The sequence below is a fragment of the Kitasatospora sp. NPDC051914 genome, assembly GCF_040680995.1.
GTDB lineage: Bacteria > Actinomycetota > Actinomycetes > Streptomycetales > Streptomycetaceae > Kitasatospora.
Genome location: NZ_JBFAXX010000002.1, coordinates 1 through 57,475, shown reverse-complemented (window position 1 = coordinate 57,475; position 57,475 = coordinate 1). Strand labels below are relative to the sequence as shown.

The following is a 57,475-nucleotide window of genomic DNA, read 5'->3' as shown; positions in this document are numbered from 1 at the left end:
ACCGGCGGGTCGCCGGGCGACGCGGCGACGAACTCTCCGTCAAACTTCGCGCACGGGCATGGCCATGGCACACCGGGCTGCGTGACGATTCTCCGCGTCCGACGGCGCGGCAACGTGTCCGTACAACATCACCGGTTGGCATCACCGAAGGGACGGCGGCCCGATGGCTGAGCTGAGTCGTAGGAAGTTCATGGCGCTGTCGGCGAGTGCGGCGGCGGGCGCCGCGGTCGCCGGGTCCGCGGTCGGCGGCGGCACCCAGCCGGCCGTGGCCGCGGAGGCGGCGGCGGGCGCCACCGGCACCCTGGCCGATGCGCGGCACATCGTGGTCCTGATGCAGGAGAACCGCAGCTTCGACCACTACTTCGGCACCCTGAAGGGCGTCCGCGGCTTCGCCGACCGCAGCGCGATCCAGATCGCCGGCGGCTACAGCGTCTTCAACCAGCCCAACGGCCTCGGCCGCCAGTACCCGTGGCAGTTCAGCGCCACCAAGCCGGCCGGCGGTGCCGACCCCGAGCGCCTCGCCCAGTGCAACGGCGACCTGGCGCACGCCTGGTACGACCAGCACAAGGCCTGGAACGGCGGCAAGCTCGACTCCTGGGTCGCCGCCAAGGGCAACGTCCGCACGCTGGGCTACCTGACCCGCGCCGACATCCCCTTCCACTACGCGCTGGCCGACAACTGGACGGTCAACGACGCCTACTTCTGTTCGGTTCTCAGCGCCACGGGCCCCAACCGCACCGTCCACTGGTCCGGCACGATCGACCCGGACGGCACCGCCGGCGGCCCCGCCTACGACGGCGGCGACGAGTCCGGGCTGCGCTGGCAGACCTACGCCGAGGCGCTGGAGGCGGCCGGGGTCAGCTGGAAGGTCTACCAGAACGCCGCCGACAACTACGGCGACAACGCCCTCGCCTACTTCAAGCAGTTCACCGACGCCCCGGCCGGCAGCCCGCTGGCGGTCAAGGGCATGGGCTCCGTGCCGAAGAAGACCGGGAAGACCCCGGACGACATCGCCGCCGCGATCCGTGCCGACGTGCTCGCCGGCACGCTCCCGCAGGTGTCCTGGATCGTCGCCGACCAGGCCTCCTCCGAGCACCCGTACGCCACCCCGGCCGACGGCGCGCACTTCGTGCACATGGTGATGGACGCGCTCAACGCGGACCCGGCGGTCTTCGACTCCACCGTCATGTTCCTCAACTACGACGAAAACGACGGCTTCTTCGACCACGTGCCGCCGCCGGCCGCCCCGGCCGGGACGCCCGGCGAGTTCTGCAAGGGCACCAACACCGGCCTCGGCTTCCGCGTCCCGCTGATCGCGATATCCCCGTGGAGCCGCGGCGGCTGGGTCAGCTCCGAGGTCTCCGACCACACCTCGGTGCTGCGCTTCCTGGAGAAGTGGACGGCCGCCATCGGCAGGCCCGCCACCTGCCCCAACATCAGCGCCTGGCGCCGCAAGGTCTGCGGCGACCTCACCGGCATGTTCGACTTCGCGAACCCCGTCTACGGCATGCCGGCCCTGCCGAACACCGACGCCGTCATCGGCATGGCGGCCTGCGGCCCGCTGCCCAACCCGGCGCCCGTCGACAACAAGCTGCCCCAGCAGGAGCCCGGCACCCGTCCGGCCCGCGCCCTGCCGTACCAGCCCAACGCCAACCTCGACCGGCTGGAGTTCGGCTCGGGCGGTGTCATGAAGGTGTGGATCGCCATGGCGAACCAGGGCGCCGCCGCCACGCACCTCGCCGCCTACGCCAATGCCTACCGCAGCGGCGGCCCCTGGCAGTACACCGTCGACGCGGGCGGCGCCACCAGCGACTTCTTCAACTGCGGCACCGGCTTCGGCGGCGGCCCGTACGACCTGAGCGTGGTCGGCCCCAACCGCTTCCTGCGCCGCTTCAAGGGCGACGCCACCAAGCCCGGCAAGCTGGTGTCGGTCACCTCCTCGTACGCGACCGCGCCGACCACCGGCAAGCTCGCCCTCTGGTTCTCCTTCACCAACACCGGCACCGCACCGGTCACCTTCACCGTCACCTCCACCAACTACCGCACCGACGGTCCGTGGGCGTACCGGGTGCCGGCCGGCGGCTCGGCCTCGGACTTCTTCAATGCGGTGGCGTACAACGGCGGCTGGTACGACTTCACCGTGACGGTGGACTCGGACCCGACCTGGTCGCAGCGGTTCACCGGCCACCTGGAGACCGGCGCGGCCAGCGTCTCCGGCTGACCGGGGGCGCCGGCACCCGCCCCCGACGCGCTGGTGCCGGCGCTCCCCCGGTGGCATGCCCGGCGGCGTAGTGTGACAGTGAGGGAAGCCCAGGTCGGACCGCACGCGAGGAGGAAGACATGGGCATCTTCGACAGGTTCCGGCACAAGGCCCACGAGACGGACACTCCGGCCGACCGCGCGGCGCTCGCCCATGACGAGGCGGCCGACGCCTTCGGCGACACCGCCGAGAAGAGCCGGATGGACGCCCAGCACCAGGCCGAGCAGATGGAAGAGGACCGCCGGGCCGCGGCCGACATGACCGCCGAGGGCGATCCCTGGGACTGATCGCGAACACCGATCCGGGCCGGAGGGGCGCGGCCGCAGCAGCGGCTGCGCCCCTCCGGCTGTGTCCGCCGGGAAACGCCGTGATCAGGACCGCGGCGGCAGCGGGGGCCTGCGCAGGTCGGGGCGGGGCGTGTCGGTGGGCGGCGGTGCGGCCGCCGGCGCCTCCGCGAGGGCCTCCATGGCGAGTTCCACCGCGGCCGCCAGGTCGGTGTGCTCGCCGCGGGCCCAGCTGTGCGGGGTGCGCAGCACCTCGACGTCCGGGGCGACGCCGTGGTTCTCCACCGACCAGCCGATGCCCCCGGTGAACCAGGAGGCGTTCTTGGGCACCGAGATCTGCGTGCCGTCGCCGAGCACGTGCCGGCCGGTCATCCCGACCACACCGCCCCAGGTGCGGGTGCCGACCACCGGGCCGAGCCCGAGCAGCTTGATGGCAGCGATGATCACGTCGCCGTCCGAGCTGGTGGCGTGGTCGGCGAGGGCGACCACCGGGCCGCGCGGCGCGTCCCTCGGCCAGCGCACCGGGTGCCGCCCGCGGGTGAAGTCCCAGGCGAGGACGCGCCGGCCGAGCTTCTCCAGGACCAGCTCGGAGACGTTCCCGCCGGCGTTGCCGCGGACGTCCAGGACCAGCGCGGGCTTGGCCAGCTCGCTGCGCAGGTCCCGGTTGAACTGGGCCCAGCCGGAGCCGCCGAGGTCCGGGATGTGCAGGTAGCCGCACCGGCCGTCGCTGAACTCGCGCACCAGTTTGCGGCGCTTGACCACCCAGTCCTGGTAGCGGATCGGCCGTTCGTCGGTGAGCGGGGTGACGGCGATCCGGCGCACCCGGCCGGAGTCCTTGCAGCGCAGCGTGAGCTCCACGGTGGTGCCGCCGGTGCCGGCCAGCAGCGGCGCCGGCCCGCGGACCGGGTCGGGCGGGCGGCCGTCCACGGCGATCAGCTCGTCGCCGTCCTGGATGCCGAAGCCGGCGAGCGGCGCCCGGGCCCTGGGGTCGGAGGACTCGCCGGGCAGGATGCGGTCGACCAGCCAGCGTCCTTCCGGGTCGCGGTGCGCGTTGGCGCCGAGCAGGCCGAGCGGCTGCTGGAGCAGCTGCGGGCCCTCGCCTCGGCGCGAGGGCGTGACGTAGGCGTGCGAGGTGCCGAGTTCGCCGAGCAGCTCGCGCAGCAGGTCGGCGAAGTCGTCGGGGCCGGCGATCCGGTCCAGCAGCGGCTCGTACTGGGCGACCAGTTCGGGCCAGTCCAGGCCGCACATGTCCTCGTCCCAGAACTGGTCGCGGACGATCCGGGCGGCCTCGTGGAAGGCCTGCCGCCATTCGGCCGCCGGGTGCACGGTGTGGGTGATCCGCCGCAGGTCGACGGTGAGCGGGGTGCCGACGGGCAGCGGGTGGAGCTTGAGCACGCCCGCGGAGAAGACCAGGACGGAGCCGCCGTCGCCGGAGACCGAGAAGCCGTCCAGCTGGTCGGCGACGGTGGAGCGGGTGCCGTGGGCGAGGTCGAAGTACTCCAGGCTGGGCTTGCCGGAGGTGTCGGTGGGGCTGGCGAAGGTCTGGCCGAGGGCGCCGGAGATCGGCCAGCGCAGCCAGAGCACCCCGCCGCGCACCGGGGCGGTCGCCGAGTACTTGGAGGCGGTGACCGGGAAGGGCACCAGCCGCTTGGTGAGGCCCTCGGGGTCGAGGGTGACCGTGCCGTCCCCGGTGGCCTCCCCCGGGTCGAGCCCGACGGCAGGGCGGCCCTCCGCCGGGGCGGCGAACGGCGACGGCGTCCCCGCGGCCAGCGGGATCAGGTAGGGGCGGCAGCCGAGCGGGAAGGACATGTCGCCGGTGTGCACGTCGTGCACCGGGTCGAAGCCGCGCCAGGACAGGAAGACCAGGAACCGGCCGTCCCGGGTGAAGACGGGGTGCTCGTCCTCGAAGCGGCCGCCGGTGACGTCGGTGATGCGCTCGGTGGCGTCCACCCTGGCCAGCCGGATCGCCCGCAGCGACCGCCCGGCGACCGGCTGAGACCAGGTGAGCCACTGCGAGTCGGGGGAGAAGGCGGGGCTGCTGACCGGCCCGTACTGGGAGGAAGCCACCTCGCGGACCTCGCCGGTCTCGGTGGTGACCAGCAGCAGCCGCCCGTCGGAGGCGGCGACGGCCAGGTGGCGGCCGTCGGGGGCGGCGGAGAGCTCCTGGACCCGGCCGATCATGCCGCCGGCGATCCGGCGGGTGGGGCCGCCGCCGTCGGTGCCGCGGGCGGGCAGCGGGGCGATCTCGACGGCGTCCTCGCCCTCGGCGTCGGTGATCCAGGCGACGTGGCCGCCGTACGCGGGCAGCACCGGCAGGCGGGTGCGCACCCCCGGGGTGTCGACGAGCACCCGGGCCGGGCCGTCGCGGTGGGTCAGCCAGTACAGGCTGCCGCGGATGTTGACCACGCCGGCCCGCCCGGTGGGGTCGCAGACCAGGTCCTTGACGTGCAGCGACGCCGACACGTGGTACGGGCGGCGGCCGGCCCGGGCACCGCCGAGCGGCACCTCCAGGCGGCGCGGGGCCGGGGTGCGCAGGTTGTCCAGCAGCCAGAGGTCGCCGGCGTGCTGGTAGACGATCCGGGTGCCGTCGGAGGCGGCCTCGCGGGCGTAGTAGGAGGCGTGGTCGGTGTGCCGCCGCAGGTCGGAGCCGTCGGGGCGGCAGGAGTAGAGGTTGCCGACGCCCTCGTGGTCGGAGAGGAAGGCGATCCGCGGGTGGTCCGGCTCGTCGACCGGCATGGGCGAGGCGAGGTGGCCGGTGTGGCCGGGCAGCAGCTCGCCGTGGTCGAGCCAGAGCCGGCCGGTGGCTCCGCCGCGGTAGCGCTTCCAGGAGGCCGGGCCGTGCGGGGCGGCCGAGGTGAGCAGCACGGTGTGTTCCAGGCCGACCTGGGCGTCGTTGACCGGGCCCCAGGGCATCCGGCGGCCGGGGGCGCCGTCCGGCGGCAGCGCGTACGCCCAGGTGTAGTGCGCGAACGGCTCGTGGTACGAGGTCACGGCGAGCACCTGGCCGTTGGGGAGCCAGCCGCGGACCCGGGTGTCGTGGCTGCCCCAGTAGGTGAGCCGGACGGCCTCGCCGCCCGCCACCGGGGCGGTCCACACCTCGGGGGTGAGCGCCTGCCAACTGGTCCAGGCGACGGTGGTGCCGTCGGGGGAGATCCGCGGGTGGCTCACCCGTACGCGGTCGCAGCTCACCCGCCAGGCGCGTCCGGTGCTGCCGTCCGGGTGCAGCGGGGCCACCCACACGTCGTCCTCCGCGGTGAAGGTGAGCAGGCCGCCGCGGACGTGGGGGTACCTGAGATATCCGGACACTTCTCCATGGTTCGGCGACCGCGGGGGGCTCGCAACCCGCCGTCCTACTCCGCCCGGGCCGACGGGCCCTGACGGTGCGCCGACTCCATTGACAGGCGCACGGGGATTCCGCTTCAGTGGTCTAGTCCAAGTGTGGTCCAGTCCAATGCGGCGCGCCCTGCCGCTGCGGCTGCATGCCCGGCCGGCCCCCACCGGCGCCCGGACACCCCCCGTCTTCCGGCAGGAGCATCCCCACATGCGCACTTCCCCGAGACCCTCCCACGCCGCACCGCCCGGCCGCCGCCTGGTGGCCGCCGCCACCGCCTGGACCGTCGCCGCGGCCGGCGCCGTCGCCCTGACCTTCGGCCTCGCCGACTCCGCCAGTGCCGGCGAGTTCCTCGCCAACGGCGGCTTCGAGAGCGGGTCACTGGCCCCCTGGAGCTGCACCGGCGGCACCGGCAGCGTCGTCAGCGGCCAGGCGCACACCGGCAGTTGGGCCCTCGCCGGGGCGGCGTCGGCGAGCGACAACGCCCAGTGCACGCAGACCGTCGCGGTCGCCCCCAACACCACCTACACGCTCAGCGCCTGGGTGAAGGGCGCCTACGTCTACCTGGGCGTCAACGGCGGAGCCTCGACCTGGACGCCGAGCACCGGCGGCGCCTACCAGAAGCTCTCGGTCAGCTTCACCACCGGCGCGAGCCAGACCAGCGCCACCGTCTTCACCCACGGCTGGTACGGCCAGGGCGCCTACTGGGCGGACGACATCTCGCTGGACGGCCCGGGCGCCCCCACCCAGCCGCCGACCTCGCAGCCCCCGACGTCCCAGCCGCCCACGTCGCAGCCCCCGACCAGCCAGCCACCGACCTCCCAGCCCCCGACGTCCCAGCCGCCGACCTCGCAGCCGCCGACCACCCAGCCGCCCGGCGGCGGGCTGCCCGCGCACGCCCTGGTCGGTTACCTGCACGCCAGCTTCGCCAACGGCGCCGGGTACACCCGGATGGCGGACGTCCCGGCCTCCTGGGACGTCATCAACCTGTCCTTCGGCGAGCCCACCTCGGTGACCTCGGGCGACATCCGGTTCAACCGCTGCCCGGCCACCGAGTGCCCGACCGTCGAGTCCGACGCCGACTTCAAGGCGGCCATCGCCGCCAAGCGGGCCCAGGGCAAGAAGGTGCTGATCTCGATCGGCGGCCAGAACGGCCAGGTCCAGCTCACCACCACCGCCGCCCGCGACGCCTTCGTCTCCTCGGTCTCCGCGATCATCGACAAGTGGGGCCTGGACGGCCTCGACATCGACTTCGAGGGCCACTCGCTCTCCCTCAACACCGGCGACACCGACTTCAAGAACCCCACCAGCCCGGTGGTGGTCAACCTGATCTCGGCACTGAAGACGCTCAAGGCCAAGTACGGCGCCGGCTTCGTGCTGACCATGGCCCCGGAGACGTTCTTCGTCCAACTCGGCTACCAGTACTACGGTTCCGGCCCCTGGGGCGGCCAGGACCCGCGGGCCGGCGCCTACCTGCCGGTCATCCACGCGATGCGGAACGACCTGACCCTGCTGCACGTCCAGGACTACAACTCGGGCTCCATCATGGGCCTGGACAACCAGTACCACTCGATGGGCGGGGCGGACTTCCACGTCGCCATGACCGACATGCTGCTCAAGGGCTTCCCGGTGGCCGGCAACACGGCGAACGTGTTCCCGCCGCTGGCCGCCTCCCAGGTCGCCATCGGCATGCCCGCCACCACCAACGCCGGCAACGGCTACGTGGCCCCGGCCGAGGTCAACAAGGCGCTGGACTGCCTGACCAGGGCGACCAACTGCGGCGGCTACGTCCCGCGCAGCGGGGCGCAGCCGAACCTGCGCGGCCTGATGACCTGGTCGATCAACTGGGACCGCTTCGGCGGGCAGGAGTTCTCCAAGAACTTCGACGCCTACTTCGGCTGACCCGCCACGCCGGGCCCGGGGCGGTGCCTCCGCCCCGGGCCCGACGGTCGTTGACGCCCCCGGGACCGCACCCGACACTGGGGTCACCCCCGTCTCCCCGACCAGGAGGCCGCCATGACCGGCCCGCTCGTCCTCGGCCTCGACGCCGGCGGCACCGGCAGCCGGGCGGTCGTCGCGGATCTGCACGGCCGGGTGCTCGGCACCGCCCGCGGCGAGGGGGCCAACCCGGTGGCGCACGGCGGGGCCGCCGCCGCCCGGGCGGTCGGCGACACCCTGCGGGCCGCCCTCGACGGCCTGGACCCGGGCGCGGTCGCGGCCGGCGTGGTCGGCCTGGCCGGCGCCCTGGTCGCCGAACCCGAACTCGCCGGGCTCTGGCCCGCCCTCGGGCTCTCCGTCACCCCGCGCACCACCAGTGACCTCGCCCTCGCCTACACCGCGGGCACCGGCCGCCCGGACGGCTCCGTGCTGATCGGCGGCACCGGCGCGGTCGCCGCCGAGGTGCGCGGCCACGTGCCCGTCCGGCTCGCCGACGGGCACGGCTGGCTGCTCGGCGACCTCGGCTCGGGCCAGTGGCTCGGCCGGGAGGCCGTCCGGCTCGCACTGGCCGCGGTCGACGCCGGCCGGACGCCCTCCGGCACCGCGGCGGCCGTCGCGGAGGCGCTGTGCGGGCGTTCCGGCGGGGACGGGCTGCGGGCCGCACTGCTCGGCGCCGTGTACGCCGAGGCACCCGTCCGGCTGGCCCGGCTCGCCCCGCTGGTGCTGGACGGGGCCGCCGCCGGGGAGCCCGTCGCGCAGGCGCTCGTCCGGGAGGCCGCCGGGCTGCTGCTCGGCACGCTCGGCACCGTCCGCCCGGCCGGTTCCGCACTGCCGGTGGTGCTGGCCGGCGGGGTGCTCTCGGCCGGCTCGCCGCTCGCCGCGGCGGTACGGGACGGGGTGGCCGAACGGTGGCCCGCCGCCGAGATCCTCCCGGCCGGCAGTACGGCCGGGGCGGCCGCCTGGCTGGCGGCCCGCACGCTCACCGGGCCGGCCGCCGCCGAAGAACTGCACCGGGCCCTGGTTGCTGCACAGGGCCCGGGCGGCCCGGGGAACGCCGAAGGCCCCCCGCTTCCGCGAGGGGCCTTCGACCGTCTGTGCGCCGCCAGGGACTCGAACCCCGGACCCGCTGATTAAGAGTCAGCTGCTCTAACCAACTGAGCTAGCGGCGCCTGCTGACGTGGACAACCATACACGCTCCCGCAGGTCGGACGCACATCCGTATCCGCAGGTGCTCAGTGGAGCTTCTCTCCGGCGGCCAGCATGGCCACGAACTGCTCGATCCGCCGGGCGCGGGTCTCCGGGCGCTTGGCCTCCTGCACCCGGTGGAGGATCGAGTACCGGTTGGCGCCGTCCAGGGCGGCGAAGTTCTCCGCCGCGGCGGGCACGGCGGCCAGGGCCGCGGCCAGGTCCTCCGGCACGGTGGCCGTCCGCGGGCTGTCGTACGCGGCCTCCCAGCGGCCGTCCGCCTTGGCGCGGTCGACCTCGGCCTGCCCGGCGGGGCGCATCCGACCCTGGGCGGCGAGGGCCTCGGCCTTCTCCCGGTTGATCTTCGACCAGCGGCTGCGGGCCGTCCGCGGGCAGAACCGCTGCAGCCAGTGCAGGTCGTCGAAGGACCGCTTCTGCGCGTCGATCCACCCGAAGCAGAGCGCCGCGTCGAGGGCCTGGGGGTAGTCGAGGGCGGTGACCCCCGGGGCCTTCTTGCGCAGCTTCAGCCAGATGCCGGGGGAGGAGTCGTGGTGCTCGGCGAGCCAGGTCTCGAACTCCTCCGCCGAGTCGAAGGCAAGGGTGTCCAGGGTGTCGGCCATGGCCGCAGTGAACCACAGGGCACCGACAACTGGCACCGGGTCAGGCCCAGGGCTCCACCACGACGAGCCGCCCCGGCCCCGGGCCGGGCGCGGCGGCCCGCTCCAGCGGCAGCACCTCGTCCGGGGCGAGCCGGAACGCCCCGGCCTGCCACAGCTCGACCAGCCCGGCGATCTCCGCGGACTCCGCCTCCCCGCGGCTGCGGCCGCCCGCCGCCGACCCGAGGCCGGCGACCCGCTCCGGGCCGCCCGCCAGCTCCGCCCAGACCGGGGCGGCCGCGCGCCCGACGGCGTCCAGCACCGCGTCCACGCCCTGCGGCGCGGCATCCGCCACCCGTTCGGCGAGCTGGGCCCCGTACCCGACGGGCACCGCGCCGAGGCCGCGCAGCAGGGAGTGGTCCCGCTCGGCGGCCACCGCCACCACCGCGGCGCCCCGCCACCGGGCCAGCGCGACGGCCGCCCGGCCTGCCGGACCCGCGGTGCCGTGCACCAGCAGCGTGCTGCCGCGCCGCACCCGCAGGCCGTCCAGGGCCGCCTGCACACCGGCCGCCGTGAGCGGCAGCAGCGCCGCCTCGGCCCACGGCAGCTCCGGGGGCCTGGCCGCCACCCGGTCGGCGTCCGCCGCCGCGTACTCGGCACACGCGCCGGACTGGCAGTGCCCGAGCACCTCGTCGCCGACCTCCAGGCCGTACGAGCCGGGGCCGAGTTGCACCACCACGCCCGCGAACTCCTCGCCCGGGATGCCGGCCGGCGGCGCACTGCCGAGCGGCAGGTGCGCCGCCGCCACCCGCACCAGGACCTGCCCGGGCCCGGCCCGCGGCACCACCGCCTCGACCACCTGCAGGGCGCCGGACGGCCCTTCCGGCCCCGGGTTCGCCAGAGCCCGCACCGGCCACCTCCGCTCCCGTCCGGCGCCCGGCGAGCCGCACCGGGCGGGCGCTTTGTCACATTTATGCTGATCCGCGGGATCGGGGACCGCACGTCGCGCAACAACTCCCGGGAGAGTCGATTCGGTGGCCCAGCTGTCGCTGCTGTTCCTGGTGCTGCTCGCCTCGGTGGTCACCATGCCGCTGGCGCGCCGCATCCACGTGCCGCAGCCGGTGCTGATGACCGTGCTCGGCCTGGTGATGGCCCTCGTCCCGCTGATCCCCGACGTGACGCTCGACCCGGACCTCATCCTGCCGCTGGTGCTGCCGCCGCTGATCTTCGCGGTGGCCCGCCGCTCCTCGGTGCGCTACTTCCGCGCCAACCTGCTGCCGATCCTGCTGCTGGCGGTGGCCCTGGTGGTGATCACCACCACGGCCGTCGCCGCGGTCTTCCAGTGGCAGGTGCCCGGCCTGCCGCTGGCCGCGGCCGTGGCCCTCGGGGCGCTGGTCTCGCCGCCCGACCCGGTCGCCGCCGTCGCGGTGGCCGGCTCGGTCGGCCTGCCGCGCCGCCTGGTCGCCGTGCTGGAGGGCGAGGGCCTGTTCAACGACGTCACCGCGATCGTCATCTACTCGCTCGCCATCGAGGCCGTCGTCAGCGGCGACTTCTCGGTGGGCGGCGCCGCGCTGCGCCTGGTGCTGTCCGCGGTGGTCGCGGTGGTCCTCGGCGTCGCCCTCGGCTGGCTGAACGCCTGGCTGGCCGGCCGCCTGGGCGACCCCACCCAGCAGGTCGCGCTCAACCTGCTCGTCCCGTTCGCCGCCTACACCCTCGCCGAGGAGGCGCACGGCTCCGGCGTGCTCGCGGTCGTGGTCTGCGCGCTCTACCTCGCCGACCGGGCCGCCGACGCCGACGACGTCTCCTTCCGGCTGGTCGGCAACGCCTTCTGGGAGATCGTCGAGATCCTGATCACCGGCGTGGCGTTCGCCCTGATCGGCCTGGAGCTGAGCACCGTCCTCGCCGACGTCCGCTCCAGCTGGCAGGGGATGCTCGGCGACACCGCATGGGTGATCGCCACCGTGGTGCTCGTCCGGCTGCTGTGGCTGCTGCCGGCCGCCTGGATCTCCAAGGTCGTCACCCACGGCGAGGAGGACACGCCGATCAGCTGGCGGGAGACGGTCGTCCTGTGGTGGTCCGGGATGCGCGGGGTCGCCACGGTGGCCCTCGCCCTCGCCGTGCCGCTCGCCGTGCACGGCGGGCACCCCTTCCCGGCCCGCAGCGAGATCGTCTTCGTGGCCTTCTGCGTGGTGCTGTTCACCCTGCTGGTGCAGGGGCTCAGCCTCCCGTGGGCGGTGCGGATGCTCGGCCTGCGGGACCACCCCGACGCGCGGGACGAGGCGATGCGGGTCCTGCGCGGGCGCGCCGCCAAGGCCGGCCTGCAGCGGCTCGACCAACTGGAGGAGGAGCGCCGGCTGCCCGCCGAACTGGTCGACCGGCTCCGCGAGCGCCAGCACGACCGCCTCGCCCGGCTCTTCCCCGAGCGGTACGAGGAGGAGGAGGCCGCCGAGGCCAAGCGCCGGCTCGCCGTGTGGCGGCAGGCGGCCGCGGTCGAGGAGGAGATGATCGCCGCCTCCCGGCGCGAGGTGCTGACGGCCCGTGGGGAGCCCGGCGCCGACCCGGAACTCGCCGACCGGGTGCTGCGCGACCTCGACCTCCGCTCGGCGCGCAAGTGAGCGCCCCGCCCGGGGATAGGCTGGCCCGCGGGCAAGGCCGTCGACGGAGCCGGCACGACGCACCACCCTGCCGGACCTCGCGCACACCCTCTCGCCGGGCCCTGCCGGTACTGCAATCCGGATACTCAAGGAGCAACCGATGTCGGAGAACCGCACCGGCGGTCGCACCCCGCTGGACCGCACGCCCCAGTGGGCCGCGCTGGCCAAGCACCGCGCGGAGCTGGGCGAGCAGCACCTGCGCGGACTGTTCGAGGCCGACCCCGAGCGCGGAAGCCGCTACACCCTGACCGTCGGCGACCTGCACGTGGACTACTCCAAGCAGCTGGTGACGGACGAGACCCTCGCCCTGCTGCGCGACCTCGCCGAGGCCACCGGTGTCGCCGGGCTGCGCGACGCCATGTTCCGCGGCGAGAAGATCAACAACACCGAGCACCGCGCCGTCCTGCACACCGCCCTGCGCGCGCCGCGCGGCGCCGTGGTCGAGGTGGACGGCGAGAACGTCGTGCCCGCCGTCCACGCGGTGCTCGACAAGATGGCCGCCTTCGCCGACCGCGTCCGCAGCGGCGAGTGGACGGGCCACACCGGCAAGCGCATCCGCACCGTCGTCAACATCGGCATCGGCGGCTCCGACCTCGGCCCCGCCATGGCCTACGAGGTGCTGCGCTCCTACACCGACCGCGGCATCGACGTCCGCTTCGTCTCCAACGTGGACGGCGCCGACCTGAACGAGGCGCTGGTCGGCCTGGACGCCGCCGAGACGCTGTTCATCGTCGCGTCGAAGACCTTCACCACCATCGAGACCGTCACCAACGCCGTCTCCGCCAAGAACTGGCTGCTCACCGAGCTGCGCGCGGACACCGACGCGGTGGCCAGGCACTTCGTGGCGCTCTCCACCAACGCCGAGGGCGTGGCCGACTTCGGCATCGACACCGCCAACATGTTCGAGTTCTGGGACTGGGTGGGCGGCCGCTACTCGTACGACTCCGCCATCGGCCTCTCGCTGATGATCGCCATCGGCCCGGAGCAGTTCCGCGAGATGCTCGACGGCTTCCACCTGGTCGACGAGCACTTCCGCACCGCCCCGCCGGAGCAGAACGTGCCGCTGCTGCTCGGCCTGCTCGGCGTCTGGTACAACAACTTCTTCGACGCCCAGTCGCACGCGGTGCTGCCGTACTCGCACTACCTGTCCAAGTTCACCGCCTACCTGCAGCAGCTGGACATGGAGTCCAACGGCAAGTCGGTGGACCGTGAGGGCAACCCGGTGACCTGGCAGACGGGCCCGGTCGTCTGGGGCACCCCCGGCACCAACGGCCAGCACGCCTACTACCAGCTGCTCCACCAGGGCACCAAGGTGATCCCGGCCGACTTCATCGGCTTCGCCAAGCCGGTGGAGAGCCTGCTGCCCGGGCTGGTCGCCCAGCACGACCTGCTGATGGCCAACTTCTTCGCCCAGACCCAGGCGCTGGCCTTCGGCAAGACGCCGGAGGAGGTCGCCGCCGAGGGCGTGCCCGCCGACCTCGTCCCGCACAAGACCTTCCGCGGCAACCACCCCACCACCACCGTGCTGGCCGCCGAGCTCACCCCGTCGGTGCTCGGCCAGCTGGTCGCCCTCTACGAGCACAAGGTGTTCGTCCAGGGCGCGATCTGGAACATCGACTCCTTCGACCAGTGGGGCGTGGAGCTCGGCAAGGTGCTCGCCAAGCGGATCGAGCCGGTGCTGCTGACCGGCGAGGGCGCGGAGCGGCTGGACAGCTCCACGGCGGCCCTGGTCGCCCGCTACCGCGAGCTGCGCGGACGCTGACGGACCGTCCGGCGGGGCCGTCCCGGACCGGGGCGGCCCCGCCGGCACGTCCGGACGTGCCCGCAGCAGTCGTTGACGCCGGATCAGCGGCCGGCCGTCCAGCAGTTCGGGCACCCGCCGGGCTGGTCCGGCGGGCAGCAGGCCGCCTTCGAGGAGAGCGCAGACGGGGCGGCCGACGGCGGCGCCGAGACGGTGCTCGAACCGGGCGGCACCGGGGTGCGGCGCAGCTCCGAGGAGCGGGGGAGGACCGCCAGCAGCACGATCAGCGCCGCGCCGCCCAGCACCGCCAGGGCGATCAGCAGGCGGTGGCGCCAGACGGCGATCCGGTGCGCGCGCAGGGCGGACGCCTCCAGGCCGGCGAGCTCGGCGCGGATCCACTCCTCCCAGCCCGGCGGCGTACTGCGCGCGGGATCGTCGGGCGCCATGACCGGCAAAGGTAGCAGCCGCAGGCGCTCCGGGAAACGCCGCAGGCCCTCCGCTTTCGCGAAGGGCCTGCAACCGTCTGTGCGCCGCCAGGGACTCGAACCCCGGACCCGCTGATTAAGAGTCAGCTGCTCTAACCAACTGAGCTAGCGGCGCCTGCTGACGTGGAAGACTCTAGCAGCGGCCGCGGGCGGAACCAAAATCGGATTCCCGCAGGCAGCGCTCAGGCGCCGGGGGCGGGCGACAGCGCCTCGTCCGGCTCCTCCACCGCCCCCGGCCGGCCGGCCGCGGCGGGCTCGGCCGACGCACGGGGCTCGCTGCGGGCCGCCCGTACGCACGCCCACAGCACCACGGCGGCACCGGGCAGCCACGGCTCCCGGGAGTCCGGCGCGACGATCCAGCGGCCGCCGCCCAGGCCCGGTGAGTCGGGGGCGTCCACCATGCGCTGCACCGGGGGGACGGTCACCGCGTCGCCCTGGCCGTGGCAGAGCAGCGGCGGGACGTCGCGGGCCCACTCCTCCCAGGCCAGCAGGGTGCGCAGCCGCGGCGCCGCGCCCGGCTGCACGAACAGCAGCGTGCGGCCGCGGAAGGCGGCGACCGGTCCGCAGCCCGGCCCCGAGGACCACAGCTCGTCCAGCACCCGGCGGCCGAACAGCGACGGCATGTTGATCACGTCGAAGGCGCGGCCGCACGGCAGCACGGTGGAGGCCCAGGGGCGCGACTCCCACAGGGCGCGCATGGAGCGCGGGTACTCGCTGGCCGAGGCCAGCCAGGCCTCGCCGGCGACGGTGACGTACTCCACGGATTGATACGTCCAGATGTCCACCCCAGCAGCGTGGACCGCGCCGGCGCGCGGACGGACGGAAAATCCGGTTTGCCGGACACCGCGGCGGGCCGGGGCGTACCCTTACCGGCCGCATATGCCAGAGGCCCGGTGCGGTGCGGTTGCCGACCCGTGGATCAGTGCTCCGCGCTGCGCTGCTTCTGCAGGCTGCGGCCGTACTCGACCATCCGCACCGCGTAGTCGGGCGTCCAGTCCGCCCGGTCGGCGATCTCGGCCGGGGTCAGCGCGTCGAAGCGCCGGGTGTCGGCGAGCTGCGCCGCGGCGATCGCCTGGAAGTCCGTGGCACGCTCCGCAGCGGCCCGGAACGCCAGCGTCAACTCGGTCGACCGGCGCAGCAGTTCGGCCGGGTCCTCGATGGACTCCAGGTCGAAGAAACGCTCCGGCTCCGGCTCGGAGGCCTGCGGCTCGAAGAGCAGCTGGGCCGGGCGCAGCCGGCGCGGAGGGGTGCCCGGGCCCGCGGCGGCCGGTGCGGGGGTACCGCTCTGGTCGGACGCCTCTGCGTGGGGATCGGGCATGGACGGACACCTCCGGAAGGGCTGGCTGCGGGAACTGGCCGTCGTCCATTGTCGCGCGCGGGCGGCCGGTAGCGGAACGGTGCACACCAGGTCGCTATTCCCAGCCGGGGCGCACCTGTCACCTGTGGTGCGCCCCCGTACCGATCCGTCCGTGCCGGTCGGTCTCAGCCCAGCGGCACCCGGTGCGCGGACAGGTGCGCCAGCACCGCGTGGTTGGCCTCCCAGCCGTCCGGGAACTTCACCGCCACGCCCAGCTGCACCGGCTCCGTCGACGGGTGCTCGTCCAGCAGTTCGGCGATCCCGGCCCGCGCCACCACGATGCAGGCGTGCCGGTGCCGGGAGGCCAGCACGCACAGCCGGCCGGTCTCCAGGTGGAAGGCGGTCGCGTCGGGCCGCCCCGACAGCGGGTGCAGCACCACGGTGACGTCGTACTCGCGGCCCTGCAGCCGGTTCGCGGTGTCCACCGTGACGGCCGGGCCCTCGGCGGCGTCCACCGGCACACCGAGCGCGACCAGCGCCTGACGCACCGCCGCGGCCTGGTCCCGGTGCGCGGTGCCCACGGCGATCCGCCCCGGCTCGACCGGCGCCGTGCCCTGCTCGGAGTGCGCGGTCAGCCCGCGGTCCAGCAGCCGCCGGACCACCGCGGCGACCGCCGCGACCGCCTGCGGGTCCGTCCGCACGGTGTGCCGGGCGGGCAGCTCCAGCAGCGCCCAGCCGCTCTCCACCGCCTCGTCGATCGCCGCGTCCACCGGCGTGCCGTCCGCCCGGACGGCCGCCTCCAGCCGCCGCTCTCCCGGCCCGGTGCCCGCCCGGAACGGCGTGTACGGGTAGAACGCCGAGGAGATCAGCGGCGCCGCCGACGCCGGCAGCCGCCAGGACACCGGCAGACGGTGCGGCCGGATCGCCGGGTTGTGCGCCAGCAGCGTCACCACCGCACTGCTCGACGGGTCGTACGACAGGCCCGCCCACTGGTCGGTGCCGACCACGGTGAACGGGTCCAGCTGGCCCGGGTCGCCGACGAACAGCGCCCGCTCGAACAGCCGGGCCACCGCCAGCAGCGCGTCCGAACGCATCTGGTACGCCTCGTCCACGATCGCGTGCCGCCACGGAGCCTCGGTGCGCACCCACTGCCACTTCGCCGCGGTGGAGACCACCACGTCGTGCTCCAGCAGGTCGGCGACCTTCTCGGAGGCCGTCACCCCGGCGTGCCGCAGAGCCTCCGGTGCCGGCCGGGAGTCGCCCGCGTGCAGACGCCCGATGGTGAGGTCGGGACCCTTGGTGGCCAGCCTGTCCACCAGGTCGTCGACCTGGCTGTTGGTCTGCGCGACGATCATCAGCCGCTCGCCGGACGCGACCAGCTCGCGGGCCGCCCGCACCACCAGGGTCGACTTGCCCGCGCCCGGCGGCGAATCCACCACCACCCCGCGCGGAGCACCCGGCACGGGCCGCACCGCGGCCTCCAGGATCGCGGCCACGGCGGCGTCGGCGGCAGCGCCCGGCGCCTGATCGGCAGTCATACCGACGGTCATTCCCACTCTTCCGCAACGTTCGCCGACATCGGGGCGGCACCCGGGGGCCCGCCGTGCGTCCACGGGGTGTCCTCCGGCTCCGGCAGCGGCGCCGACTGGCGCGCCGTCAGCTCGAAGAGCGTGAACACCACCTGCTCGCCGACCTCCGGCAGGCTGCCCGGCTCCGGCTCCTTGCGGCGGCCCATCCCGGACACCACCCGCACCGTCACCGTGCCCTCCGCCGCGTCCGCACCGGCGATCACCCCGCGCTGCGGCGTCGCCGCACCCGCCCGGTGCACCTCCCGGCCCGCGTCGGCGTGCGGCCTGTCCTGCGTGCGCACCACCAGCAGCGGCCGCGGCTTGGCCGACCGCCCGGAGGTGTCGTACTCCGGCACCACCGCCACCACCTCGCCGGCGAACGCCTCGCCGGCCAGCCGGTGCTCGGCCATCGCCAGCGGATCGTCCAGCGCCTCCTGCACCTCCAGCCGGACCTGCTCGCGCTCGCGCTGCGCCAGCTTGCGCGCCGCCGTCACCGCATCGTCCTGCTTGGGCTGCGGCGGCTCGCCCGCCGCCAGCCTGTCCCGGTGCCCGGTGTACGACCAGCGGTCGCCCTCCCAGCGCTCGGTGACGTGCGCGCCCTCCGGCAGCGCCCGCAGCAGGTCCAGCCCGAACCAGACGTCCGCCCAGGTCGGCAGCAGCACCTGCTCCAGCACCCCGTGCAGCTGCTCCGCGGCCTGCTTGACCAGCAGCTCCGCACGGGCCGCCTCGCCGGGACCCGCCGAGCGGGCGGCGGCCAGCGCCGCATCGTGCCGGGCGATCGCCGGGGCCAGCACCAGCTCGTCGAACTTCGGATCGGTGGCCGGGCCGGCCGGCGGGCGCACCAGCTGCCCGTGCGCGTCCCGCTCGCTCTCGGCCCGCTCGGCGGCCTCGGCGCCGGTCAGCCCGGCCGGCGGACGGTGCCAGGCCAGCAGGGCGGCCAGGTGCTGGTCCTCGAGGTGGCTCTGCCCGGTCGCCCAGTGCCGCGCCAGCAGCGAGGTCATCGGCAGCAGCAGGCTGGAGCCGGGCACCTGCGCCCGGTCGGTGAGGTGCGTCAGCCAGCGGCCCAGCAGCGGCACCTGGGTCGGCGCCGGGTAGGGCCCCGGGTCCGCGTCCTCCGCGGTGCGCCGGAACCGCGTGGAGCGGCCGATCAGCGCCAGGTGCTGCACGGAACCGCCGTTCGGCACGACCAGCTGCGGGGCGTCGGCGCACAGCTCCCGGAAGACCTGGGTCTTCTCGCCGGTCTCGGCGTCCTTCTCGGTGCCCTCGATCTGCTCCACGTCGTCGGCGAAGGACTCGAGGTAGGGCAGCAGGTCCGCGCCGAAGCGCGCCAGGAAGTCGAAGCGCTGGTCGCGGTTGAGCGGCTGTGGCACGATGTGCAGCCGCGGCGCCTCCCGGTCGGTGCCCAGCATCACCGCCAGCGGCGCACCGGCCTCGCCCGCCGCGGCCAGCGGCACGACCACCATCGGACGCTCCGAGAGGTGCCGGTGGCGCACCGTCGCCAGCGGCTCGGCCCGCCCGCTGCGCACCGACTCCAGCCGGGCCAGGGTGGAGAGCAGGCTCACCGGGCCCACCGCCGGCCCGGCACCGCACGCACGGCCCGCATCAGACGGCCCTCCCCAGAGCCTCCGCGCGCAGCGCCGCGGCGTACCGCAGCCGGGCCGCGGCCTCGTCGGCCTCCGCACGCTCGCCGTCGTCCGCGGAGGTCGCGGCGACCGCCGCCTCCGCCGCGGCCAGCGCCGCGGAGACCGTGCGGATCGAGCCGAGCTCGCCGCGGACACCGCGGCCGAGCTGCTCGACCGCGTCCGAGCAGCGGGCCTGGGAACGGCAGTGGAAGCCCAGCTCGCAGGTGGAGAGGCAGTCCGGGCTGTAGGCGGCGGGGACGGAGCCGACCGCGGCGGCCAGCTCCTCGGCGGGTCGGGTCGGTGCGCCGCCCTCGTCCGGCACCAGGTCGAAACTGGTGCCCTCGGGCAGCGCGTCCAGCAGCTGCCCGATGCCGGTCATCCGGGACAGCTGGCGGCGGGTCGTGGCGAGCTCGCGGCGGACGTCCACCGCCGCCGCCGTCGGCCGGTTGGAGAAGTCCTTCGGGCAGACCAGCAGCACGGTGGTGATCGGGCTGCCCGGCAGCTCCTGCACTCCGTACGGACCGGGCTCGACCGGCACCCCGGCCAGCGCGGCGGCCGTCTCCTGCAGCGCCAGCACGTACACCGCCGCCTGGCGGGCGGCCGCGCCGACCTTCGCCGGGTCCGCGGAGCCGTCCAGCACCGGGAAGGACTTGATCTCCACCACGGTGCAGCGGCCGCCGTGCACCAGAACCGCGTCCGGCTCCAGGTGGGCCGGGCTGCCGGCCACGGTCAGCCGCAGCATCGGGTGGTCCAGCAGTGTCCACCGCTCGGGGTCGGCCGCCGCCTCGGCGAGCGCCTCCCTGGTGCGCTCGGCCCGCACCGCGGGCGAGGACCGCCGCATCAGGTCGGGGACGGCCAGCTGCGTGCCGCTCTCCTCGGGCAGGCCGAGGTGGCGGCGCAGCGGCTCCAACAGGGCGGCGTAGCCGTCGTCCTTCAGCCGGGCCTCGAAGACGTTGCCGCGGGCGAGCGCGAACGGGGACTGGCCGAACGGGGCCGGGCGCCCCAACTGCCGGGCGATCGCGGCCTTGTCGACGCCGGCGGCGTCCAGCAGCGAGCGGCGGCGGCAGCCGGGATTGGCGGCGAGCGCGGCGAGGGCACGGGCGTCGAGACTGCGCTGCGGCGCCCGGCCGCGCAGCTCGGAGAGCCGCTGCGCGAGCGGCTCTGACTGCCCCAGGTGCGAGACGTTCATGGTGCGGCCCAGTGTTGCATCCGCCACTGACAATCGGGGCCGGGACCTCCGGATCGGCCCGCCCCGGGCCGCCCCGCCCGGAGCCGAAGGGCCCGCCGCTGCCGAGAGCGAGGAACGCGGGAGCGGCACCCGCCCGGAGCCGAAGGGCCCGCCGGTGACCGTCGGCGCCGGGTCAGAGGGCCCGGAGGCGAGTGGGTGAGTCACAGCCCCCACCGGCGCGCTGCCGCCGGGTGGGGGATCATGGTGACCCGGCCCTCAATGGCGAGCCAGGCCGCCGCGAAACCAGCTCCGAGGAGTCCCACCCATGCCCGCCCGCATCGTGCTCGTCCGCCACGGCGAGACCGCCTGGTCGGCGACCGGCCGGCACACCGGCCGCACCGACGTGCCGCTCACCGAGGAGGGCCGGGCGATGGCCCGCGCCCTCGGCGCCCGGCTCGCCCGCGTCCCCTGGAACGGCCTGCCCGACGCCGTCGTCTACACCAGCCCGCTCTCCCGCGCCCGCGACACCTGCGAGCTGGCCGGCTTCGGCGGACGCGCCGTCGACCGCCCCGAACTCCTGGAATGGGACTACGGGCAGTACGAGGGCCGTACCGGACCCGACATCCGCGCCACCGACCAGCCCGGCTGGCTGATCTGGCGCGACGGCGTGCCCGGCGGCGAGAAGCTCTCCGAGGTCGCCGCCCGGGTCGACGCCTTCCTCGACGAGCTCAGGGGCACCCACGGCGTCCCGCACCCCGAGACCACCACCATGCACGCCGCCGACTGCGACGTGGTGCTCTTCGCCCACGGCCACCTGCTGCGCATCCTCACCGCCCGCTGGCTCGGCCTGCCCCCCGAGTACGCCCAGCGCCTCAAGCTCGGCACCGCCGCGCTCTGCGTGCTGTCCTGGGAGTACGGCCTGCCCGCCGTGGAGATCTGGAACGACCACAGCCACCTGGACTGACCGGCCCGACGCCCGACGGTCCGCCGGGCCCCTCCCGGCGGACCGTCAGGCGGCCCGCACCGCAACGTCGTACGCGGCCAGGAACTCCGCGACCTCCGGCACCGCCCCGTGCGCCCGCAGCCGTCCGGCGGTGCCGGCCAGCATCGCCCTGATGCGCGCCGAGCGGACGCCGCCCAGCAGGACCACCGCGGCCGAGCCGTGCCCGGCCGCCCCCGCCAGGTCGCCGAGCCCCAGCCGGTCGTGCGCCAGTTCCGCCGTGTACAGCGCCCGGTTCCGCACGAAGTGCGGGTCCTGCAGGGCCATCGCCCGCTCCGCCCGCCGCCCGGCGAGCTCCCACTCGCCCAGCGCCGACCAGCACTGAGCCTCCAGCCCGGCCAGCTCCGCCTCGCCGAAGAACGACATCCACTCCGGATCCGCGTCGGACGGCCCCTGCTCGAACAGTGCCGAGGCCCGGGCCAGCGCCTGCCCGCAGGCCGAACGGTCCCTCAGCACCGCCCAGCCGCCCGCCTCGCGGAGCGCGAGCAGCGCCAGCAGCCGGTCCGAGCCCAGTCCGGCGGCCGCCGACTGCCCGGCCTGCGCCGCCCGCAGCGCCTCGCGCGGCCGGCCGGCGTCCCGGGCGAGGAAGGCGCTGTTGCAGAAGACGTGCGCCTCCAGCGCCGCGTCCCCCGCCATCCGCGCCGTCGCCAGCGCCTCCGAGTAGAAGGACCTGGCGTCGGCCAGCCGGTTGGAGTCGTGCGCCAGCCAGCCGACCGAGATCGCCAGCTCACCGGCCCCGGACTGCAGCCGGCGCTCCGCCTCGGCCGAGTAGCGGCCCTCGTTCAGCAGCACGTACGCGCTGCGCAGCGACTGCCCGGCCCGCTCGAACAGTGCGTCCGCGCCCTGGGCGTCGTCCAGCAGCCGGATGTCCCGGACGGCCTGCTCGACGCCCTCGATCTCGGCCGCGCCCACCCGGCGCGGAGCAGGGACGGCCTGCGCGGGCGGTGCCGCGAAGGCCGGGTCGCTGCCGGCGCCGTCCAGGCCGAGCGCGGCCGCCAGGGCGGTCGGGCCGCCGGTCAGGAACGTGCGGCGGTACACGTCGTCGTTCTCCTCGTCACGATCGTGCGGTGCCACCGGCGGGGGCGCGGCCGGCACCTGCGGCTCCGCCGGGCGGCGGCGGACCGCCTGCCGCGGCGCGAAGCCGAGGTCGGCCAGCGAACGGCCCGGCCACATGTGCCGGAACACCCGCTCGTAGGCGTAGTTGGGGCAGCGGATCTCGCCCGACTCCACCCGGCCGACGTAGCGCGCGTCGCAGGACACGTGCTCGCCGATCTCCCGTGCCGCGCGGCGGACCGCCGTGGCGAACTCGCCGGGGGAGAGGTCGCCGCGCAGCTCGCGCATCACGGTGTTGGGGGCGGCCGGCCCGGGCCGGGGCCCGCCGGGACTCGTGGCTGCCATGGCTGCGCTCCGAGAGTCGTGCAGGGTGGCGCCGCGGCGAATGCCGCGCCGCGACGGGCCGGTGGGGTGCCCGGGGCGGTGCCGGCACGACAGTACCGGCAGTCACGATCCGACTGCGGCGGGTGAGCGGAACCGTACGGGGCAATTGCGGACATTGCGGTCCGCGGTGCCGGGTTCTGCCATGAAATGCCATGTCTTGCTGTAGACGCGCCCGTGGCCTTGCGGGCCCCGTACGCGTTGTCCTGTTACGTGGAAGCCCCCGCACCCGTCCCCCACTCGATCGGGCGGCCCGGCTTCCGACCTGACGACAGGAGGTCCCCATGGCCACCCGAGCACCGCAGTACCGACGGCCGGCCGCCCTGCCGGCCGGCATCGCCCCGGCGCTGCTGCCGGAGGGGACGGACGGCGGCGTACGGTCGGCCGGCGGGGGCGGCACCGGCAGCGCCCGGGCCGCGGAGCAGGGCACGGCGGGCACCGCCGGCGGACCCGCGGCGACCGGCTACGACACCGTCACCGTCGCGGTGCGGCACGGCCTGGAGACCGTCGACATCCTCCGCCTGCGGGGAGCCTGCGGCGCCGTCCTGCAGAGCCGCGGCGGCTCCGCCGTCTCCTTCCTCGTCCCCGCCGGCACCGCCCGCAACTGGCACCTCCCCGGCAGCTCCTGTACGCCCGGCGCCGTCCTGCCGCCGCCCACCGACGCCCGCTGGGTGATGCCCCCGGCCGGCCCCCAGCCGCACGCCCGGCCCACCGACGCCTGGGTGCTCCGCTCCGCCCTCTGCGAAGCCGCCTGCACCCTCACCGCCGGCGGCCTCGGCCCCTTCTGACCCGGGCCGGACGCCCTCGCGGGGTCACCGATAAGGGGTCACCGATAATGAGGGCATGGGACGCAGCAACCGGGCCGGCCGAACGCGGGCGGAGACCCCGCCCGACACCACCGGCGCGGAGGGCCGCAGCCACCGCCAGGGTCCGCTGACCGCCCAGGTCGACTCCGGCACGGCCGAGCTGCTCCCGGACCGCGACCGCCCCCGCGCCTGGCAACTGCTGCTGGACGGCGCCCCGCAGTCGATGGTCGACCTCGCCGACCCCACCCACCTCGGCTTCGAGTACCAGCGCAGGATCGGTCACCTGATCGACCTCGCGGCCCCGCCCGGCCGCCCGATCACCGCCCTGCACCTGGGCGGCGGCGCGCTCACCCTGCCCCGGTACGTCGCCGCGACCCGCCCGCGCTCCCGCCAGCAGGTCGCCGAGATCGACACCGCACTCACCGAACTCGTCCGCGCCGAACTCCCGCTGGACCGCGGCTGGCAGATCAGGGTCCGCGGCGCCGACGCCCGCGCCGTCCTGGAACGGGCGCCCGAGGGCGCCGCAGACCTGGTGATCGCCGACGTCTTCTCCGGGGCCCGGGTGCCCGCGCACTGCGCCACCGTCGAGTTCGCCACCCTTGCGGCCAGGGCGCTCGCTCCCGGCGGGCGGCTGGTGGTCAACATCACCGACGGGTCGTCACTGGCCTTCGCCCGCGCCCAGACCGCGACCCTGCTCGCCGTCTTCCCCGAGGTGTGCCTGGTCGCGGACCCGGCGGTGCTGCGGGGCCGCCGCTTCGGCAACCTGATCCTGGCGGCGGGCGCAGCCCCGCTCCCGTTGGAGGAACTCGGCCGCCGGGTGGCCTCCGACGCCGCCCTGGGCCGGGTCGAACACGGCCGCGCCCTGACCGACTTCACCGCCGGCGCAGCCCCGGTCACGGACACCTCCGCCGTCCCGTCCCCGGCCCCGCCCCCGGGCGCCTTCCGCTAGGCATCGCTCCAGGGGTGGTCGATCCAGGTGCCGCACTCGCCCCCGTGGGCGCCCACGTGCCTTGCCGGCACGCCCCGGCAGCGGTGCGTCAGTGCCCGCTCGGGAGGCCGCGGTGCTTGTACATCGCCAGGCCGGTGAGCAGCAGTCCGGCGGCGATCGGGACGAGCACGGCCACCGCGTCGTCGGCCCGGGCTCGGACGGTCGGTGCGGCACCGAACGGGTCGGCCGCCGGCGCCGTCCCGTGCTCCGGGACGGGCCGTCCCGCGGCCGGACCGGGTACCCGGGCGGGTTCCTCGGCGGGCTGATCGGCCCGGATCGCCGGCACTGCTGCGGCGGGGGGCCACGGGACCGGCGCGGGAGCCCGGGCTGCGCTGCCGCCGTCCGTCCCGGGCTCCGCCGCCACAGCCTCGCCGGGGGCGGCCGGCGGGGGGCCGGAAACACCGCCGCCGTCCTCCCGCGGGCGCGGGGGGACGGCGGGGAGCAGGACCGCGGCGATCGCGAAGGCGTCAGGCACGGTCGCGGCCTGCCCGGGAAGCGGGAGGCCGTCGACCCTGATCCGGTCCCGGAGCACCTCCGCGACCGGCGCGGTCTGCTGGTGGACGGCGGGGACGGTGTCCCCGCCGAGTCGGTGGAGAAGGGCCGGAGCGTCGACCTGGTCGGTCAGGCCGGGCCCCGGCCCTTCGGCGGCGCGGGCGTCGCAGATTCCAAGCCCAAACCCCCACAGCTGGACGAGGATCGCGCTGCCTGCCGCCAGCTTCCCGGCCCGGTGCCGGCTGCCGGCCTGCTCGGGCCGCGGCCGTGCCGCGTGAATGGCTCGCACGTGAGAGGAGAACGAGCGAACCGGGCCGCAGTCACGCTCAGTGGTGACGCACCGTCATCACCGCTGCGGGATGCCGTGGTCCAGCCGGCCGGTGCGGATGGCCCGGGAGTACCAGTGGGCGCTGGTCTTGGGCGTGCGGACCAGCGTGTCGTAGTCGACGTGGACGATGCCGAACCGCTTCTCGTAGCCGTACGCCCACTCGAAGTTGTCGAGCAGCGACCACAGGAAGTAGCCGCGGACGTCGGCGCCGGCGGCGATCGCGTCGGAGACCGCGCCCAGGTGGCCCTTCACGTAGGCGGCCCGCTCCGGGTCGTGGACGCTGCCGTCGGGGGAGACGGTGTCGTCGAACGCGGCGCCGTTCTCGGTGACCATCAGCGGCAGGCCGAACTCGCGGTGCAGGGAGACCAACGAGTCGGACAGCCCGGTCGGGTCGATCGGCCAGTTCATCGCGGTGACCTCGCCGGGGGCGAGGTGGAAGGCGACCTCGTCGGCGCCCGGCCACGGGGAGAACGAGCTGTCGCCGTGCCCGTCGTGGCGGGGCAGGTTCTCGGCGTTCTCCACGGAGGAGACCAGCGTCGGGTTGTAGTAGTTCAGGCCGAGCAGGTCGATGGGCCGGGAGATCTCGTCCAGGTCGCCGGGCTGCACCAGGGCGTCCCAGTCGACCAGGTGGGCGGTGTCGGCGATGAGGTCCTCGTCGTAGCGGCCCTTGAACATCGGGCTGGTCCAGATCCGGTTGCCGACCGCCTCGATCCGGCGGGCCGCCTCCAGGTCGCCCGGGTGCGTGCTGTACGGCCGCACCGCGTGCAGGTTGAGCGAGACGGCCAACTGGGCGGAGGCGGGCAGCGCGGCGCGCAGCGCACCCACGGCCAGGCCGTGGCCCAGGTTGAGGTGGTGGGCGGCGCGCAGCGAGTCGCCCGGGTCGGTCCGGCCCGGCGCGTGGACGCCGGAGGCGTAGCCGAGGAAGGCGCTGCACCAGGGCTCGTTGAGCGTGGTCCAGGTGCCGACCCGGTCGCCGAGCGCCTCGGCGGCGAGCGAGGCGTACTCGGCGAAGCGGTACGCGGTCTCCCGGTGCGGCCAGCCGCCGGCGTCCTCCAACTCCTGCGGGAGGTCCCAGTGGTAGAGGGTGGCGACCGGGGTGATGCCGTTGGCCAGCAGCTCGTCGGTGAGGGCCCGGTAGAAGTCGAGGCCGCGCTCGACGGCGGGACCGCGCCCGGTGGGCTGGATGCGGGGCCAGGACAGCGAGAACCGGTAGGCGGTGAGGCCGAGGTCGGCCATCATCCGGACGTCCTCGCGGAACCGGTGGTAGTGGTCGACCGCGATGTCGCCGGTGTCGCCGTTGGCGACCTTGCCGGGGGTGTGGCTGAAGGTGTCCCAGATCGAGGGGGTGCGGCCGTCCTCGGCGGCTGCGCCCTCGATCTGGTAGGCGGCGGTGGCCGCACCCCAGGTGAACCCGGGCGGAAAGGCACCGGGTCGGTGCTCGGCCAGATCGGCCGTGGTGTGCGGATCGGTGACGGTCATACGGGAGCGCTCCCATGGGTGGGTGTGGACGGGACGGTCGACGGGTCAGCTCTTCACCGCGCCGGCCGTGATGCCGCCGACGATGTGCTTGCCCAGGACGGCGAAGATCAGCAGCAGGGGCAGGGTGCCCACGAGCGCGCCGGTCATGATCACCGCCTGGTTGATCTGGTGGTCGCTGCCGCCGCCGATGCCGGACAGCGCGACCTGCACCGTCGGGTTCTGCTGGGTCAGGACGACGAAGGGCCAGAAGAAGTCGTTCCAGGACTGCACGAACACCAGCATGCCCAGAACGGCCATCGCCGGACGCGCGATCGGCAGCACGACATGCCAGATGATGCGCAGGCTGTGCGCACCGTCCACCCGGGCGGCCTCGATGAGCTCGAGCGGCAGCGCCTCGCTGAGGAACTGGCGCATGAAGAACACGCCGAACGCGGCCACCAGGGAGGGCAGGATCACGGACTGGAGCTGGTTGCCCCACTCCAGGTCGGTGATGATCCGGTAGAGCGGGATCACGCTGAGCTGCGGCGGGATCGTCATGGTGGCGACGACCAGCGTGAGCAGGGCGTTCCGGCCGCGGAACTCCAGCTTGGCGAAGGCGAAGCCCGCGAGGGTGGAGAAGAGCACGGTGCTCAGCGAGACGCAGCCCGCGACGATGGTCGAGTTGAGCAGCGCCTTGCCCATGTCCGCCTGCTCCCAGGCGGTCTGGATGTTCGTCCAGAGCTGGTCGCCGGGCAGGAGCGGCGGCGGCGACAGCGCGACCCGGTCACCCGTGTGGCTGGCCGCGACGAAGGTCCAGTACAGCGGGAAGAGCGAGAGCACCGCGGCGATGCCGAGGACGACGTAGACGACCGGGCCGGCCTTGTCCTGGTCGCCGGCGCCGGGCCGGAACCGCTTGCGCAGCGGTGCGGTGGAGATGACGGCCATGGTTCAGCCTCCCAGCTTGGTGCGGTTGCGGCGGGCGATCAGCATCTGGACCAGGCCGATCAGCAGGAGGATCAGCAGCATCGTCCAGGCGACCGCCGACGCGCGGCCGAGCTGGCGGCTGGGCCAGCCGAGCTCGTACAGGTAGAGGCTCAGCGTCTGGAACTGGTGGGCCGAGCCGCCGCTGACGCCGACGCCGCCGCCGAACAGCATCGGCTCACCGAAGAGCTGGGTGGCGCCGATGGTCGACACGATGATCGTGAAGTAGATGGTGGGCTTGATCGACGGGATCGTGATCCTGGTGAACTGCTGCCAGCGGGTGGCGCCGTCGAGGCTCGCGGCCTCGTAGAGGTCCTTCGGCACGGCCTGCATGGCGGCCAGGTAGATCAGCGCGTTGTAGCCCGTCCAGCGCCAGGTCACGATGGTCGAGACGGCGATCTGCGACGGCCACGTGTCGGCGTACCACTGCGTGTGGTCGATGCCGACCATCCCGAGCAGCCAGTTGATCATGCCGTAGTCGGGGTTGAAGAGCTGGACGAACACCAGCGTCGCCGCGGCGATCGAGGTCGCGTACGGGGCCAGGACCGCGACCCGCAGGAAGCCGCGGCCGCGCATCCGGTAGTTGAGCATGTGCGCCAGGCCCAGGGCCATGAGCAGCTGCGGGACGGTCGAGATCACCCCGATGGTGAAGGTGTTCCGCAGGGCCGTCCAGAACTGCTCGGTCTCCCACAGCCGGGTGTAGTTGTCGAAGCCGCGCCACTCCGTGACGTCCGGGGTGAGCAGGTCCACCTTGTGCAGCGAGAGCCAGCCCGTCCAGATCAGCGGGAACAGGCCGAAGGCGGCGAAGCAGATGAAGAACGGTGCGATGTACGCGTACGGCGAGGCCTTCAGGTCCAGCCGGTAGAGCTTGGAGCGCCAGGCGGGGCGCCGGGGGGAGGCGGGGGACGGGTGATCGGGTGCCGTGGTCGGCGCCGAGCCGTCCTCGGCCGCGGCTCGGATGGAGGTGGCCACTGGGTTGTCCTTCCCGGGGGTGGCTGTCGGCTGTGGTGCGGTGCCGCCCGGCCGGGGTGCCCGGCCGGGCGGGAGCGGGCCGGCGGGGGTCAGGGCCCCGCCGGCCTCACCCTCGGGGTGATCAGCCCTCGACCTTGTCCTTGACGGTCTTGACGACGTTCTCCCAGGCCTTGGCAGGGTCGGTGCCGTGCTCCTCGATGTCGAGGATGCCGTTGTCGGTGATGATCGTCTTGACGTTGCCGTCGTTCTCACCGATCGCGGCGGGCTGGATGCCCTTCGCGGTGGAGGCGAAGATCTGGCCGGTCGGGGTCTCGCCGAAGTAGGGCAGCTTGGCGCTCTGCACGGCGGGCAGCTCCAGGCCGGCCGTGGTGGAGGGCAGGTTGCCGACCTTGGTGAAGACCTTGGCCTGCTGCTCCGGGGAGGTCAGCCACGCGGCGAGGGCGGCTGCCTCCTTCTGGTGCTTGCCGGCCTTCGGGACGCTCAGGAAGGCACCGCCCCAGTTGGAGGCGACCGGCGGGGCGGCGATGTCCCACTTGCCCTTGCCGGCGTCGCCGGAGTACTGGCTGATCAGGCCGGTCATCCAGGACGGGCAGACCACGGTGGCGAACTTGGCGTTCTGGAAGGCGGCGTTCCACGGGTCCTGGAACTGGCGCAGCTTGGCGCTGATGCCGGCCTTGGAAGCGGCGACGGCGGTGTCCCAGGCGGTCTTGACGCCGGTGCTCTTGTCGTAGATCAGCTTGCCGGAGTCGTCCGAGTACTGCTGGGTCTGCGCGGAGAGGACGGCGTTGAACAGGCCGCTCGCGGAGTCGGTGAAGAAGGTGCCGGCCGGCGCCTTGGCCTGGTACTGCTTGCCGGCGTCGACGAACTTCGACCAGTCGCCCGCCCACAGCTTGGCGACCTCGGCGCGGTCGGTCGGCAGACCGGCCTGCTGGAAGAGGTCCTTGCGGTAGCAGACCGCCATCGGGCCGATGTCGGTGCCGAGGCCGATGAGCTCGCCCTTGGCGGTGGTGGCCTGCTTCGACTTCCACGGCAGCCAGGCGTTCGCGTTCACGCCCTCGACCTTGCTCAGGTCGGTGAACTTGCTCGCCAGGGTGCCCGTGGCCTGCGCGATGTAGCCGACCTCGACGGCCTGGATGTCGGCCAGGCCGCTGCCCGAGGCGAGGTGGGTGGTCAGCGCGTCCCAGTACTTCTGGCCGTCCTGGGTGGTGTTGGCCTCGATCTTGATGTTCGGGTGGGCGGCCATGTACTCGTCGTAGAGGCCGGCCTCCTTGTAGCCGAAGGTGCCGAAGTCGCCGACGGTGAGGGTGATCTTCTCGCCCGTGGCCGAGGAGGCACCGTCCGACCCGCCGTCGCCGCTGCTGCCGCACGCGGTCAGCAGCAGGGCGGAGGAGGCGAGGACGGCGGTGGCCAGGACGGCTGCTCTGCGGGGGCGGGAAGTGGTGCGCATGGCGTTCTCCTTGTTCCGGGTGGGGCATCGGGTGGTGCTGCGCGGTGGGTGGTGCGGTCGTGCGGTCGTGCCGTGGTGCGGTGCGGCTTCGGAAGGTGGTGCCGGGATCTGCTGCCGGGGTGTTGCTCGGGTGTTTCGGGTGTCCCGGGTGTTACCGGGGGTGTACGGGCGGCGCGGCTGTGCCGACCGTGGGGGAACGGCCCCGGCGTCGGCGGGCGGTGCCCGTCGGACCTCGGTCGAGGCGCTGTTGCCGGGGGCGATTCGCCACTAGAGTGTGGGAGCGCTCCCACAGCGCATGCCGGAAGGTTCCTTCGTCGCGGCCCCGGGTGTCAAGGGCTGACGTCGTATCCGTTGCCGGAGCGTGTCCTGGGAGTCGCGAAACGGTGTCCTGGGGACACCGGTCTCCGGCCCGCGCGGACATCCGCGTACGGTCGGAACGGGGCCCCGTCGGGCCGGAAGGACCGTTCGGTCGGCCGGGTCGCGGGGTGCGCAGCGTCCTGTGGCTTCCCCGGCGGCCGAAACCGGCCACAATGAGCAGCAATCGGCCCGCGAGGCGCCATGAGGATCTCCAAGAGGTGAGCGATGAGCCAGACCGCACAGCCCCCCGCAGGGCCCGTGGGCGGCGCCGGGGCGGGCGGCAGGAGCTCCGCGCGCCCCACGCTGGAAGAGGTCGCCGCCCTGGCCGGCGTCGGGCGCGGCACGGTGTCCCGGGTGATCAACGGCTCGCCCCGGGTGAGCGACAAGGCGCGGGAGGCCGTGCAGGCCGCCATCGCCGAACTCGGCTACGTCCCCAACCGGGCCGCCCGCACCCTGGTCACCTCGCGCACCGACTCGGTCGCCCTGGTGGTGCCCGAGGCGGAGACCCGGTTGTTCTCCGAGCCGTACTTCTCCGACATCATCAGCGGCGTCTCCGCGGAGCTCGCCGAGACCGACATGCAACTGCTGCTGATCCTGGTCCGCAACCAGCGCGAGCGGGAACGACTTTCGGCCTATCTGACGGCCCAGCGGGTGGACGGCGTACTCCTCGTCTCCGTGCACCAGGACGACCCGCTGCCGAGCATCCTGGAGAGCCTGGAGATCCCCTCCGTGCTCGCCGGACGCCGCGGCGACCTCGAACCGCTGAGCTACGTCCACGCCGACAACGCGGGCGGCGCCAGGATGGCCGTGCGGCACCTGCTGCGCCGGGGCTGCCGCGAAGTGGCCACCATCACCGGGCCGCTCGACATGGAGGTGGCCCAGGCGCGCCTCGGCGGATACCGCCGGGCCCTGGAGGAGGCCGGCCGGACGTACGACGAGGAACTCGTCGGGCTCGCCGACTTCACCGAGGAGGGCGGCCGGCTGGCGATGCGTGAGCTGCTGGAGCGTCGGCCCGACCTGGACGGGGTGTTCTGCGCGTCCGACGTGATGGCCGCCGGTGCGATGCAGGTGCTGCGGGCGGCCGGGCGGCGCGTGCCCGACCAGGTCGCGGTGATCGGCTTCGACGACTCGATCGTGGCCCGGCACACGGACCCGCCGATGACCAGCGTCCGCCAGCCCATCGAGGAGATGGGGCGGACGATGGCCCGGCTGCTGCTCGACGAGATCACCGAACGGGGGCGGGCGCGGCGACAGGTGGTGCTGGCCACCGAGCTGGTGGTGCGCGACTCGGCCTGACGGCGGGGGGCGCTGCTCCGGGGCCGGGCGGCGGGGTGTGGGGGCGGGTGGCTCCGGCCGTCCGGGGGGGGGCACCCGGGCCCGCGGGCCGAGTGGGGGAGCGGCCGCCGGACGGCCGGAGCGGGCCCCGCAGTTGGGGCCGGGTGCGGCCCCGCGGCTGCGGGGCCGGCGGTGGTGCCGCTGCTCAGGAGTTGGGACGCAGCGTCCAGGTGATGGTCATCACACCGGTGACCGCGCCGTCGGCGCGGGTGATCTCAACGGTGACCGGGAACTCGGGGCGCTCGCCCTTGTCCAGCTCGGCGACGACCTCCTCGACGGTGCGGCCCAGCGTGGCCGTGGCCGTCACCTCGCCCATCGCCAGCTTCTTGTAGCCGATCTCGGCCTTCACCGCGAGCGGCACGGCGCGCGAGAGCTGGTCGCTGAAGGCGGCCAGCACGATGCAGCCGCTCGCCGACTCGGCCAGCGTGAACATCGCGCCCGCGTGCGGTCCGGCGAGGTGGTTGTGGAACTCCGGCTGGTCCGGCAGCCGCAGCACGGCCCGCTCGGGGCTCGTCTCCAGGTACTCCAGCTTGAGGGTGCGGGCCATGGGGACGGTGGAGTCGAGCAGCTGCCCGATCGAGGGTGTGGTCATGACCCTCATGTTACTTATCGGTAGCTTCGCTGGGGAGGGGTGGGCCGGAGAGGCGCGGCCTGCAGGGGCGGGCGGGGGAATGCAGAAACGCCGTAGGGCCCGATCTCGTGAAGAGATCGGGCCCTACGGGCTGTTGGGGTGAGTGACGGGACTCGAACCCGCGACCACCTGGACCACAACCAGGTGCTCTACCAACTGAGCTACACCCACCATCTGTCCGGGGCGTTCCCGCTCCGACAGGAAGAACTCTACAGGATGCGAGAGGGTGCTCGCGCCAGGGTTTCGACCCGGGGCCCGCGCTGATGCTGTGGTGGGAGCAGGTGCGGGGCCGGGCGGCGCGGTGCGGGACGTTCGGGCGCGGCGGACGTGCGGGGCCACGGGCGAGGCGTGCGCGGGCGAGGCGTCCACGGGCACGGGCCGGGTGGCCGGCGGCAGGACAGTCGGTCGGCCGCGGGCCGCCCGGCCCGTGTGCCGGGCGTCGCGGGTCGAGCCGCCGGGTCAGTCGGTCGGCCGCTGGTACTTGGCCGCGATCTCCCGGGCCGCGTCCCCGTCCGGGCCGGGCTGCGGGACGAACACCGCCTCGCGGTAGTACTGGAGTTCGGCGATGCTCTCGCGGATGTCCGCCAGCGCGCGGTGGCTGCCGCCCTTCTGCGGGCTGTTGTAGTACGCCCGCGGGTACCAGCGCCGGGCCAGCTCCTTGATCGAGGACACGTCCACGATCCGGTAGTGCAGGTGGCTCTCCAGGGCGGGCATGTCGCGGGAGAGGAAGCCGCGGTCCGTCGCCACGGAGTTGCCGCACAGCGGGGTCTTGCCGGCCTCCGGGACGTGCTCCCGGATGTAACCCAGCACCAGCTGCTCGGCCTCCGCGAGGGTCACACCGTCCGCCAGCTCGTCGAGCAGCCCGGACGCCGTGTGCATCGCGCGCACGACGTCGGGCATGCCCTCCAGCGCCTCCGCGGGCGGACGGATCACCACGTCCACGCCCTCGCCGAGGACGTTCAGCTCGGAGTCGGTCACCAGCACCGCGACCTCGATCAGGGCGTCCCTGTCGAGGTCGAGGCCGGTCATCTCACAGTCGATCCACACCAGACGGTCATTCACGCCACTCACCCTACGGCGCGATCACGCGAGGCGGACAGCGGCCGGGCCGCCCGGCCGCGTGGCGTCGCACCGGCCGGGGCCCCCGCGGCACCGCCGCCGTCCGCAGCCGGATCGGAGGCCCGCTCGGCGGTGCGCTCGGCCGGTTGTCCGCCGCTCCGGTCGGACGGCGGGGTCGGGTGAGCGGCCCCCCGCGGTGCCGTGTGGTCGGCACGGTGGCCCTGACCCTGACCGCGCGCGCTGGGCTGGTCGTAGCCGTTCTCGTCGGCGACGGCGTGCTCCAGGCGGTCGGCGCCGCGGCCGTCCGTCCGGTCCCCGGCCCGGTCGGCCGTCGACCGCTCCGCGGTGCGTGGCGGGGTCTGGCCGGTGGGCCGCTCGGGCACCGGAGGCCGCGGACGCCGACCGGTCGCCGGCCCCGGCTGCGGGGGCACCAGCAGGCCGGGCCTGCGGCGCGAACCGCCCGCCGTTGCCGTACCGCCGTTGCCGGCGGTGCCGTTCGGCCGGTCGCCGGCGGGTCCGCCCTGATGGACCGCCTGGCTGCCGGGCCCGCCGAGGCCGCCCACGGTCGCCTGGCCCGGCTGGCCCGACTGCGGTGCACCGCCGTGGCCGGCCTGCCCGGGGTGCCCCGGGTGACCGGTGGCGCCGGGGCCGCCGAAGCGGTCGCCCGGGCCGCCCTGCGGCGGCACCGAGACCGCACCGGCCGTGCCGATCGGAGCCGCGGCCGGCGCCGGACGCCGCGCGCGGTAGCTCGTCCGGTACGCCGCCGGGGAGACCCCGAGCTGCCGACGGAAGTGCCCGCGCAGCGCCACCGGGGAACGGAAGCCGCAGCGCCGGGCGACATCGTCCACCGACAGGTCCGAGGTTTCCAGCAGCCGCTGCGCCTGCAGCACCCGCTGGGTGATCAGCCACTGCAGCGGGGCGCTGCCGGTGAGCGTCCGGAACCGCCGGTCGAAGGTGCGCCGGCTCATGTAGGCACGCGCCGCCAGCACCTCGACGTCGAACTGCTGGTTGAGGTTCTCCAGCGCCCAGGTGACCACCTCGGCGAGCGGGTCGTTGCCGATCTCCTCGGGTAAAGACTGGTCGATGTACTGGGCCTGTCCTCCGCCGCCCCGCCGGTTCGGCACCACCAGGCGGCGGGCCAGTGCGTTCGCCGCCTCGGCGCCGTGGTCGCTGCGCACCACGTGCAGGCACAGGTCGATGCCGGCCGCGGTGCCGGCCGAGGTGAGCACGTCGCCGTCGTCCACGAACAGCTCGCGAGGGTCGACGTGGACCCGCGGGTACCGCTTCGCCAGCGTCGGCGCGTACATCCAGTGCGTGGTCGCCGGGCGGCCGTCCAGCAGCCCGGCCGCGGCCAGCACGAAGGCCCCCGTGCACAGCCCGATGATGCGGGCCCCCTCGTGGTGCGCCTTGCGCAGGGCGGCGATCGCCTCCACCGGCGGCGGCTGGGAGATCGACCGCCAGGCCGGGACGACGATGGTGCCGGCCCGGGACAGCGCCTCCAGCCCGTACGGAGCGGTCAGCGTCAGCCCGCCGGTGGTGGCCAGCGGGCCCTCCTCGCCGGCGCAGACCAGCAGGCGGTAGCGGGGCACGCCGGCGTCCTGCCGGTCCACCCCGAACACCGAGAGCGGGATCGAGCTCTCGAAGATCGGCGCCCCGCCGAAGATCAGGACGGCGACCGTCTCGCGCCGGCGCCGGCCCGAGAGCTTGCGGGCCGGCGCGGGGTGCAGGGCGGAGAGCACCGCGGGAGAACCGTGGCCGGCGGGCCCACCCCCGGGCCCGCCGGCGGCGGACATCGCGGCGGCGGACATCGCCGAGGGGGACATCGTCGAGGGGGACAGCGGAGCGCCGGATGCCGCTGCTCCGGTGTGGTGCGGCTGGTGCGAGGCGGTGTGGCCGCCGCCCGGCCCTGCGTGACCGGTCGTCAGGAAGCCGTTGCTGCCGCCCGTGCCGTGCCGCCCGTGCCGTGCTGGACGGCACCGTGCTGGACGGCACCGTGCGGGCCGGTGCCGTGCGGGTTCGAGCTTCCCGGGGAGGCGTTGCCGGCGGCGGAACCGCCGTGGGCCGGTGCGCCGGGCAGCGGCGAGCCGGTGAGGGGGGAGGACGCGCGTGCGGGGGCGGCTGCGCGGGGTGCCGACCCGTCAGCTCTGGCGGGACGGCCCGGGAGGCCGGTCGGCGGCTGGCCGCCGTCAGGACCCGCGTCGCTCCTGCTCACCCTGCTCAAGGCGTTCCAGCCCCCTCGGTGGTGTGGTGTGGTGGTTCGGCACTGCCCGCCAAGATCGAATCTACTGGGTGGACCGTTGCTGTTGTGACAAGTTCACCATCCGACGCTATGTCGACATGGCAATTTGGCGTGATGCATTCGATCACGAAGCGTGGCACCCGTCGACCCCTCTGGGAAGGGGGCGGGCGCAAGCCTGGCTGGTTGTCGCACGACCCGTCCCGGATGCGTGATGAACCGTCACCCTTGTGGGCGGCTCTGGGCTGCGGCTTTGGCCAACGGTGGGGGACCGTCACGAGATTGACCGAAAACAGGCGGTACGAAACGGGGCGCACGGGACGCACGTGTGCGCCGGTGCGAGCCCTTCTGCGCAGGGCCGTACCGGCCCCGACGGCTGTGACGGCCGGCGACTAGGGTCCCCTCATGGACACCCGCAGCCGGCTCGAACTGGCCAACGACAACGCCGCCGCCTTCTGGTTGGCCCAAGCACGGTCGCACGGTTGGGAGTTCGTTCGCACGCCGCACTTCACCGCGGTCCGCTGCGACGGGGACGCCGAGGCGCACCGGGTGGTGGTCACCCGCCCCTACGGCGAACCCGAGTCCATGGTGGAGGAGTTGGTGGCGGTCCTCCGCGACTGGCGCACCGCCAGGCTCTGCCTCGAGGACCCGTACGCGCGCCTCGACCTCCGCCGCCACGGCTGCGAGGCCTCGCTCGGGCAGGCGGTGATGGCCCGCGAGCCGGACGGCGGGGCCCGGGTGGGTGCGGCGGGCACGGGTGCCGGCGGCGCTGGTGCGGCAGGCGTTGGTGCCGCAGATGCGGGTGCGGCTGGTACGACGGGCGGGCCACAGCTGCTGCAGGGCGGCACGGCTGTGTTGGAGACGTCCCGGCGGTGGCGCGACCGGCCGACGGGGCGGCTGACGGTCGGCGAGGCCCTGGACGCGGACGATCTCGCCGAGGTGGAGCGCACGGTGATCGACGGGTTCCCGATGCCCGCCAGGCTGCCCCATGTCCGCGGAAGCATGCTGCCGCCCGGCCTGCTGCAGACCGACGGCTACCGCGCGTGGCTCGCTCGGCTGGACGGCCGCCCCGCCGGTGCCTGCATCAGCTACGACGACGGCACGGCGGTCGGCATCTACTCCGTGGCGACCCTGCCCGAACACCGCTCCCGCGGCGTCGGCCGTGCGGTGGTGGCGGCGGCCCTCGCCGCCCACCCCGACCGGGTCGCCACGCTGGTGGCCACGCTCCTGGGCGAGCCCCTCTACCGCCGGCTCGGCTTCACCGAGTACGGCGTCTCGCGCTGGTGGCGCTACCCGGCGACGCCGTCGTCGATGACGGTGTAGCCGGCCGCGGCGCCTCGCAGGGCTGCCGCGGGCGGCGCAACGAACCTCGTCCTGCCGATCTCGGCAGTGACAGCCGACCGGGAGCCCGTCTGGAGGGAACCCGTCGGCAGGGCGCCGGCCTGTACGACGCCGGGCTGCCGGAGTGCCGGTCCGGAGGTGGGCGAGAGCTGGGCGGCCGGGGCGACTGCGGCCACCGAGGCGGCTCTCGCGGCGGCCGCCGGCCTGACCGGCACGACCTCCATCGGCAGTTGCTGCGCCGCACCGGAGGCGGCGGCCTCGGCGGTCGCACGGGGGAGTCCTGCTCCGACGCCCGGCAGTCGGGCCGCCCGGTGCTCGGCGGCCGCCCGGCGGGCCGATGCCTGCTGCGCCACGGCGCGGCGGACGGCTCCGCGGTGCACGGTGGCGGCCGTCGGTGCATTCCGGGCGCTGAGGACGAGCCCGACCGCCTCCGGCAGCCCGGCCGCGCTCAGCGTCGGACGGTAGCCCTGCTCGGCCCACGGGCGGCCCAGGTGCAGCCAGACGCTGCGCAGCCCGGCGACCTCGGCCCCGGCGATGTCGGCCGGACCGTGGTCGCCCACCATCCATGTGCTGTTCTCCCACCCGGGGGTGAGCGGTACCCCGCAGCGGCGGGCGCCGATCTCGAAGATCATGGGGTCCGGCTTCACGCAGCGGGCCTCCTCCGAGATCACCCAGCCGTCGACCAGCGCCCCGAGGCCGGTCCGCCGGATCTTCTCCAGCTGCGGCTTGGTACCGCCGTTGCTGACGATGCCCAGCGTCCAGCCGGAGGCACGCGCCGCGTGCAGGGCGTCGATGTGGGTGTCCGGGCAGTGGATGTGGGTGTTGATGCCGCGGCGGTAGTGCGCCAGCAGCAGGTCCATGGAGTGGTCGAGGCCGTAGCGGCGCTTCGCGGCGCCGAGTACGGTGCTGCGCGGCACGTAGCCGCTGCCGTCGATCGTGGTGAACCAATCGATGTCGCCGGCGGGCAGACGGTGTTCGGCCAGGAAGTCCTGGGCCCAGGCTCGGTAGGCGGCGTCCCTGGGCAGCAGGGTGTTGTCGAGGTCGAACAGGAGCAGCGGCATGTCGAAGATGCTGCCAGTGCTCGCGCGTATGCATGTGGCAATTGCCAATCACGGTCCGCCCACAGAGTGAAATGGCCGAATCCGGACGGTGACCGTCCCGTAGCCGATCGCAACGCCCGGTGCGGGTGGGATTGGGTGTGTGCGTGGGGTGGTCGTGGCCCCCTGTGCTTCAGTGGTGGGTGGGCTGGTCGGGGCGCTTGGGGCGGATGCGATACCCGGGGCTCCGGAGGCGGGCCGGTGCCCGTGCGCGGCGCCCGGGCGGAGGCCCGATGTACCTGTGGATGACGGTCGGATCACGTTGTGTGGTCGGCCTGTTGCGCAGTCGGGGGGTTGTCGGTCAAGCTTCCGGGAACCTCCGTGCCCGGTGGCCGCCGGCCACTGTTCACGGGGGCGCGTACAGCACGGTGTGCGCGGTCCTTTCGCAGGAATCCTTGTCGTATCAGGACTCGACTGCTGGGCCGCCTTCCGTGCTCGTCGTACTCTGAGAGGAACAGGTCGCGTTCAGTGGTGCTCGGCGGAGAGCGGCTCGGTGCCGTGGGTGGACCTGCTGCCCCGGCAGCGCTGTCGCGCCCTGTCGGCCCGTTTTCTCCGAATTGCTGTGAGCGATGGCTGGTTTTGAGCCTCCCGTGCCCGCTGGTGCGGATGCCGCCGGGGGCGGTGTGTTGCCGGCCGGTGGCGGGCCCGTCGGTGGCCGCTCGCACGCCCGCCGCGCTGCCCTCGCTGCGGCGCGCCACGCAGCCCTCCGCGCCTGGCCGTTGTCGGCCCGCCGCCGTACCGAGCAGGACGGTGTCCGCACGACCGCGCAGGCACCCGGCGGCGAGCGGCGTGGCGGTGAGCGGCGTGGCGGCGAGCAGCGGCCCGAGAGTGCCGCTGGCAGCGGGCGAGGGGGTGACGCGGTGACCGACGGCCAGGGCCCCATGACGGGCCGGACCGAGGGCGACGGCGAGCCCATGCTGAAGGAGCAGGCGGCGCGTCCCTGCGATCCGGTGTTCCAGCACGGTGTGGTGGTGGGCTTCGACGGCTCACTCTCCAGCGAGCGCGCGCTGGCCTACGCCGTCGGCATGGCACGCAGGTCGCAGTGCGGCCTGGTGATCGTGCACGTGGCGAACCGGCTGCCCGCCACGGTCTGGGCCGGGTGCGAGCCCCCGGTCTTCGTCGACCTTCCCGACCACCGCACGGAGATCCTCGGCCTGGAGCTGGCCTGCGCGGACTTCCTGGCCGGCGTGCCGTGGATCCTCGTCGAGCGGGGCGGCGACATCTGCCACGAGATCGAGGAGGTCGGCCGCGAGTACGCCGCCGACGCGATCGTCGTGGGCAGCACCCGCGGCCTGCTCGGCAAGGTCTTCGGGTCGGTGTCCGGGCGGCTGGCGCGGCGCGCCAACCGCCCGGTGATCGTCATTCCCTGACGGCAGGTCATGCCCCCGTGGCGGGCTGCCACGGATCGCCGTACGGCGACCGCACGCCGTGGTCGCGACGCGGCCGCATGCGGGTCGTACGGGCGGCCGTGCCGCCCCCTGACGGGCTGCCAGGGGAGTCGGCGGACGTGCTGCTGTCAGGGAGCCGACCGGGGCGTCCTCAGGAGGTCACACCGAGCTCTCGCGCGATGAGCATCCGCTGGACCTCCGAGGTGCCCTCACCGATTTCGAGGATCTTGCAGTCGCGCCAGAACCGGGCGACCGGGAACTCGTTCATGAAGCCGTACCCGCCGTGGATCTGGGTCGCCTCGCGTGCGTTGTCCACGGCGGCCTCCGATGCGTACAGCTTCGCGATCGCAGCCTCCTTCTTGAACGGTTCGGAGTGCAGCAGCCGGGAGGCGGCGTCCCGCCAGGCCAGGCGGGCGGTGTGGGCGCGCATCTCCATGTCGGCGAGCTTGAACTGGATGACCTGATTGGCACCGATCGGCCGCCCGAAGGCGCGCCGCTGACCGGCGTAGGCGACGGACTGGTCCACGCATCCCTGGGCCAGGCCGGTGGCCAGGGCGGCGATGGCGATGCGCCCCTCGTCGAGGATGCGCAGGAACTGGGCGTACCCGCGGCCGCGGGCACCCAGCAGGTTGGCCGCGGGGACGCGGCAGTCGGTGAAGGACAGTTCGCGGGTGTCGGAGGCGTTCCACCCGACCTTGGAGTACTTCTTGGAGACCTGGAACCCGGGTGTCCCGGTCGGCACGATGATGGAGGAGATTTCCCGGGTTGGCGAGAGGGTCGAGCCGCCTTCACTCGAACGAGTGGACGGTTCGGTCAGGGCGGTCACCGTGACCAGACCCGTGATGTCGGTGCCCGAGTTGGTGATGAAGCACTTGGTGCCGTTGATGACCCACTCGTCGGTCGCCTCGTCGTACCGCGCCGTGGTCCGGGTGGCGCCGGCGTCGGAACCGCCCTCGGGCTCGGTCAGGCCGAACGCGCCGAGCATCTCGCCCGAGGTCAGCCGGGGCAGCCAGGTGCGCTTCTGCTCCTCGGTGCCGAAGCGGTAGACGGGCATCGCGCCCAGCGAGACGGCCGCCTCCAGGGTGATCGCCACCGAGGAGTCGACCCGCGCCAGCTCCTCCAGGGCGATGCAGAGCGCGAAGTAGTCGCCGCCCATGCCGCCGTACTCCTCGGGGAACGGCAGGCCGAACAGGCCCATCTCGCCCATCTCGCGGACGATCTCGTACGGGAACTCGTTCTGCTCGTAGAACTCGCCGATCTTGGGTGCGACCCGGTCGTTCGCGAATTCCGCGACGGTCCGTCGCAGCTCTTCGTACTCGGTGCTCAGCCGGTGGTCGAGCATGGTGATCCTCCTGGATCGCGGCCGGTCGGGCCGGTGTGATGACGGTGTTGACGGGGTGTGTCAGGCGGACGGGCCGAGCAGTGCCCGGACGGTCCGCGACTGGCTGGGGCGGCCGAGCTGCCGGGCCATCCAGCCGCTGGTGGCGGCCAGGGCGCCCAGGTCGACGCCGGTGTCGATGCCGAGGCCGTGGAGCATCCACACGAGGTCCTCGGTGGCCAGGTTGCCGGTGGCGCTCTTGGCGTACGGGCAGCCGCCGAGGCCGCCCGCGGAGGCGTCCACGACGGTCACGCCGGACCGCAGCGCGGCGAGCGTGTTGGCCAGCGCCTGACCGTACGTGTCGTGGAAGTGGACGGCGAGCCGCTCCATCGGCACGCCGGCCTCCGCGAAGCCCGCCAGCAGGGCGGTGACCTGGCCGGGGGTGGCGGTGCCGATGGTGTCGCCGAGGCTCAGCTCGGCGCAGCCCATCTCCAGCAGGCGCAGGCCGAAGCCGATCACCTGCGCCGCCGGCACGGGACCCTCCCAGGGGTCGCCGAAGCACATCGAGAGGTAGCCGCGGACGGGCACGCCCGCGTCGGCGGCCCGCTCCACGACCGGGCGGAACATCGCCATGGCCTCGTCGGCGGACCGGTTGAGGTTCCGTCTGGCGAAGGTCTCGGTGGCGCTGGCGAAGACCGCCACGTCGGCCGCGCGGTGCGCGAGTGCCCGGTCGAGCCCGCGCTCGTTCGGCACCAGCACCGGCAGCCGCAGGCCCGGGTACCGGTCGGTCAGCCCGGCCAGGCGGGGCATCAGCTCCTCGGCGTCGGCCAGCTGCGGCACCCACTTCGGGTGGACGAAGCTGGTCGCCTCGACCGTGCGCAGGCCGGCGGCCGCCAGCCGGGCGACGAACTCGGCCTTCACCTCCACCGGGACGAGCGCGCTCTCGTTCTGCAGGCCGTCCCGCGGGCCGACCTCGTGGATGCGCACCCGGGCCGGCAGCGACGGGTCCCGGACCGGGTCGGGCAGGCCGAGCTCCAGCACTCCGGGCTCCGCCGCGGCGGCGCCCGCCTCCTGCTGCTCCGCGGTCACGACGCCACCTCGCCGACGGCGGCCGCGCCGCCCTCCTCGGCCGCCGCGACGACGGCCAGCAGTTCGTCCATGGCCACGGTCGAGCCCGCGGCGGCCCGCAGCTCGCTGACGGTGCCGTCGTGCGGCGCCGCGATCACGTGTTCCATCTTCATGGCCTCCAGGACCAGCAGGGTCTGACCGCGGGTCACCCGCTCGCCGACCGCGGCCTTGACCACGGTGACGGTGCCCGGCATGGGCGCGGTCAGGGCGCCGTGGTGGGCGCCGCCCCCGGCGGCGCGGTCCGCCACCGGGTCGTGGGAGTGCACCGCCCAGGCGTCGCCGTCCACGGCGAGCCAGTCGACCCGGCCCGCGGGCCCGTTGTCGGTGGTGTGTGCGAACGTCGTCTGCAGACCGTCCACGGAGATGTGCAGACGGTCACCGCTGCGGGCGGCCCGGGCCCGCCGCACGGGGCCGTCGCCGACCCGCACCTGCAGGTCGGACGCGGTCGGTGACGGATTGTCGGTCGGTTCGGCCACGGTGCCGGGCACGATCGGTCGTACCAGTACGGTGACGGGCTCGCGGCCGGCGAGCCGCAGTCGGTGGGCGGTCCAGGCGGCCGCGCCGCCCAGGCGCCACCCGGAAGGGAGGGAGTACGGGTCCGTCCAGCCGCCCGGCACGGCGGCGGGGGCGAGGTCCAGCTGCCGCACGAGTGCGGCGGCGACGGGCAGCAGGTCCGGGGAGGCGTCCGCGTCCGACCCGGGGCCGGCGGCGTCGGTACCGACGGTGTCCGCGGTGTCGGCACCGGTGCGGGTGTACGGGGAGCTCAGCAGTACGGGGGTCTGCTGGGTGGTCCGCTCCACCAGCCCGGTGTCGAGCCGGCCGGCGGCGACCTCGGGGTGTGCGAGCAGTCGCCGCAGGAAGCCGGTGTTGGTGGTGACACCCAGGATGCGGGTGTCCGCCAGCGCGGCACGCAGCCGGCGGAGCGCGGTCGGGCGGTCGGGCCCGTACGCGATCACCTTCGCCAGCATCGGGTCGTACAGGCTGCCGACCTCGGTGCCGGCCGCGACGCCGGAGTCCACCCGGATGCCCTCGCCGACGGGCTCCTCCAGCCGGAGGATGCGCCCGCCGGTCGGCAGGAAGTCGCGGTCGGGGTCCTCGGCGCAGATCCGGGCCTCGATCGCGTGGCCCTGGAAGGAGATGTCGGACTGCTCGAACGGCAGCGCCTCGCCCGCCGCCACCCGCAGCTGCCACTCGACGAGGTCGAGCCGCTGCGGCTCGCCACCGCCCTGCGCGCGCACGGCGATCGCGAGCTCGGTGACCGGGTGCTCCACCTGGAGGCGCGTGTTCATCTCCATGAAGAAGAAGTCGAGGACGCCCTCGGGTACGGCCGCACCGGGCTCCAGGCCGGGCACGATGAACTCCACCGTGCCGGCGCCGGTGTAACCGCAGGCCTCGGCGGCCCGCACGGCCGCCGCACCCATGGCCGCCCGGGTCTCCTCGTTGAGCAGAACGGAGGGAGCCTCTTCGATCAGCTTCTGGTGGCGGCGCTGCAGGCTGCACTCGCGCTCGCCGAGGTGCACCGTGGCGCCGTGCGCGTCCGCGAGGACCTGCACCTCGATGTGGCGCGGGCGGTCGACCCAGCGCTCCAGCAGCAGGGTGTCGTCGCCGAACGCGGTCCGGGCCACCCGGCGTGCCGCGTCGATCTCGGTCGGGAGATCGGCGGGTTCGCGGACCAGGCGCATGCCCTTGCCGCCGCCGCCCGCGGACGGCTTGAGCAGCACCGGGTAGCCGATCGTCTCCGCGGCCGCGACGAGTTCCGCGTCGCTCGGGGAGCCGCCCTGGCTGCCGGGCACCACCGGCACGCCCGCGACGCGGACGGCCTCCTTGGCGTTGATCTTGTCGCCCATGAGCTCGACCGCGGTCGGCGGCGGGCCGATGAACACCAGGCCCGCGTCGGCGCACGCCCGCGCGAAGCCGGGGTTCTCCGCGAGGAAGCCGTAGCCCGGGTGCACGGCCTGGGCGCCCGTGCGCCGCGCGGCGGCCAGCAGCAGGTCGGTCCGCAGGTAGGTCTCCGCCGCCGAGCTGTCGCTGTGCCCCTCCGGGCCCAGCCGGACGGCGAGGTCGGCGGCGCGGACGTGCGGGGCGTCGGCGTCCGCGTCGCTGTGCACGGCGACGGAGCGGATGCCGAGCCGCCGCAGGGTGCGGATCACCCGGAGGGCGATCTCACCCCGGTTGGCGACCAGAACGGTGTCGAACATGGGAGGTCTTCCTCCGGGTCGAGGGGTGGGCGCGGTCGGTGCGGCCGAGGCGGATCCGGCGGGGCTGCCGTCCGGGGACGGCCGCTCCCGAGTGCGGCGGGCCCGCCGGGCCGACGGCGGCGGGTGGTGCTGCGGCGGGTGGTGCTGCTGTGGAGGGCGGTGACTGCAGTGCGGCGATTCCGAGGCCTGCGGCGCGGTCGGCGACCGCGGTGCGCCGGCGCCCGGTGCGGCCCGACCGCCGAGCGGCCGCGCTGCGCCGGATCACCGCGGCGGCAGGCCGGACCGCGGTGTCCGCAGTGTCCCGGCCCGCCGCCACGGCTCACATCCGGAAGACGCCGTACGGGCGCGGCTCGGCGAGCGGTGCGTTGGCGCAGGCGGTGAGCGCCAGACCGAGGGCGGTCCGGGTCTCCATCGGGTCGATCACGCCGTCGTCCCAGAGCCGGGCGGTGGCGTAGTAGGCGTTGCCCTGCCGCTCGTACTGCTCGCGGACGGGGCGCTTGAACTCCTCCTCCGCCTCGGCCGGCCAGTCCTCGCCCTGGGCCTCGAACTGGTCGCGGCGCACGGTCGCGAGCACCGACGCGGCCTGCTCGCCGCCCATCACCGAGATCTTGGCGCCCGGCCACATCCACAGGAACCGCGGCGAGTACGCCCGACCGCACATCGAGTAGTTGCCGGCGCCGTACGAGCCGCCGATGACCACCGTCAGCTTGGGCACCCGGGTGCAGGCCACGGCCGTCACCATCTTGGCGCCGTGCTTGGCGATGCCGCCCGCCTCGTACTGGCGGCCCACCATGAAGCCGGTGATGTTCTGCAGGAAGAGGAGGGGGATGCCCCGCTGGTCGCACAGCTCGATGAAGTGCGCGCCCTTGAGCGCGGACTCGGCGAAGAGCACGCCGTTGTTGGCGACGATGCCCACCGGGTGGCCGTGGATGCGGGCGAAGCCGGTCACCAGCGTCTGCCCGTACTCCGCCTTGAACTCGGCGAACCGGCTGCCGTCCACCAGGCGCGCGATCACCTCGCGCACGTCGTACGGGGTGCGCGGGTCCACCGGCACCGCACCGTACAGGCCGGCCGGGTCCACCGCGGGCGCCTCCACCGGGGCGAGCTGCCACGGCGCGGGGGTGCGGGGGCCGAGCCCGGCGACGATGGTGCGGACGATCGACAGGGCGTGCGCGTCGTCCTCGGCCAGGTGGTCGGTGACGCCGGAGGTCTTGGAGTGCAGCTCGCCGCCGCCCAGCTCCTCCGCGGTGACGACCTCGCCGGTGGCCGCCTTCACCAGCGGGGGACCGCCGAGGAAGATCGTGCCCTGGTTGCGGACGATGACGGCCTGGTCGCTCATGGCCGGCACGTAGGCGCCGCCGGCCGTGCAGGAGCCGAGCACGGCCGCGATCTGCGGGATGCCGGCGGCGGAGAGCCGGGCCTGGTTGTAGAAGATGCGGCCGAAGTGGTCGCGGTCGGGGAACACCTCGTCCTGCATCGGCAGGAAGGCGCCGCCGGAGTCCACCAGGTAGACGCAGGGCAGCCGGTTCTCCAGGGCCACCTCCTGCGCACGCAGGTGCTTCTTGACCGTCATCGGGTAGTAGGTGCCGCCCTTGACGGTCGCGTCGTTGGCGACGACGACCACCTCGCGGCCGGCCACCCGGCCGATGCCGGCGATCACGCCCGCGGCCGGGGCCGTGCCGTCGTACAGGCCGTCGGCGGCCAGCGGGCACAGCTCCAGGAAGGGCGAGCCCGGGTCGAGCAGGGTGTCCACGCGGTCGCGCGGGAGCAGCTTGCCGCGGGCGGTGTGCCGGGCGCGGGCCTTGGCACCGCCGCCCAGGGCGGCCGCGCCGAGCTTGCTGCGCAGCTCGTCCACCAGTTCCCGGTGCGCGGCCTCGTTGGCCCGGTACGCGGCGGAGCCGGGATCGGCCGCGGATTCCAGCCGCGGTGCCGGCGCCGCGGCTGCGCCGTCGAAGGCGTTGCGCGGTTCGGTGCCGGCGGCCGGGCCGGTGAGCCGGCCGGCCGCCGGGCCGACGGCAGATCCAATGGATGAGAGGACCATCCCAAGAGCTCCCTTGCCCTCGGAGCCGAGCGGGCATGCGGACGGATGAGTCCGCTGCCCAGAGGTTAATGAGCGTTAACTCCTGCCGTCAGGTTAACCGCCCTTAACCCGGCTGTCTACGATGGGCAGCATGCCGAACGTGCCAGCAGCCTCCGCGCTCCCACGCCGCGACCAGATCCGCAAGGAGGCCGCGCGCCTCTTCGCCGCGCGGGGCTTCCTCGGGGTGGGAGTGGACGAGATCGGCAAGGCGGTCGGCATCAGCGGCCCCGGCCTGTACCGGCACTTCTCCGGCAAGGACGCCATGCTCGCCGACCTGCTGGTGGGCATCAGCGAGCGCCTGCTGGAGGAGGGGCGGCGCCGGGCCGGCGAGGCCGAGGGCGTGGGCGGCCCCTCCGGCGCCCTGGACGCCCTGATCGGCGGGCACGTGGACTTCGCCCTGGACGACCGGGATCTGATCATCCTGCACGACCGGGAACTGCTCCATTTGAAGGAGGAGGACCGCCGGCGGGTCCGCCGCCTGCAGCGCGGCTACGTCGAACTGTGGGTCGGCGTCGTCCGCGGGGCGTTCCCGGCGCTCGCCGCCCCGGGTGCGGAGCCGCTGGCCCGTGCGGCCGTGCACGCGGTGTTCGGCCTGCTCAACTCCACCCCGCACAGCGCCGCGCCGCACTCCGCGCAGAGCGACCGTTCGGGACTGCCCCGCGACGCCATGGCCGCCCTGCTGCACAGCCTGGCCCAGGGTGCGTTCGCCGCGGCCGCCGAGAGCGCCGCCTCGGGTGCGGTGGTCGCCCCGGGTGCCGCCGCCGCACCCGGTCCTGCGGCCGAGGAGGGCGCGGCGTAGGCCGTGCGGGTGAGGGAGTAGGACCAGCGCCGGAGGCCCGTCCGGCCGCTCGGCCCGTGCGTCCCGGCGAGTGCGTCGGCGACCCTGGAAGGCGTCGGGAAGGTTCCCCGGCGGCATGTCGTTGAGCCTCCCGGGCGTCCGTCGAAACGCGATGGACGGCGGTCGAGCCGAATGGTTAGTATCCCTAAATATGCCTGAGACTCATGGTTCTACTGCGGAGATGTCCCGGAACGCCGATCCTCAGAGCAGCCGGTCCGGCAAGGCCACCCTGCGCCGCCGCTCCGGCAGATCCGCCGACGGGAGCACACCTCCGGACGACACGGGCAGTGCCGCCACGGCCTCCCCGGACGACTCCCACTGGCTCCGCCGCCTGGTCGGCTACTCCTGGCGCTACCGCCGCAACGTGCTGCTCGCCTTCGGCGCCTCGCTCGTCGGCATGGCCGTCAGCGCCGTCGTCCCGCTGATCACCAAGCTGATCATCGACGACGTCATCACCGCGCACAGCCGCCCGCTCGCCCCCTGGGCCGTCGTCCTGCTGCTCGCCGCCGTCCTGGTCTTCGTCTGTGCGCAGATCCGCCGCTACTACGGCGGCCAGCTCGCCCTCGACGTCCAGCACGACCTGCGCGCGGACCTCTTCAAGTCGCTCACCCGGCTCGACGGCCGCCGCCAGGACCGGCTCGACACCGGGCAGGTCGTCGGCCGCGCCACCTCCGACCTCCAGCTCATCAACGGCCTGCTCTCGATGCTGCCGATGATGACCGGCTACTTCCTGATGTTCTGCATGTCCCTGGTGGTCATGCTCTGGCTCTCGCTGCCGCTCACCGTGATCGCCCTGGTCATGGCCCCCGTCCTGTGGTGGTGCGCCGCCCTCAGCCGCAAGCGGCTCTTCCCGGCGACCTGGGCCGCGCAGCAGGAGGCCGCAGCGGTCGCCGGCGTGGTGGACGCGGCCGTCGGCGGCGTCCGGGTGGTGAAGGGCTTCGGCCAGGAGGCCCAGGAACGCGCCAAGCTGGAGAAGGCCTCCCGCGGCCTGTACGCCGCCCGGCTCCGCTCGATCCGGCTGAACAGCCGCTACACCCCGGCCATGCAGGCCGTCCCGGCACTCGCCCAGGTCGCCGTGCTCGCCCTCGGCGGCTGGCTGGCCGTCCAGGGCAAGGTCTCGCTCGGCACCTTCGTCGCCTTCTCCACCTACGTCGCCCAGCTGACCGGCCCCGTCCGGATGCTCGCCATGGTGATCACCGTCGGCCAGCAGGCCCGGGCCGGCGTGGAGCGCGTCCTCCAGCTGATCGACCAGCGCCCGCACGTCCAGGAACGGCCCGACGCCCGCCCGCTCCCGCTCGGCGAGACCACCGCCGGCAGCCCCGCCCCCGGCACAGCGGCCTCGGCCCCCTCCGCACCGGGCACCCCCGCCCTCGAACTCGACCGGGTCGACTTCCACTACGAGGGCCACGAGGACGCCGTCCCCGTGCTCGACGGGCTCAGCCTCAGCCTCGCCCCCGGCGAGACGCTCGCCCTGGTCGGGGCCTCCGGCTCCGGCAAGTCCACCGTCGCCCAGCTCGTCCCGCGCTTCTACGACCCGATGGCCGGCGCCGTCCGGCTGCACGGCCACGACCTGCGCGACATCACCCTGGACTCGCTGCGCGCCGCCGTCGGCATCGTCCCCGAGGACAGCTTCCTGTTCTCCGAGAGCGTCCGCACCAACATCGCGTACGGGCACCCCGAGGCCACCGACGCACAGATCGAGGCCGCCGCCCGGGTCGCCCAGGCCGACGGCTTCGTCCGGGAGCTCCCGGACGGCTACGACACCAAGGTCGGCGAGCAGGGCCTCACCCTCTCCGGCGGCCAGCGCCAGCGGATCGCACTCGCCCGCGCGATCCTCACCGACCCCGGCATCCTGCTCCTGGACGACGCGACCTCCGCCGTCGACCCGCAGGTCGAGGCCGAGATCTTCGGGGCGCTGCGCTCCGTGATGGCCGGCCGCACCACCCTGCTCATCGCCCACCGGCGCTCCACCCTGCAGCTCGCCGACCGGATCGCCGTACTCGAACGCGGCCGCCTGGTCGACATCGGCACCCACGAAGAGCTCGACGCCCGCTGTCCCCTCTACCGGGCCCTGATCACCGACCCGGACGCGGCCGACTCCGAGGCCGACGCCGCCACCGCGGACGCCCGCTCCGCACAGGCCGCCGACACCACCGCCGGCTCCCGGCCGGCCACCGGCACCGACACCCTCGCCGGAACGGCCCCGGCCCCGGCAGCAGCCGACGCCGCCGGCCGCACCGGCGCAGCGGCGGCCGGCAAGCCCGCCGCCGACGCCGACCTGCTCGCCAAGGTCGCCGCACTCCGGCCGGCCACCGACACCCCCGACATCAAGGCCGAGGACGCCGAGGCCGGAGACCCGAACTTCAGCCTCCGCCGGCTGCTCGCACCCTTCCGCGGCCCGCTGGCGCTCGCCCTGCTGCTCGTCTCCCTGGACACCGCCGCCGGGCTCACCCTGCCGATCCTGATCCGGCACGGCATCGACGACGGCGTCAGCAAGGCCGCCATGACCGGCGTCACCGTCGCCGCCCTGGCCGCACTGATCGTCGTCCTGCTCGACTGGGGAGTGCAGAGCGCCGAGACCAGGGTGAGCGGACGCACCGGCGAACGCGTCCTCTACACCCTGCGGCTGAAGATATTCGCGCACCTCAACCGACTCGGCCTCGACTACTTCGAGCGCGAGCTCACCGGCCGGATCATGACCCGGATGACCACCGACGTCGACTCGATCTCGACCTTCCTGCAGACCGGTGTCGTCACCGCCGTGGTCAGCCTGCTCACCTTCTTCGGCATCTTCGCCGCCCTGCTGATCCTCGACGCCGGCCTCGCCCTGGTGGTCTTCGCCGTCCTGCCCGTCCTGGCCGTGGCCACCCTGGTCTTCCGCCGCAAGTCCACCGCCCAGTACCAGATCTCCCGCGACCTGATCTCGACGGTCAACGCCGACCTGCAGGAGAACGTCGCCGGCATGCGGATCGTCCAGGCGTTCCGCCGCCAGGACGTCAACACCGCCCGGTTCGTCGCCCGCGGCCTGGAGTACCGCGACGCACGGGCCCGCGCCCAGCTCTACATCTCGCTGTACTTCCCGTTCGTCCAGTTCCTCTCCAGCGTCGCCTCGGCCCTGGTGCTGATCGCCGGCGCCGCCCGGGTCGACGCCGGCACCCTCACCATCGGCGCCCTGGTCGCCTACCTGCTCTACATCGACCTGTTCTTCGCACCGGTCAACCAGCTCTCCCAGGTGTTCGACGGCTACCAGCAGGCGAGTGTGAGCCTCGGCCGCATCCGCGAATTGCTGCGCACCCCGACCAGCACCCCCGAGAGCGAGTCGAGCGTGCCGGTGCGCCGGCTCAAGGGCGACATCCGGCTGGACGGCGTGAGCTTCGCCTACAACGGGGACGGCGAGATCCGGCCCGACGTGCTCAGCGGCATCGACCTGCACATCCCGGCCGGCCAGACCGTCGCGCTGGTCGGTGAGACCGGCGCGGGCAAGTCGACCCTGGTCAAGCTGGTCGCCCGGTTCTACGACGCCACCGGCGGCACCGTCAGCATCGACGGCACCGACGTCACCGCCTTCGACCTCGCCCAGTACCGCCACCGCCTCGGCGTCGTCCCGCAGGAGGCGTACCTCTTCGCCGGCAGCATTCACGAGGCGATCGCCTACGGCCGGCCCGAAGCCACCCGCGCCGAGGTCGAGGCCGCCGCCCGGGCGGTCGGCGCACACGACATGATCCTCGGACTCTCCGGCGGCTACGAGCACGAGGTCGCCCCGCGCGGACGGAACCTCTCCGCGGGCCAGCGCCAGCTGATCGCCCTCGCCCGCGCCGAACTCGTCGACCCGGACATCCTGCTGCTCGACGAGGCCACCGCCGCCCTCGACCTCGCCAGTGAGGCCGCCGTCAACCAGGCCGCCGACCGACTCACCGGCGGCCGGACCACCCTGGTCATCGCGCACCGGCTCACCACCGCCGAGCGCGCCGACCGGATCGTCGTCCTCGACCACGGCCGGATCGTGGAGGACGGCACGCACGCCGACCTGCTCGCCCACGGCGGCGTCTACCACCGGCTCTGGCAGGCCTTCGTCTCCGACGGCCGCCCGACCCCGGTCGGCTGAGTCCACCGGACCGCCCCGGGGTACGGCGACCTGCGCGCAGGATTCTGTCCGAGCAGGCCCCGTACCCCGGCAGGCCCTCGGCCGGTCCGGGTCCTGCCGGCTCAGACCGCCATCAGCGCCGCGAACAGCGATGCCGCGTCGGCGCCCCGCGGCAGGTCGCTCACCTGCCCGTCGCCGACCTCGACCACCCGCCACCCCGAACCGTCCGCCCGTCGCGCCAGGTCGGTGCTGACGAACCGGCAGCCCAGGCTGCGCACCAGCGGCCCGACCTCCGACAGGTCCGCGTCCGGTGCGGGCCCCGGAGCCGAGTCCGGATGCGGACCGCGCAGCACCGGCACACCGTCCACCCACCACACCCGGGCCTCCACGGCCCGCCCCTGCGCATCCCGGACGAACTCCTCGTAACGCCGCAGCACGATCCCGCCCTCCGGGGCGCCGTCCTGCAGCTCGACGAATCGCGCCACCACCCGGCACAGCCCGTCGATGTCCGCGAGATCCGGGACGAAGCAGGCCTCCTCCCACTCGTACTTGCGGGACTTCACGAAGTCCTTGACCACCGCGGGGCCGCTCCCGCCCAGCCCGAGCGCCAGGCCGGCCAGGTCGTCGGCGGAGGGCAGCCCGGGTCCGGACAGCCACCGACTGTCCGGCGTCGCACCCTCGAACACCCCGTACCAGCCGGGCAGTTCGTGCGCATCGGCGTAACCGGCCGGCGTGGTCAGCAGGGTGCCACCCCGCTCGGCCAGGGCAGCCGCCAGCGCCTGGTACGCGGGGACGCCGACCATCCAGCCGCGGTACCAGAGCGGCCCGACCCCGCCGGGGACGAGGCGCACCGCCCCCTGCGCGTCGCCCGCGACGAGCGCGTCGTGGTCGAGCAGGACACAGGTGCCACCCAGGTCGCGCACCACCTGCGTCTCCCACACGTAGTGCGGGTCGGGCCTCCGCGGAAACAGCGGGTCGGTGGGCACCAGGACGGCCGGCGTGGTCATGGCCCACAGCGTACGGCGCACACGGCGGCGCGCACCCCGCTGCGCACCACCCGTCGGGGGACGAACGTGCCGGTGTCCACCGTTCGGACTGCCCCTGGAGCCCGCCGAATTCGGTCGACACACCCCGCACCGCGTGCCAGGGTGATCCGATGTCCAAGCTGCGACGACTCCTCGGACGAGGGAACACCCGACCCGCTCCCACCCCCGACGGACGGATGCCGCGGAGAGCGGCACGCACCGTCGTCCTCGCCCCGGACGGCTCCGTCTTCCTGCTCCGCAGCGACAACGCCGAGGTCGGCGTCCACTGGACGATGCCCGGCGGCGGCATCGAGGACGGCGAGTCACCGCTGGTCGGCGCCCGCCGCGAACTGTCCGAGGAGACCGGCTGGACGGACATCGAGCCCGGCCCCCTGCTCTGCACCTGGGAGCACGACTTCACCTGGCACGGCATCCCCGTCCGCCAGCACGAGCACGTCTTCCTGGCCACCGGCCCGCGCCGCGGCCCCGTCGGCGACGTCAGCCACGTGCACCGCGTCGACGGCATCCTGGACTGGCGCTGGTGGACGCCGGAGGAACTGGCGGCCGCCGACGCCGACGCACTGTGGCCCCCGCAGCTCCCCGCCCTCCTGGCCGCCCTCCGCGCACCGGCCGCACCCGGCCCGGAGGCCGTACTCGACCTGTCGGCCGTGGAGCCGGTGCACCTCGGCCATGTGCCGCAGGGCACCCCCAACAGCCGCCCCGAGGACCCTCCGCTCCGGGCCGCGGCCGAGCTGCCCGGCTGACACGACACCACCTGACGGGCGGAGCCGACCGGTTCACTGCCGCGGCGGCTCCGCCTGCCAGCCGTGCAGCGCGAGGTCGCGGTCGTGCAGCGCATCCGGGTTGATCAGCACGGTCAGGCAGGCAGCCGCCAGTTCGTCCGCAGCGAGCCCGGTGGAGGCGAGCAGCCGCTCGGTCGGCACGGCCACGGCGATCGCCTCCCGCCACGCGGGCAGCACCACCAGGCAGGTCCCGGCACCCAGCCGGACGAGCTTCGCCGTGACCCGTTCCGGCTCCCGCGGGCCGGCCGCGGCCGCCGGTGCCGAACCGCCGATCAGTATCCCGAGCGGTGTGCCGCCCTCCCCGTCGGCGCCGTCATGGGCCTGCCCCGCGCGGCCCGCACCACTGGCACGCCACGCCTCCAGCCGCTCGGGCGGACGGGGGTGGAGCCGCCGCAGGCGCCGGGACGGCACGGGCCGCCGCGCCCGCCGCAACTGTCGGCTGCCGTCGCCGCTGCCGGCGGCGCCGACGTTCCTGCTCGCCTCCGTACGGTCGGCGGCACCGGCACTGCCGCCGTCGCCCCTGTTGCCCCCGACCCGGTGTCCTTCGCCCGGCGCCCGCGGCGCGACGAGATCGGCGCCGGCCTCCTCCAGCAGCCGCCGCACATCCGCCTCCGGCCGATGGCAGGCCGCCGCCAACTCGGCCAGGCCCGCCCCCTGCTCGTACGCACCGCGCAGTCGGCTCGCGAGCCCGGCCAGCAACCGGACCGCGGTCGGATCACCACCCGGCTCGGCGGGGCCGTCCCCGGCAGGCGTCGGCCCCGCCGGGACGGCTCCACCGGACGAGCGGTCGGACGCTGGCTGGTCGAGCGAGGTCATCGGTGCGTGCCCTTCGGTCTGCGGCATGAACGATCCTGCCGCACACGGACCTTGGCGGCCAGGCCGATCCACGATGTGTCGACCGCGCGGACCCGGCCCGTCCGCCGGCCCCGCCGGCCCCTGTGCGTGTACCCGCTCGCCCGCCGGAAATCCCTGCCGGAAGGCCGCACACGAGCAGGTACCCTGGCCTCCATGAAGCAGCAGCCGTGCCTGAGCTGGCGGCCGTCCTAGGGACGGCCACCCCTCACGCACGACCACAGGGCCGTCCGCACGGACGGCCCTGCTGCGTTCCCGCACCTCGCGGACGGCAGGCGCCCCGGCGGACGGCGCACCCACCGACCACCGAGGAGCACCCCTTGACCACCACCGACTCGACCACCGCCGACCGGATCCGCCGCAACCCCGGGCACCACCGCGTCCTCACCGGAGACCGGCCGACCGGTCCGCTCCACCTGGGCCACTACTTCGGCACCCTGCAGAACCGGGTCGAACTCCAGCGCCTCGGCGTCGAACTCTTCGTCGTCGTCGCCGACTACCAGGTCCTCACCGACCGGGACCGCGCCGACAATCCGGCCGAGCACGCCGAGAACCTCGTCCTCGACTACCTGGCCGCCGGCATCGACCCCGACCGCGCCACGGTCTTCGCCCACAGCGCCGTCCCGGCCCTCAACCAGCTCCTACTGCCCTTCCTCAGCCTGGTCAGCGTCGCCGAACTCGGCCGCAACCCCACCGTGAAGGACGAGATCGCGCACTCCGGCCGCTCCACCGTCAGCGGACTCATGTTCACCTACCCCGTCCACCAGGCCGCCGACATCCTCTTCTGCAAGGCGGACCTCGTCCCCGTCGGCCAGGACCAGATCCCGCACCTGGAAACCACCCGCACCGTCGCCCGCCGCTTCAACGAGCGCTACGGCCCCGTCTTCCCGCAGCCCGAGGCACTGCTCTCCGCAGCACCGCTGCTCCTCGGCACCGACGGCGGCAAGATGAGCAAGAGCCGCGGCAACGCCGTCCCGCTCGGCGCCACCGAGGACGACACCGCCCGCCTCCTCCGCGCCGCCACCACCGACGCCGACCGCCGCATCAGCCACGACCCGGAGCACCGCCCCGGCGTCGCCGGCCTCCTGCAGCTCGCCGCCCTCTGCCTGGACCGCACACCCGAGGACGTCGCCGAGGAGATCGGCGACCGCGGGGCCGCAGCACTCAAACGCCTCGTCACCGAAGCCGTCAACGAGTACTTCCGGCCCATCAGGGCCCGCCGCGCCGAACTCGCCGCCGACCGGGGATTCCTGCGGGACGTCCTGCGCAACGGCAACGAGCGCGCCAACAAGGTGGCCGACACCACCCTCGCGGAGGTCCGCGAAGCGATGGGCACCGCGTGAAACCGCGTGAAGAGGAGCCGTTCCCGGTGAGCGGGTGGCCCGCACGCATTCCCGGTGCGGGGGTGGATCACTCCATCCCCGCACCGGGGAATACCGTGAGCAGGCGAACCGGTCACCACGGGGGAGAACCTGTCGATGGATCAGCTGACGACCGACGAATCCGCACACCGCCGCCACCCCTCCCCGGCCCGACGCCCCCGCCGCCTGACCGCGGGCGACCGTGTGGCCCTGGTCGCCCCCAGCGGCCCGATCGACCCGCAACGCCTCGCAGACGGCACCGCCCTGCTGCGCTCCTGGGGCCTGGAGGTCGCCCCCGGCGAACACCTCCTCGACCGCCACCCCGTCCACGGCTACCTCGCCGGCACCGACGCCGACCGCGCCGCGGACTTCCGCCGGGCCTGGCTCGACCCCGGCACCGCCGCCGTCATCTGCGCCCGCGGCGGCTACGGCGTCCAGCGCATGGTCGACCTGATCGACTGGGACGAGCTGCGCACCGCGCCCCCGAAGATCCTCGTCGGCTTCAGCGACGTCACCGTCCTCCACGAAGCCGTCTGCCTCCGCCTCGGCCTGCCCACCCTCTACGGCCCGATGGGCACCGCAGCCGCCTTCCTCGGAGACCCGGCCACCGCCGAGCACCTCCGCCGCACCCTCTTCGAACCGGCCACCACCCGCATCCTCACCTCCGCCACGGCCGAACCCCTCGTCCCGGGCCGGGCAGCCGGAACCACCGCCGGCGGCTGCGCCGCCCTCCTGGCCACCGACCGCGGCGCCCCCAGCGCCAGGAACTCCTTCGCCGGCACCATCCTGCTCCTGGAGGACGTCAACGAGCTGCCGTACCGGCTCGACCGGACCCTCACCCAGCTGCTCCGCACCGGCGCGCTCGACGGCGTCGCCGGAATCGCCCTGGGCTCCTGGGAGGGCTGCGGCCCCCTGGACCTCGTCCGCGAGGTCATGCTCGACCGGCTCGCCCCGCTGGGCGTCCCGGTGATCTGGGAGCTCGGCTTCGGCCACGGGCCGACCAGCCTCACCGTGCCCCTCGGCGTGCCGGCCGTCCTGGACGCGGACGCCGGCACGCTCACCCTCGACGAACCGGTGCTCGGCGAGCCCGACGCGTAGCTCCCGAGGCCGGTCTGCGGCCGGTCTGCGGGGCATGGGGCGGCACCGGCGGGGCGCCCGGGTGCGTGCTTCGTGCCTGCCGGACCGAAGCGTGAGTAGGGTGCGCCCATGCACGTAGACGTACACGGGGACCGCACGCCGGACCGCTCTCCCGATCGTTCTCCGGGTCGTTCGTCCGACCGCCGCTCGGACCGGCCCTCGGACCAGTCCTCGGACCGTCCCGATGGCGTGGATCTGCTTGGCGGGGCCGTGACGGAGGCATCGTCGCGCTCGACGGTCGAGCGGGCGCTGCAGCTCCTGAAGGGGCCCGGGAGTGCCACCGGGCGCGTGATCCTCGGGCTGGCAGGCCCGCCCGCCGCGGGCAAGTCGACGCTGGCCCGGCACCTCGTCGCAGAGATCGTGCGCGAGGAGGGCCCCGACGCAGCCGCGTACCTCCCGCTCGACGGATTCCACCTCGCCAACGCCCAGCTCGACCGCCTCGGTCTGCGCGCACGGAAGGGCGCGCCCGAGACGTTCGACGCGGCCGGATATGTGGCCCTGCTCCACCGGGTCGCGAACGAGCGATTCAACGACATCTATGTGCCGGACTTCGACCGGGCACTCGACGAACCGGTCGCTGCCCGCCACGTCGTCAGGCCGCACACCCGCCTGGTCGTCACCGAGGGCAATTACCTGGCCTCGCCCGACGCCCCTTGGACAGCAGTCCGCGGCCTGCTCCGAGAGCTCTGGTACGTCCACGCGGACGACGCCCTCCGCCACCGCCGCCTGATCGAGCGGCACACCGCCGGAGGCCAGGACCACCAGGCGGCCGCCCTGCGGACAGCCGCCAACGACCACCCCAACGGCGAGTACGTGAAGGCCGGCCGCGCCGCCTGCACCTGGTCCGTCCGAGTGACGGATTTGCCTCCGACCACCGATGGGCGTAGTGTTCTCTAGCCGCTCGGCAGGGAGCACCGGACACGCATCTGCGCGGACGGTCCCGGGGCGGCCAATCCTCCGAAACATCACTTCCCGGCTCGGGCTGGGTCGCGTCGTGCTGCGTGCCGTCGCGTCTCGGTGCGAATTCGGTGTGCGCGTTTTCGGGGATGGTGTTCGGGCCGGCGCCGGATTCGCTTTTCGGAGCGGGGATCGGCTAAGGTTTGAAACGTCGGACGGGCCGTCAGGTCGGTTCCGGCAAAGCGGTGGAGAAAGCAAGTCGGCGAAGAGCACTG

Annotated in this window: 42 protein-coding genes, 3 tRNA genes and 1 pseudogene; 18 read left to right on the top strand and 28 right to left on the bottom strand. The window is 74.3% G+C overall.

What is annotated here, in order from left to right:
- The first annotated feature begins 163 nt into the window (after positions 1-163).
- Positions 164-2,221: a phosphocholine-specific phospholipase C gene (locus tag AB0M03_RS02355; protein WP_363487487.1), complete on the top strand. Its 2,058-nt coding sequence runs from the start codon at positions 164-166 to the stop codon at positions 2,219-2,221.
- Positions 2,222-2,340: 119 nt separating this feature from the next.
- Entirely contained in the window at positions 2,341-2,547 is a 207-nt protein-coding gene (locus AB0M03_RS02350; protein ID WP_363487485.1) for a hypothetical protein, read from the top strand.
- A gap of 84 nt (positions 2,548-2,631) precedes the next feature.
- On the opposite strand, the gene AB0M03_RS02345 is transcribed toward AB0M03_RS02350, so the two are convergent.
- The gene (locus tag AB0M03_RS02345; RefSeq protein WP_363487483.1) at positions 2,632-5,850 is read right to left on the bottom strand and encodes a S41 family peptidase; all 3,219 of its coding nucleotides are present in this window, start codon (positions 5,848-5,850) and stop codon (positions 2,632-2,634) included.
- A 235-nt stretch (positions 5,851-6,085) separates the two neighbouring features.
- On the opposite strand from AB0M03_RS02345, the gene AB0M03_RS02340 reads away from it, so the two are divergent.
- Both AB0M03_RS02340 and AB0M03_RS02335 read left to right on the top strand, forming a co-directional pair.
- A complete protein-coding gene (locus AB0M03_RS02340; protein ID WP_363487481.1) occupies positions 6,086-7,777 on the top strand; it encodes a glycosyl hydrolase family 18 protein in 1,692 nt (563 codons plus the stop codon).
- 114 nt (positions 7,778-7,891) lie between these two features.
- Entirely contained in the window at positions 7,892-8,947 is a 1,056-nt protein-coding gene (locus tag AB0M03_RS02335) for a BadF/BadG/BcrA/BcrD ATPase family protein (protein ID WP_363487753.1), read from the top strand.
- Here AB0M03_RS02335 and AB0M03_RS02330 read toward each other — a convergent pair.
- The 3 genes from AB0M03_RS02330 to AB0M03_RS02320 all read right to left on the bottom strand — a co-directional run bounded on the left by AB0M03_RS02330 (position 8,909) and on the right by AB0M03_RS02320 (position 10,504).
- Positions 8,909-8,982: transfer RNA gene (locus AB0M03_RS02330), tRNA-Lys, on the bottom strand. The genes AB0M03_RS02335 and AB0M03_RS02330 overlap by 39 nt on opposite strands.
- Positions 8,983-9,045: 63 nt before the next feature.
- Complete coding sequence (locus AB0M03_RS02325; protein ID WP_363487479.1) at positions 9,046-9,618, bottom strand: YdeI/OmpD-associated family protein; 573 nt, start codon at positions 9,616-9,618, stop codon at positions 9,046-9,048.
- 40 nt (positions 9,619-9,658) lie between these two features.
- On the bottom strand, positions 9,659-10,504 hold the full coding sequence (locus AB0M03_RS02320; RefSeq protein WP_363487477.1) for an alcohol dehydrogenase catalytic domain-containing protein: 846 nt from the start codon (positions 10,502-10,504) through the stop codon (positions 9,659-9,661).
- Between the two features lie 124 nt (positions 10,505-10,628).
- Here AB0M03_RS02320 and AB0M03_RS02315 point away from each other — a divergent pair, with 124 nt between their 5' ends.
- Both AB0M03_RS02315 and pgi read left to right on the top strand, forming a co-directional pair.
- Positions 10,629-12,209, top strand: a complete 1,581-nt coding sequence (locus AB0M03_RS02315; protein WP_363487475.1) for a Na+/H+ antiporter — start codon at positions 10,629-10,631, stop codon at positions 12,207-12,209.
- Between the two features lie 139 nt (positions 12,210-12,348).
- Positions 12,349-14,010 carry a glucose-6-phosphate isomerase gene (gene pgi / locus AB0M03_RS02310; RefSeq protein WP_363487473.1) on the top strand — a complete coding sequence of 554 codons (1,662 nt, stop codon included), beginning with the start codon at positions 12,349-12,351 and terminating at the stop codon, positions 14,008-14,010.
- An 83-nt stretch (positions 14,011-14,093) separates the two neighbouring features.
- On the opposite strand, the gene AB0M03_RS02305 is transcribed toward pgi, so the two are convergent.
- The 7 genes from AB0M03_RS02305 to AB0M03_RS02275 all read right to left on the bottom strand — a co-directional run bounded on the left by AB0M03_RS02305 (position 14,094) and on the right by AB0M03_RS02275 (position 20,150).
- Positions 14,094-14,435: a hypothetical protein gene (locus AB0M03_RS02305; RefSeq protein WP_363487471.1), complete on the bottom strand. Its 342-nt coding sequence runs from the start codon at positions 14,433-14,435 to the stop codon at positions 14,094-14,096.
- A gap of 80 nt (positions 14,436-14,515) precedes the next feature.
- Positions 14,516-14,589, bottom strand: a tRNA-Lys gene (locus AB0M03_RS02300).
- Between the two features lie 67 nt (positions 14,590-14,656).
- Entirely contained in the window at positions 14,657-15,259 is a 603-nt protein-coding gene (locus tag AB0M03_RS02295) for a bifunctional DNA primase/polymerase (RefSeq protein ID WP_363487469.1), read from the bottom strand.
- Positions 15,260-15,393: 134 nt separating this feature from the next.
- Positions 15,394-15,792, bottom strand: coding sequence for a hypothetical protein (locus AB0M03_RS02290; RefSeq protein WP_363487467.1), 399 nt, complete (start codon positions 15,790-15,792; stop codon positions 15,394-15,396).
- 164 nt (positions 15,793-15,956) lie between these two features.
- Entirely contained in the window at positions 15,957-17,309 is a 1,353-nt protein-coding gene (locus AB0M03_RS02285) for an AAA family ATPase (protein WP_363487466.1), read from the bottom strand.
- 8 nt (positions 17,310-17,317) lie between these two features.
- On the bottom strand, positions 17,318-18,901 hold the full coding sequence (locus AB0M03_RS02280) for a hypothetical protein (protein WP_363487464.1): 1,584 nt from the start codon (positions 18,899-18,901) through the stop codon (positions 17,318-17,320).
- Positions 18,902-18,941: 40 nt separating this feature from the next.
- Complete coding sequence (locus AB0M03_RS02275; protein WP_363487462.1) at positions 18,942-20,150, bottom strand: hypothetical protein; 1,209 nt, start codon at positions 20,148-20,150, stop codon at positions 18,942-18,944.
- A gap of 304 nt (positions 20,151-20,454) precedes the next feature.
- Here AB0M03_RS02275 and AB0M03_RS02270 point away from each other — a divergent pair, with 304 nt between their 5' ends.
- Positions 20,455-21,093: a histidine phosphatase family protein gene (locus AB0M03_RS02270; protein ID WP_363487460.1), complete on the top strand. Its 639-nt coding sequence runs from the start codon at positions 20,455-20,457 to the stop codon at positions 21,091-21,093.
- A gap of 45 nt (positions 21,094-21,138) precedes the next feature.
- Here AB0M03_RS02270 and AB0M03_RS02265 read toward each other — a convergent pair whose 3' ends face one another.
- Positions 21,139-22,527 (bottom strand): tetratricopeptide repeat protein, encoded by a 1,389-nt coding sequence (locus tag AB0M03_RS02265; protein WP_363487458.1) that lies wholly within the window; start codon positions 22,525-22,527, stop codon positions 21,139-21,141.
- Between the two features lie 320 nt (positions 22,528-22,847).
- Between AB0M03_RS02265 and AB0M03_RS02260 the strand changes: the two genes are divergently transcribed.
- Both AB0M03_RS02260 and AB0M03_RS02255 read left to right on the top strand, forming a co-directional pair.
- Positions 22,848-23,351, top strand: coding sequence for a hypothetical protein (locus tag AB0M03_RS02260; RefSeq protein ID WP_363487456.1), 504 nt, complete (start codon positions 22,848-22,850; stop codon positions 23,349-23,351).
- 55 nt (positions 23,352-23,406) lie between these two features.
- On the top strand, positions 23,407-24,318 hold the full coding sequence (locus AB0M03_RS02255) for a fused MFS/spermidine synthase (RefSeq protein WP_363487454.1): 912 nt from the start codon (positions 23,407-23,409) through the stop codon (positions 24,316-24,318).
- 88 nt (positions 24,319-24,406) lie between these two features.
- Here the strand turns inward: AB0M03_RS02255 and AB0M03_RS02250 are convergent, their stop codons facing one another.
- The 5 genes from AB0M03_RS02250 to AB0M03_RS02230 all read right to left on the bottom strand — a co-directional run bounded on the left by AB0M03_RS02250 (position 24,407) and on the right by AB0M03_RS02230 (position 30,035).
- Positions 24,407-25,138 (bottom strand): hypothetical protein, encoded by a 732-nt coding sequence (locus AB0M03_RS02250; RefSeq protein ID WP_363487452.1) that lies wholly within the window; start codon positions 25,136-25,138, stop codon positions 24,407-24,409.
- Positions 25,139-25,195: 57 nt separating this feature from the next.
- A complete protein-coding gene (locus AB0M03_RS02245; protein WP_363487450.1) occupies positions 25,196-26,656 on the bottom strand; it encodes a GH1 family beta-glucosidase in 1,461 nt (486 codons plus the stop codon).
- A 45-nt stretch (positions 26,657-26,701) separates the two neighbouring features.
- Positions 26,702-27,580 carry a carbohydrate ABC transporter permease gene (locus AB0M03_RS02240; RefSeq protein WP_363487448.1) on the bottom strand — a complete coding sequence of 293 codons (879 nt, stop codon included), beginning with the start codon at positions 27,578-27,580 and terminating at the stop codon, positions 26,702-26,704.
- A 3-nt stretch (positions 27,581-27,583) separates the two neighbouring features.
- Positions 27,584-28,588 carry a sugar ABC transporter permease gene (locus tag AB0M03_RS02235; RefSeq protein ID WP_363487446.1) on the bottom strand — a complete coding sequence of 335 codons (1,005 nt, stop codon included), beginning with the start codon at positions 28,586-28,588 and terminating at the stop codon, positions 27,584-27,586.
- Between the two features lie 121 nt (positions 28,589-28,709).
- The gene (locus tag AB0M03_RS02230) at positions 28,710-30,035 is read right to left on the bottom strand and encodes an extracellular solute-binding protein (RefSeq protein WP_363487444.1); all 1,326 of its coding nucleotides are present in this window, start codon (positions 30,033-30,035) and stop codon (positions 28,710-28,712) included.
- 582 nt (positions 30,036-30,617) lie between these two features.
- Between AB0M03_RS02230 and AB0M03_RS02225 the strand changes: the two genes are divergently transcribed.
- Entirely contained in the window at positions 30,618-31,688 is a 1,071-nt protein-coding gene (locus AB0M03_RS02225) for a LacI family DNA-binding transcriptional regulator (protein WP_363487442.1), read from the top strand.
- Positions 31,689-31,872: 184 nt separating this feature from the next.
- Here the strand turns inward: AB0M03_RS02225 and AB0M03_RS02220 are convergent, their stop codons facing one another.
- The 4 genes and pseudogenes from AB0M03_RS02220 to AB0M03_RS02205 form a co-directional block, all read right to left on the bottom strand.
- The gene (locus AB0M03_RS02220; RefSeq protein ID WP_363487440.1) at positions 31,873-32,319 is read right to left on the bottom strand and encodes a DUF4442 domain-containing protein; all 447 of its coding nucleotides are present in this window, start codon (positions 32,317-32,319) and stop codon (positions 31,873-31,875) included.
- Between the two features lie 134 nt (positions 32,320-32,453).
- A tRNA-His gene (locus AB0M03_RS02215) sits at positions 32,454-32,529 on the bottom strand.
- Positions 32,530-32,817: 288 nt separating this feature from the next.
- Positions 32,818-33,420, bottom strand: a complete 603-nt coding sequence (orn, locus tag AB0M03_RS02210; RefSeq protein ID WP_363487437.1) for an oligoribonuclease — start codon at positions 33,418-33,420, stop codon at positions 32,818-32,820.
- Positions 33,421-34,145: 725 nt separating this feature from the next.
- Positions 34,146-35,240: pseudogene (locus AB0M03_RS02205) on the bottom strand (helix-turn-helix domain-containing protein); the annotation flags it as partial.
- Between the two features lie 818 nt (positions 35,241-36,058).
- On the opposite strand from AB0M03_RS02205, the gene AB0M03_RS02200 reads away from it, so the two are divergent.
- Entirely contained in the window at positions 36,059-36,976 is a 918-nt protein-coding gene (locus AB0M03_RS02200; protein WP_363487435.1) for a GNAT family N-acetyltransferase, read from the top strand.
- Here AB0M03_RS02200 and AB0M03_RS02195 read toward each other — a convergent pair.
- On the bottom strand, positions 36,943-38,055 hold the full coding sequence (locus tag AB0M03_RS02195) for an HAD family hydrolase (RefSeq protein WP_363487433.1): 1,113 nt from the start codon (positions 38,053-38,055) through the stop codon (positions 36,943-36,945). The genes AB0M03_RS02200 and AB0M03_RS02195 overlap by 34 nt on opposite strands.
- A 917-nt stretch (positions 38,056-38,972) precedes the next feature.
- Between AB0M03_RS02195 and AB0M03_RS02190 the strand changes: the two genes are divergently transcribed.
- Entirely contained in the window at positions 38,973-39,461 is a 489-nt protein-coding gene (locus tag AB0M03_RS02190) for a universal stress protein (RefSeq protein ID WP_363487751.1), read from the top strand.
- Positions 39,462-39,630: 169 nt separating this feature from the next.
- Here the strand turns inward: AB0M03_RS02190 and AB0M03_RS02185 are convergent, their stop codons facing one another.
- From AB0M03_RS02185 to AB0M03_RS02170, 4 genes are all read right to left on the bottom strand, one after another.
- Positions 39,631-40,821, bottom strand: a complete 1,191-nt coding sequence (locus AB0M03_RS02185) for an acyl-CoA dehydrogenase family protein (RefSeq protein ID WP_363487431.1) — start codon at positions 40,819-40,821, stop codon at positions 39,631-39,633.
- Between the two features lie 60 nt (positions 40,822-40,881).
- The gene (locus AB0M03_RS02180; RefSeq protein WP_363487749.1) at positions 40,882-41,835 is read right to left on the bottom strand and encodes a hydroxymethylglutaryl-CoA lyase; all 954 of its coding nucleotides are present in this window, start codon (positions 41,833-41,835) and stop codon (positions 40,882-40,884) included.
- Between the two features lie 47 nt (positions 41,836-41,882).
- Positions 41,883-44,123, bottom strand: a complete 2,241-nt coding sequence (locus AB0M03_RS02175) for a biotin carboxylase N-terminal domain-containing protein (protein ID WP_363487429.1) — start codon at positions 44,121-44,123, stop codon at positions 41,883-41,885.
- Between the two features lie 319 nt (positions 44,124-44,442).
- Positions 44,443-46,164 carry a carboxyl transferase domain-containing protein gene (locus AB0M03_RS02170; protein WP_363487427.1) on the bottom strand — a complete coding sequence of 574 codons (1,722 nt, stop codon included), beginning with the start codon at positions 46,162-46,164 and terminating at the stop codon, positions 44,443-44,445.
- A 130-nt stretch (positions 46,165-46,294) separates the two neighbouring features.
- On the opposite strand from AB0M03_RS02170, the gene AB0M03_RS02165 reads away from it, so the two are divergent.
- Both AB0M03_RS02165 and AB0M03_RS02160 read left to right on the top strand, forming a co-directional pair.
- Positions 46,295-47,002 carry a TetR/AcrR family transcriptional regulator gene (locus AB0M03_RS02165; RefSeq protein WP_363487425.1) on the top strand — a complete coding sequence of 236 codons (708 nt, stop codon included), beginning with the start codon at positions 46,295-46,297 and terminating at the stop codon, positions 47,000-47,002.
- Between the two features lie 220 nt (positions 47,003-47,222).
- Complete coding sequence (locus AB0M03_RS02160) at positions 47,223-51,146, top strand: ABC transporter ATP-binding protein (protein WP_363487423.1); 3,924 nt, start codon at positions 47,223-47,225, stop codon at positions 51,144-51,146.
- A 101-nt stretch (positions 51,147-51,247) separates the two neighbouring features.
- Here AB0M03_RS02160 and AB0M03_RS02155 read toward each other — a convergent pair whose 3' ends face one another.
- Complete coding sequence (locus AB0M03_RS02155; protein WP_363487421.1) at positions 51,248-52,132, bottom strand: ATP-grasp domain-containing protein; 885 nt, start codon at positions 52,130-52,132, stop codon at positions 51,248-51,250.
- 149 nt (positions 52,133-52,281) lie between these two features.
- Here AB0M03_RS02155 and AB0M03_RS02150 point away from each other — a divergent pair, with 149 nt between their 5' ends.
- Complete coding sequence (locus tag AB0M03_RS02150; RefSeq protein ID WP_363487419.1) at positions 52,282-52,914, top strand: NUDIX domain-containing protein; 633 nt, start codon at positions 52,282-52,284, stop codon at positions 52,912-52,914.
- Between the two features lie 33 nt (positions 52,915-52,947).
- Here AB0M03_RS02150 and AB0M03_RS02145 read toward each other — a convergent pair whose 3' ends face one another.
- A complete protein-coding gene (locus tag AB0M03_RS02145) occupies positions 52,948-53,796 on the bottom strand; it encodes a hypothetical protein (RefSeq protein ID WP_363487417.1) in 849 nt (282 codons plus the stop codon).
- Positions 53,797-54,125: 329 nt separating this feature from the next.
- On the opposite strand from AB0M03_RS02145, the gene trpS reads away from it, so the two are divergent.
- The 3 genes from trpS to AB0M03_RS02130 all read left to right on the top strand — a co-directional run bounded on the left by trpS (position 54,126) and on the right by AB0M03_RS02130 (position 57,200).
- Entirely contained in the window at positions 54,126-55,148 is a 1,023-nt protein-coding gene (gene trpS, locus AB0M03_RS02140) for a tryptophan--tRNA ligase (protein ID WP_363487415.1), read from the top strand.
- Positions 55,149-55,283: 135 nt separating this feature from the next.
- The gene (locus AB0M03_RS02135; RefSeq protein WP_363487413.1) at positions 55,284-56,264 is read left to right on the top strand and encodes an LD-carboxypeptidase; all 981 of its coding nucleotides are present in this window, start codon (positions 55,284-55,286) and stop codon (positions 56,262-56,264) included.
- Positions 56,265-56,513: 249 nt separating this feature from the next.
- On the top strand, positions 56,514-57,200 hold the full coding sequence (locus AB0M03_RS02130; RefSeq protein WP_363487411.1) for a nucleoside/nucleotide kinase family protein: 687 nt from the start codon (positions 56,514-56,516) through the stop codon (positions 57,198-57,200).
- Positions 57,201-57,475: the final 275 nt, after the last annotated feature.

Excerpts from the sequence above, each read along its gene's own strand:
- AB0M03_RS02355 (WP_363487487.1), top strand. The coding sequence starts at position 164 with ATGGCTGAGCTGAGTCGTAGGAAGTTCATGGCGCTGTCGGCGAGTGCG.
- AB0M03_RS02350 (WP_363487485.1), top strand. The coding sequence starts at position 2,341 with ATGGGCATCTTCGACAGGTTCCGGCACAAGGCCCACGAGACGGACACT.
- AB0M03_RS02340 (WP_363487481.1), top strand. The coding sequence starts at position 6,086 with ATGCGCACTTCCCCGAGACCCTCCCACGCCGCACCGCCCGGCCGCCGC.
- AB0M03_RS02335 (WP_363487753.1), top strand. The coding sequence starts at position 7,892 with ATGACCGGCCCGCTCGTCCTCGGCCTCGACGCCGGCGGCACCGGCAGC.
- AB0M03_RS02325 (WP_363487479.1), bottom strand. The coding sequence starts at position 9,618 with ATGGCCGACACCCTGGACACCCTTGCCTTCGACTCGGCGGAGGAGTTC.
- pgi (WP_363487473.1), top strand. The coding sequence starts at position 12,349 with ATGTCGGAGAACCGCACCGGCGGTCGCACCCCGCTGGACCGCACGCCC.
- AB0M03_RS02305 (WP_363487471.1), bottom strand. The coding sequence starts at position 14,435 with ATGGCGCCCGACGATCCCGCGCGCAGTACGCCGCCGGGCTGGGAGGAG.
- AB0M03_RS02290 (WP_363487467.1), bottom strand. The coding sequence starts at position 15,792 with ATGCCCGATCCCCACGCAGAGGCGTCCGACCAGAGCGGTACCCCCGCA.
- AB0M03_RS02285 (WP_363487466.1), bottom strand. The coding sequence starts at position 17,309 with ATGACTGCCGATCAGGCGCCGGGCGCTGCCGCCGACGCCGCCGTGGCC.
- AB0M03_RS02275 (WP_363487462.1), bottom strand. The coding sequence starts at position 20,150 with ATGAACGTCTCGCACCTGGGGCAGTCAGAGCCGCTCGCGCAGCGGCTC.
- AB0M03_RS02270 (WP_363487460.1), top strand. The coding sequence starts at position 20,455 with ATGCCCGCCCGCATCGTGCTCGTCCGCCACGGCGAGACCGCCTGGTCG.
- AB0M03_RS02265 (WP_363487458.1), bottom strand. The coding sequence starts at position 22,527 with ATGGCAGCCACGAGTCCCGGCGGGCCCCGGCCCGGGCCGGCCGCCCCC.
- AB0M03_RS02260 (WP_363487456.1), top strand. The coding sequence starts at position 22,848 with ATGGCCACCCGAGCACCGCAGTACCGACGGCCGGCCGCCCTGCCGGCC.
- AB0M03_RS02255 (WP_363487454.1), top strand. The coding sequence starts at position 23,407 with ATGGGACGCAGCAACCGGGCCGGCCGAACGCGGGCGGAGACCCCGCCC.
- AB0M03_RS02245 (WP_363487450.1), bottom strand. The coding sequence starts at position 26,656 with ATGACCGTCACCGATCCGCACACCACGGCCGATCTGGCCGAGCACCGA.
- AB0M03_RS02240 (WP_363487448.1), bottom strand. The coding sequence starts at position 27,580 with ATGGCCGTCATCTCCACCGCACCGCTGCGCAAGCGGTTCCGGCCCGGC.
- AB0M03_RS02230 (WP_363487444.1), bottom strand. The coding sequence starts at position 30,035 with ATGCGCACCACTTCCCGCCCCCGCAGAGCAGCCGTCCTGGCCACCGCC.
- AB0M03_RS02225 (WP_363487442.1), top strand. The coding sequence starts at position 30,618 with ATGAGCCAGACCGCACAGCCCCCCGCAGGGCCCGTGGGCGGCGCCGGG.
- AB0M03_RS02220 (WP_363487440.1), bottom strand. The coding sequence starts at position 32,319 with ATGACCACACCCTCGATCGGGCAGCTGCTCGACTCCACCGTCCCCATG.
- AB0M03_RS02200 (WP_363487435.1), top strand. The coding sequence starts at position 36,059 with ATGGACACCCGCAGCCGGCTCGAACTGGCCAACGACAACGCCGCCGCC.
- AB0M03_RS02195 (WP_363487433.1), bottom strand. The coding sequence starts at position 38,055 with ATGCCGCTGCTCCTGTTCGACCTCGACAACACCCTGCTGCCCAGGGAC.
- AB0M03_RS02190 (WP_363487751.1), top strand. The coding sequence starts at position 38,973 with ATGACGGGCCGGACCGAGGGCGACGGCGAGCCCATGCTGAAGGAGCAG.
- AB0M03_RS02185 (WP_363487431.1), bottom strand. The coding sequence starts at position 40,821 with ATGCTCGACCACCGGCTGAGCACCGAGTACGAAGAGCTGCGACGGACC.
- AB0M03_RS02175 (WP_363487429.1), bottom strand. The coding sequence starts at position 44,123 with ATGTTCGACACCGTTCTGGTCGCCAACCGGGGTGAGATCGCCCTCCGG.
- AB0M03_RS02170 (WP_363487427.1), bottom strand. The coding sequence starts at position 46,164 with ATGGTCCTCTCATCCATTGGATCTGCCGTCGGCCCGGCGGCCGGCCGG.
- AB0M03_RS02165 (WP_363487425.1), top strand. The coding sequence starts at position 46,295 with ATGCCGAACGTGCCAGCAGCCTCCGCGCTCCCACGCCGCGACCAGATC.
- AB0M03_RS02160 (WP_363487423.1), top strand. The coding sequence starts at position 47,223 with ATGTCCCGGAACGCCGATCCTCAGAGCAGCCGGTCCGGCAAGGCCACC.
- AB0M03_RS02155 (WP_363487421.1), bottom strand. The coding sequence starts at position 52,132 with ATGACCACGCCGGCCGTCCTGGTGCCCACCGACCCGCTGTTTCCGCGG.
- AB0M03_RS02150 (WP_363487419.1), top strand. The coding sequence starts at position 52,282 with ATGTCCAAGCTGCGACGACTCCTCGGACGAGGGAACACCCGACCCGCT.
- AB0M03_RS02145 (WP_363487417.1), bottom strand. The coding sequence starts at position 53,796 with ATGCCGCAGACCGAAGGGCACGCACCGATGACCTCGCTCGACCAGCCA.
- AB0M03_RS02135 (WP_363487413.1), top strand. The coding sequence starts at position 55,284 with ATGGATCAGCTGACGACCGACGAATCCGCACACCGCCGCCACCCCTCC.